The 57,671-nt window shown below is 65.4% G+C and carries 50 protein-coding genes (1 of these 50 running past the window's edge); 40 read left to right on the top strand and 10 right to left on the bottom strand.

The features are described 5' to 3' along the window. Together AB1L88_RS16845 and AB1L88_RS16840 are read left to right on the top strand one after the other, a co-directional pair. Nucleotides 1-878 carry the 3' portion of a tyrosine-type recombinase/integrase gene (locus AB1L88_RS16845; protein WP_367097842.1) on the top strand. Its footprint begins 124 nt before the window's first position, so the window shows 878 of its 1,002 coding nt (coding positions 125-1,002); its start codon lies beyond the left edge, outside the window; it ends in the stop codon at nt 876-878. Nucleotides 879-1,035: 157 nt separating this feature from the next. Then, nucleotides 1,036-2,106 (top strand): acyltransferase, encoded by a 1,071-nt coding sequence (locus AB1L88_RS16840; protein ID WP_367097841.1) that lies wholly within the window; start codon nt 1,036-1,038, stop codon nt 2,104-2,106. A 365-nt stretch (nt 2,107-2,471) separates the two neighbouring features. Here AB1L88_RS16840 and AB1L88_RS16835 read toward each other — a convergent pair whose 3' ends face one another. The 6 genes from AB1L88_RS16835 to AB1L88_RS16810 all read right to left on the bottom strand — a co-directional run bounded on the left by AB1L88_RS16835 (nt 2,472) and on the right by AB1L88_RS16810 (nt 9,633). Continuing rightward, entirely contained in the window at nt 2,472-3,710 is a 1,239-nt protein-coding gene (locus AB1L88_RS16835) for a hypothetical protein (protein WP_367097840.1), read from the bottom strand. 30 nt (nt 3,711-3,740) lie between these two features. Then, on the bottom strand, nt 3,741-5,177 hold the full coding sequence (locus AB1L88_RS16830; protein ID WP_367097839.1) for a lipopolysaccharide biosynthesis protein: 1,437 nt from the start codon (nt 5,175-5,177) through the stop codon (nt 3,741-3,743). Then, on the bottom strand, nt 5,174-6,169 hold the full coding sequence (locus AB1L88_RS16825; protein ID WP_367097838.1) for a glycosyltransferase family A protein: 996 nt from the start codon (nt 6,167-6,169) through the stop codon (nt 5,174-5,176). Before AB1L88_RS16825 ends, AB1L88_RS16830 begins: the two co-directional genes overlap by 4 nt. Nucleotides 6,170-6,177: 8 nt before the next feature. Next, nucleotides 6,178-7,062, bottom strand: coding sequence for a polysaccharide pyruvyl transferase family protein (locus tag AB1L88_RS16820; RefSeq protein ID WP_367097837.1), 885 nt, complete (start codon nt 7,060-7,062; stop codon nt 6,178-6,180). A gap of 223 nt (nt 7,063-7,285) precedes the next feature. Beyond that, on the bottom strand, nt 7,286-8,392 hold the full coding sequence (locus AB1L88_RS16815; RefSeq protein WP_367097836.1) for an acyltransferase: 1,107 nt from the start codon (nt 8,390-8,392) through the stop codon (nt 7,286-7,288). After that, complete coding sequence (locus AB1L88_RS16810; RefSeq protein ID WP_367097835.1) at nt 8,392-9,633, bottom strand: O-antigen ligase family protein; 1,242 nt, start codon at nt 9,631-9,633, stop codon at nt 8,392-8,394. Before AB1L88_RS16810 ends, AB1L88_RS16815 begins: the two co-directional genes overlap by 1 nt. A 344-nt stretch (nt 9,634-9,977) precedes the next feature. Between AB1L88_RS16810 and AB1L88_RS16805 the strand changes: the two genes are divergently transcribed. The 6 genes from AB1L88_RS16805 (at nt 9,978) to AB1L88_RS16780 (ending at nt 14,194) form a co-directional block, all read left to right on the top strand. Further along, the gene (locus tag AB1L88_RS16805) at nt 9,978-10,187 is read left to right on the top strand and encodes a hypothetical protein (RefSeq protein WP_367097834.1); all 210 of its coding nucleotides are present in this window, start codon (nt 9,978-9,980) and stop codon (nt 10,185-10,187) included. Between the two features lie 72 nt (nt 10,188-10,259). Next, a complete protein-coding gene (locus AB1L88_RS16800) occupies nt 10,260-11,057 on the top strand; it encodes a DUF932 domain-containing protein (RefSeq protein ID WP_367097833.1) in 798 nt (265 codons plus the stop codon). Between the two features lie 183 nt (nt 11,058-11,240). Then, a complete protein-coding gene (locus AB1L88_RS16795) occupies nt 11,241-12,011 on the top strand; it encodes a LuxR family transcriptional regulator (RefSeq protein ID WP_367097934.1) in 771 nt (256 codons plus the stop codon). Between the two features lie 94 nt (nt 12,012-12,105). Then, the gene (locus tag AB1L88_RS16790; RefSeq protein ID WP_367097832.1) at nt 12,106-12,951 is read left to right on the top strand and encodes an acyl-homoserine-lactone synthase; all 846 of its coding nucleotides are present in this window, start codon (nt 12,106-12,108) and stop codon (nt 12,949-12,951) included. Nucleotides 12,952-12,954: 3 nt separating this feature from the next. Continuing rightward, nucleotides 12,955-13,257 carry a hypothetical protein gene (locus tag AB1L88_RS16785; protein ID WP_367097831.1) on the top strand — a complete coding sequence of 101 codons (303 nt, stop codon included), beginning with the start codon at nt 12,955-12,957 and terminating at the stop codon, nt 13,255-13,257. An 82-nt stretch (nt 13,258-13,339) separates the two neighbouring features. Next, the gene (locus AB1L88_RS16780) at nt 13,340-14,194 is read left to right on the top strand and encodes a phytanoyl-CoA dioxygenase family protein (RefSeq protein ID WP_367097830.1); all 855 of its coding nucleotides are present in this window, start codon (nt 13,340-13,342) and stop codon (nt 14,192-14,194) included. Nucleotides 14,195-14,222: 28 nt separating this feature from the next. On the opposite strand, the gene AB1L88_RS16775 is transcribed toward AB1L88_RS16780, so the two are convergent. Together AB1L88_RS16775 and mobF are read right to left on the bottom strand one after the other, a co-directional pair. Next, nucleotides 14,223-14,651, bottom strand: coding sequence for a hypothetical protein (locus tag AB1L88_RS16775; RefSeq protein ID WP_367097829.1), 429 nt, complete (start codon nt 14,649-14,651; stop codon nt 14,223-14,225). Beyond that, nucleotides 14,641-17,310, bottom strand: coding sequence for a MobF family relaxase (gene mobF / locus AB1L88_RS16770; RefSeq protein ID WP_367097828.1), 2,670 nt, complete (start codon nt 17,308-17,310; stop codon nt 14,641-14,643). The genes AB1L88_RS16775 and mobF overlap by 11 nt, the downstream gene beginning before the upstream one ends. 791 nt (nt 17,311-18,101) lie before the next feature. Between mobF and AB1L88_RS16765 the strand changes: the two genes are divergently transcribed. The 31 genes from AB1L88_RS16765 to AB1L88_RS16615 all read left to right on the top strand — a co-directional run bounded on the left by AB1L88_RS16765 (nt 18,102) and on the right by AB1L88_RS16615 (nt 53,664). Further along, entirely contained in the window at nt 18,102-18,320 is a 219-nt protein-coding gene (locus AB1L88_RS16765; protein ID WP_367097827.1) for a hypothetical protein, read from the top strand. 54 nt (nt 18,321-18,374) lie between these two features. Next, nucleotides 18,375-18,530, top strand: coding sequence for a hypothetical protein (locus tag AB1L88_RS16760; protein WP_367097826.1), 156 nt, complete (start codon nt 18,375-18,377; stop codon nt 18,528-18,530). A 10-nt stretch (nt 18,531-18,540) separates the two neighbouring features. Further along, the gene (locus AB1L88_RS16755; protein WP_367097825.1) at nt 18,541-18,678 is read left to right on the top strand and encodes a hypothetical protein; all 138 of its coding nucleotides are present in this window, start codon (nt 18,541-18,543) and stop codon (nt 18,676-18,678) included. A gap of 23 nt (nt 18,679-18,701) precedes the next feature. Further along, a complete protein-coding gene (locus tag AB1L88_RS16750) occupies nt 18,702-18,962 on the top strand; it encodes a hypothetical protein (protein ID WP_367097824.1) in 261 nt (86 codons plus the stop codon). After that, complete coding sequence (locus tag AB1L88_RS16745) at nt 18,959-19,423, top strand: hypothetical protein (RefSeq protein WP_367097823.1); 465 nt, start codon at nt 18,959-18,961, stop codon at nt 19,421-19,423. The genes AB1L88_RS16750 and AB1L88_RS16745 overlap by 4 nt, the downstream gene beginning before the upstream one ends. Then, the gene (locus tag AB1L88_RS16740) at nt 19,416-20,168 is read left to right on the top strand and encodes a hypothetical protein (protein WP_367097822.1); all 753 of its coding nucleotides are present in this window, start codon (nt 19,416-19,418) and stop codon (nt 20,166-20,168) included. Before AB1L88_RS16745 ends, AB1L88_RS16740 begins: the two co-directional genes overlap by 8 nt. Nucleotides 20,169-20,194: 26 nt before the next feature. After that, entirely contained in the window at nt 20,195-20,365 is a 171-nt protein-coding gene (locus AB1L88_RS16735) for a hypothetical protein (RefSeq protein ID WP_367097821.1), read from the top strand. Between the two features lie 2 nt (nt 20,366-20,367). Next, the gene (locus AB1L88_RS16730) at nt 20,368-20,823 is read left to right on the top strand and encodes a hypothetical protein (protein ID WP_367097820.1); all 456 of its coding nucleotides are present in this window, start codon (nt 20,368-20,370) and stop codon (nt 20,821-20,823) included. A 13-nt stretch (nt 20,824-20,836) separates the two neighbouring features. Beyond that, a complete protein-coding gene (locus AB1L88_RS16725) occupies nt 20,837-21,289 on the top strand; it encodes a hypothetical protein (RefSeq protein ID WP_367097819.1) in 453 nt (150 codons plus the stop codon). Then, a complete protein-coding gene (locus AB1L88_RS16720; RefSeq protein ID WP_367097818.1) occupies nt 21,286-21,501 on the top strand; it encodes a hypothetical protein in 216 nt (71 codons plus the stop codon). Before AB1L88_RS16725 ends, AB1L88_RS16720 begins: the two co-directional genes overlap by 4 nt. 670 nt (nt 21,502-22,171) lie before the next feature. Further along, nucleotides 22,172-23,080, top strand: a complete 909-nt coding sequence (locus AB1L88_RS16715; RefSeq protein ID WP_367097817.1) for a zincin-like metallopeptidase domain-containing protein — start codon at nt 22,172-22,174, stop codon at nt 23,078-23,080. Nucleotides 23,081-24,430: 1,350 nt separating this feature from the next. After that, entirely contained in the window at nt 24,431-25,111 is a 681-nt protein-coding gene (locus AB1L88_RS16710) for a ParA family protein (RefSeq protein ID WP_367097816.1), read from the top strand. A gap of 11 nt (nt 25,112-25,122) precedes the next feature. After that, nucleotides 25,123-25,449, top strand: coding sequence for a hypothetical protein (locus AB1L88_RS16705; protein WP_367097815.1), 327 nt, complete (start codon nt 25,123-25,125; stop codon nt 25,447-25,449). Nucleotides 25,450-25,657: 208 nt separating this feature from the next. Continuing rightward, nucleotides 25,658-26,590, top strand: coding sequence for a replication initiator protein A (locus AB1L88_RS16700; protein ID WP_367097814.1), 933 nt, complete (start codon nt 25,658-25,660; stop codon nt 26,588-26,590). 927 nt (nt 26,591-27,517) lie between these two features. Continuing rightward, nucleotides 27,518-29,938, top strand: coding sequence for a type I restriction-modification system subunit M (locus tag AB1L88_RS16695; protein WP_367097813.1), 2,421 nt, complete (start codon nt 27,518-27,520; stop codon nt 29,936-29,938). Between the two features lie 50 nt (nt 29,939-29,988). Then, complete coding sequence (locus tag AB1L88_RS16690; RefSeq protein ID WP_367097812.1) at nt 29,989-30,267, top strand: hypothetical protein; 279 nt, start codon at nt 29,989-29,991, stop codon at nt 30,265-30,267. Beyond that, the gene (locus AB1L88_RS16685) at nt 30,264-31,556 is read left to right on the top strand and encodes a restriction endonuclease subunit S (protein ID WP_367097811.1); all 1,293 of its coding nucleotides are present in this window, start codon (nt 30,264-30,266) and stop codon (nt 31,554-31,556) included. The genes AB1L88_RS16690 and AB1L88_RS16685 overlap by 4 nt, the downstream gene beginning before the upstream one ends. After that, the gene (locus AB1L88_RS16680) at nt 31,553-32,911 is read left to right on the top strand and encodes an ATP-binding protein (protein WP_367097810.1); all 1,359 of its coding nucleotides are present in this window, start codon (nt 31,553-31,555) and stop codon (nt 32,909-32,911) included. The genes AB1L88_RS16685 and AB1L88_RS16680 overlap by 4 nt, the downstream gene beginning before the upstream one ends. After that, nucleotides 32,908-35,958 carry an HsdR family type I site-specific deoxyribonuclease gene (locus AB1L88_RS16675; RefSeq protein ID WP_367097809.1) on the top strand — a complete coding sequence of 1,017 codons (3,051 nt, stop codon included), beginning with the start codon at nt 32,908-32,910 and terminating at the stop codon, nt 35,956-35,958. Before AB1L88_RS16680 ends, AB1L88_RS16675 begins: the two co-directional genes overlap by 4 nt. After that, nucleotides 35,958-36,674, top strand: coding sequence for a SprT family zinc-dependent metalloprotease (locus AB1L88_RS16670; protein WP_367097808.1), 717 nt, complete (start codon nt 35,958-35,960; stop codon nt 36,672-36,674). The genes AB1L88_RS16675 and AB1L88_RS16670 overlap by 1 nt, the downstream gene beginning before the upstream one ends. Before the next feature lie 111 nt (nt 36,675-36,785). Further along, nucleotides 36,786-38,684, top strand: a complete 1,899-nt coding sequence (locus tag AB1L88_RS16665; protein WP_367097807.1) for an AAA family ATPase — start codon at nt 36,786-36,788, stop codon at nt 38,682-38,684. A gap of 11 nt (nt 38,685-38,695) precedes the next feature. Then, on the top strand, nt 38,696-40,666 hold the full coding sequence (locus AB1L88_RS16660; RefSeq protein ID WP_367097806.1) for a phosphotransferase: 1,971 nt from the start codon (nt 38,696-38,698) through the stop codon (nt 40,664-40,666). Nucleotides 40,667-40,830: 164 nt separating this feature from the next. Then, the gene (locus AB1L88_RS16655) at nt 40,831-42,096 is read left to right on the top strand and encodes a hypothetical protein (RefSeq protein ID WP_367097805.1); all 1,266 of its coding nucleotides are present in this window, start codon (nt 40,831-40,833) and stop codon (nt 42,094-42,096) included. Between the two features lie 585 nt (nt 42,097-42,681). Beyond that, nucleotides 42,682-43,071: a hypothetical protein gene (locus AB1L88_RS16650; protein ID WP_367097804.1), complete on the top strand. Its 390-nt coding sequence runs from the start codon at nt 42,682-42,684 to the stop codon at nt 43,069-43,071. A 740-nt stretch (nt 43,072-43,811) separates the two neighbouring features. Then, complete coding sequence (locus AB1L88_RS16645) at nt 43,812-44,522, top strand: hypothetical protein (RefSeq protein WP_367097803.1); 711 nt, start codon at nt 43,812-43,814, stop codon at nt 44,520-44,522. 39 nt (nt 44,523-44,561) lie between these two features. Further along, a complete protein-coding gene (locus AB1L88_RS16640; RefSeq protein ID WP_367097802.1) occupies nt 44,562-45,863 on the top strand; it encodes an efflux RND transporter periplasmic adaptor subunit in 1,302 nt (433 codons plus the stop codon). A gap of 92 nt (nt 45,864-45,955) precedes the next feature. Continuing rightward, complete coding sequence (locus AB1L88_RS16635) at nt 45,956-46,615, top strand: ABC transporter ATP-binding protein (RefSeq protein ID WP_367097933.1); 660 nt, start codon at nt 45,956-45,958, stop codon at nt 46,613-46,615. Further along, entirely contained in the window at nt 46,609-47,823 is a 1,215-nt protein-coding gene (locus AB1L88_RS16630) for an ABC transporter permease (protein ID WP_367097801.1), read from the top strand. Before AB1L88_RS16635 ends, AB1L88_RS16630 begins: the two co-directional genes overlap by 7 nt. 316 nt (nt 47,824-48,139) lie before the next feature. After that, on the top strand, nt 48,140-51,241 hold the full coding sequence (locus tag AB1L88_RS16625; RefSeq protein WP_367097800.1) for a PSD1 and planctomycete cytochrome C domain-containing protein: 3,102 nt from the start codon (nt 48,140-48,142) through the stop codon (nt 51,239-51,241). Next, a complete protein-coding gene (locus tag AB1L88_RS16620; RefSeq protein ID WP_367097799.1) occupies nt 51,234-52,712 on the top strand; it encodes a DUF1501 domain-containing protein in 1,479 nt (492 codons plus the stop codon). Before AB1L88_RS16625 ends, AB1L88_RS16620 begins: the two co-directional genes overlap by 8 nt. A 73-nt stretch (nt 52,713-52,785) precedes the next feature. Beyond that, nucleotides 52,786-53,664 carry an alpha/beta hydrolase gene (locus tag AB1L88_RS16615; protein WP_367097798.1) on the top strand — a complete coding sequence of 293 codons (879 nt, stop codon included), beginning with the start codon at nt 52,786-52,788 and terminating at the stop codon, nt 53,662-53,664. 111 nt (nt 53,665-53,775) lie between these two features. On the opposite strand, the gene AB1L88_RS16610 is transcribed toward AB1L88_RS16615, so the two are convergent. Together AB1L88_RS16610 and AB1L88_RS16605 are read right to left on the bottom strand one after the other, a co-directional pair. After that, nucleotides 53,776-56,580, bottom strand: a complete 2,805-nt coding sequence (locus tag AB1L88_RS16610; RefSeq protein WP_367097932.1) for a serine/threonine-protein kinase — start codon at nt 56,578-56,580, stop codon at nt 53,776-53,778. A 128-nt stretch (nt 56,581-56,708) separates the two neighbouring features. Next, nucleotides 56,709-57,380, bottom strand: coding sequence for a sigma-70 family RNA polymerase sigma factor (locus AB1L88_RS16605; protein ID WP_367097797.1), 672 nt, complete (start codon nt 57,378-57,380; stop codon nt 56,709-56,711). A 95-nt stretch (nt 57,381-57,475) separates the two neighbouring features. On the opposite strand from AB1L88_RS16605, the gene AB1L88_RS16600 reads away from it, so the two are divergent. Beyond that, nucleotides 57,476-57,671 (top strand): hypothetical protein (locus AB1L88_RS16600; RefSeq protein ID WP_367097796.1); only part of this gene is annotated, 196 nt, incomplete at its 3' end.

Here is a 57,671-nt window from a genome sequence, read left to right as displayed (position 1 = left end):
TCGTCGAGTTTTTCACCGCCAACATCCGCAACCCCAATACACGAAGGGCCTACATCCGGAACGCCCTCGCCTTCCTGCACTGGTGCGAGCAGCACGGCATCCAGGACCTGAAGGAGATCCGCCCAGTGACCGTGGCGGGTTACATCGAGTCGCTGGGCAAGACCCACGCGAAGCCCACGGTCAAGCAGCACCTGGCGACGATCCGCATGCTCTTCGACTGGCTGGTGATTGGTCAGGTCGTCCCGACCAACCCGGCCCATGCCGTCCGGGGGCCGAAGCACGTCGTGACCCGGGGAAAGACCCCCGTCCTGTCGGCCGAGGAGACCCGCCAGCTCTTCGACAGCATCGGCGGGTCCGGGGTCGTCGACCTGCGGGATCGCGCCCTGCTGGCCGCCATGTTCTTCACCTTCGCCCGGGTCGGCGCCGTCGTCGCCATGGCCGTCGAGGACTACTACCCGCAGGGCAAGCGGATGTGGCTGCGGCTGCAGGAGAAGGGCGGCAAGCAGCACGAGATGCCAGCGCACCACAAGCTCGAGGAGTTCCTCGACGCCTACGTCCTGGCCGCCGGGCTCGAAACCGACCGGCGTGGGCCCCTCTTCCGCTCGGCCACCCGCAGCGGCGATGCCCTGACCGCGAGTCCGATGCGGCCGGCGGACGTCTGGAGGATGATCCGCCGGCGGGCCGATAAGGCCGGCATCCGCACCGCCATCGGCTGCCACAGCTTCCGCGCCACCGGCATCACCAACTACCTGGAGCACGCCGGGACGCTGGAGAAGGCGCAGCAGATGGCCGCCCATTCCAGCCCGCGCACGACCAAGCTCTACGACCGCACGAACGACCAGGTCACCCTGGACGAGGTCGAGAAGATTCGAATTTAGTTGATCAACTTCATTGCAATTTCTAAACAAGCGAATTTATAATTGTGATTTTCAGCTTATAATCATAAGATTTATGTAATTATTAAGTTTGTTTTTTGTTTAGCGGATGGATCGTAAAGTCAAATCGAAAGTCGATCCGGGGACGTCCGAGGCGATCATGGTCGCGAGGGTGTTGTGCATCCTCGGAGTCATCTATATTCACCTTCCCCCATATACGAACGAGTTCCCTGATCCGTTCCTGGGCGCCGGGGGGCTGTTCTGGTTCGTGCGTCACGGGATCGGCTTCGCGAGCGTCCCCCTGCTGAGCGCGATCGCCGGCTACCTGGCCGCTCGTCCATCCCCGAATGCAAGTCAGGGACTGCAGGTAAGACGGAAGGCCTCGTCGCTGCTGTTGCCGATGATCCTCTGGAATTGCATCGCCCTCTGCAAGGACATGGCGGAGCACGGGATGCTCCCGGATCCTTACGTCGCGAACATCTTGAATCAGATCTTCGCGCTGACCGACTTCCCCAGGGTCGTCCCCCTGTATTTCCTCCGGGACCTGTTCGTCTGCATGCTCCTGACGCCGTTGCTGATCAGATGCCTCAAGTCGCAGGAGCTCCTCTGCCTGGGGCTGCTCCTGGCGAATGCCGTATTCAACCTCGACGGGTTGCTCCTGCTGAATAGCCCGATCATCCTCTTCTATTCGATGGGCCTCGCAGCGGCATCGAGGCCCGCTCCCCCGGACGGGGGGGCTCGCCCCGGCTTCCGGCACGGCCTCGCGGTCGTCGCCACCGTCGGCCTCTCGTTTCTCGCGGAGGGCCTGCCGGGCGAATCCCCCTTCGCCCAGGAGATCCGGCGATCCGCGTTCATCGCCAACAGCCTGGCGGTCGCCATGCTCTTCTGGGCCTTGTCTCGATGGCTCGTCTCCACCGGAAGGGCCGCGAGGATTACATGCGTCGAGCCGATCATGTTCTTCGTGTTCTGTTCTCATACTCTCGCGATCGGCCTGCTCTGGGCGCTGTTGCGGAGGGCCGGGGTGGAGCCCTGGAGTGCCACCTACGTTGCCTTCTTCCTGGTCGCCCCGCTGGTCATCCTCGCCATGTGCATGGCCGGCGGTTTGATCATGTCCCGCCTGGCACCCGGCCCCTCGCGGATCCTCATGGGGGGAAGGTTCCCGACATTCCGCGAATTGTCGTCGCAGTCCAGGCGGTTGTTCAATCGGGGGCAGGACATCGGCCGGAAATGATCTCCAGGATCGGGCGTCGGTCCGGTTCGGCTGCGTTTCAAAATTCACGGATATCTTTGCGGTAAAATAAACGAAATCGTTCATGCCGTCAAACTGCTAGCGACGGCCGAAATGCCGGAGTTGACATTGTCTACATTTATATGTTATTAATACAATTTAATTTTCGGGTTATTTATTGAAATGGATCCCCTGAAATGGAGGGCGGTGCCCTATCGTCACCGGCGTTGTGCTGTCCAGCGTCGATGCTGGCTCTGGTGGAAGACGGAGTTCTTGACGGACAATTGGCACGTGGCATCCGCACTCGCCGAGAGGCTCAACAACGCGGACAGGGTTGGCCCGCCCACTGGAGAAGCCTAGCCCGGACCCTAGAGCCGGGGACTCTGTCCCAGGAGCAGGCCGATCACTTCGGAGACCCTAGGCCTGTCGATCATCCTCGGCCACAACCAGGAGACCGCTCGTTGGATCAGTCGTCCAGGCAGGAATCGGGCGATCAGGGAGATCCTGCGCGGGATGGGGTACCCCGAATCCCGGATGAGATCCATGACCTCCCCCTGGAGCGGATTCCGTGAGGACAGGGCGTCCAGGAGGAATATCCGCTCGTAGCGCCGGACCATGTCGATGTCGAAGACCCTGTCGAACTCCACCAGCTTGCCCATGGCCGCGAGCGTGATCGCGGTCCGCATGCATTTCCAGCAGCACGAGCAGTTGATGAAGCCGGGAGCCACCTTGTCGGGGCGCACGCAGACGTCCAGCAGTTCGCGACTCGCGGGGATCTCCGCGACGCGTCGGGTCTTCTCCACCCTCGAGTGCTGCCCCCCGCTCGGGACGCATTCGAGCCGCTCGGTGCCCAGCATCGGGAGGATGACCGGGTCGAGATAGCCCAGGGTTGGGCAGCGTCCGACTCGCGTGTGGGCGTAGTCGAACGCCGATGCATACAGGAATTTCGAGAATCGCCCCTGGAGCAGCAGGGCGACCGCGGCGTTCCTGAGCGTGTGCGTGCGGTCGAACGGCAGGCCGACGACCGCGTCGATGTTGGAATTCACCGCGAGCATCTCGATCCCCGCGCAGCGGGTGAACCGAGCCAACGATTCGTACCGCTTCTTGAAGATCTGCTCGTCCTCTGCGGCCGAGGACTGGCCGTGCGAGCCGACGTTGTTGTAGACGAAATGGGTGATCCTCCAGCCTTCGGGCGCGCGATCGCCGGAATGGTCGTAGTAATTGCAGAACGAATCGATCCCGCCGGAGAATCCCGTCATGACCCCGTCTCCTGGCGGCAGCCGCATCGGTTCCAGCCGATCCGCCGCGACGGAGATGCGGCGCGGGGCATCGAGATACAGTTGCAGGATCGGGATCAGGTTGTGGTTGAGGTGGTAGAAGAGCCTGGGCGAGAGCGTCCCCCGGACCGTGATGTCCTCTCCGGAGGCCAGGGCCGGGAATATGCACGATAGAACGAATGCGTCCGCGCGGTCGGCTGCAATATACTCCGAGTAACTGGTGTCCACCTCGAACCAGAGGCTGGACGCCTTCCCCCCGCGCTCGATCAACGATGTGGCGCGGACGCGTTCCCCGCTCGACTCGAGCTTGGGGTCATGAATTACGAGCATGGTTGTTGTTCCATATAGTGATGCGAATTTCTAAACTCTTATATTGTTAATATCTCTCATTATTGTGCCCCTCTGGGATAAGAATCCCAGCGCGAGGGCGATTGTTGCCAGGGTTGCGACGGTCGCCACGAGCCCGACATCCCCCAGGTTCGCCGCGCGCTCGACGAACACGTATGCGGCCACCGCCGCGGCGCTGACGGCGGCCGGTTGGATCAGCGATTTCAAGTAGGGGAATAACCCGCAGCCGAGGATCGGGAGGATGTTCCGCAGCGACCAGAACGAGAAGGCGACCACGCAGCCCATGTAGCATGCCGATACGGCGAGGATCCCGTGCTGGACCGTGAGCAACAGGCCGGAGATCCAGAGGATCGAGAACTGGAGCGACATGACTTTCTGGACATCCGTGCGGCCGAGCACCATCAGGAACGTGACCGCCACGCCCCGCACGGCCTGCGTTGCCGTGGCGATGGCCAGCAGGGTGAAGACCGGCGCGGCGGCGGCCCATTTCTCCGAGAGCAGGAGGGTGAAGACCGGCTGGCTGGCGGCCGCGACCAGGGCCACCGGCGGGAAGATCACCGAGGCCAGCGCCCGTGTCGCCAGCAGGAAGGCCGATGCGAGTCGTTCCTTGGATTCCTTCCACTGGGTCAGGTGGGGATACAGGGCCGCCTGGAGCGGCCCGGTTACCAGCATGTAGGGCAGCCTGGCGAACTGGAACGCCATGGCGTAGATGCCCAGCTGGGCCGGCCCGGAGACGCGGCCGATGATCAGGTTGTCGGCGGAACGACTCAGGAATGAGACCAGGTTGGCGCAGAGCAGGTTCCAGCCGAACGCCAGATGCTCCCTCGCCGCGCCCGGGGCGAAGACCAGGGCTGGACGATACGGGGTGAACGCCCAGGTTAACGCCGCCCGGACGGAGTAGAAGGCCACTTGTTGCCAGATGAGGGCCCATACGCCCTTGCCGGCATAGGCCAGGGCGATCGCAAGGCCCAGGCTCGAAACGATCGCCGCGAGCTCGGCTCCGGCAATCTGGGCGAACCGCTTCTGGTGCTGGAGGGCGCTGCCGGGGACGAGGGTGATCGATTGCAGGACGATGATCGAGGATAGCGCGACGAGGATGGGGGTGAGCTGAGGGGCGTCGAACGCCCCTGAAACAAGCGGTGCGCTCGCGGCCAGGGCCGCGGCCAGCACGATGCCCACGGCGCCCATGATCCAGAAGCACGTATGCCAGACGTGCGAGTTAATCTCGGCGAGTCGGATCAGCGAGTTGCTGATGCCGGCATCCGTGATGACCATCACGAACAGGACGATCGGCATCGCGATGGCGGCGATGCCGTAATCTTCGGGCGACAGGAGGCGTGCGAGGATCGGGACGCTCAGGAATTGCATCGCCAGCCGCAGGACGCCTACGGAGGAAAGCGCCGCCGCCCCCGACAGGATGGATTTCAGGGCGCCCCGCTGCGTCGTCACGGCTTGTACAGGCGGAGCGGATGGAGGAGCAGCACCCGGCACATGGCCGCCGGGAACCAGAGCAGCGTGGTCCGGTCATCCCTCGCGATCGAGCGCACCTGCGGCGGGATCCGCCCGCGATCCTTCACCGTCCGCCGCAACGCGTGGAAGGCGAAGTCGTGCCGCTTGCGGCGCAGCTTCGACCTGCAGATCGCCCTCGCCCCGGGTTCGAGGTCCGAAAGGCGGAGGATGGCGGCATAGCACTTCACGTATCCCAGCTGGATGTCCATGAACGACGGGTTCTCCCAATCGAGCCGGCCGAAGAAGACATTGAACCCGCTCCCGCACTCCACCACGGTCGTCGGGTTGAAGCAGGGGTGCCGCGCTCGCGAGGCGAGGGCGACGAAATACAAGACATCCTCGCCGCAGTTCCCGAGTCGGGGGTCGAACCTCAGGCCCGGTGCCATCTCGCGCCGATGGACGACGGTCGAGGCCTGGGTCGGGAACTCCTCGACGATCAATCCCGCCAGCGACTGGGCCGGCAGTTCGACGAACTGATGGCCCTGCGACGCCCGGGAGATCGCCGCGGCCGTCTTGGGCGCCCCTTCCTTGATGTGGGACGTGTGGTGCCCGGCTCGCCGATTGTCGGAGAAGCAGAAATCGTGGCCGAGCTCGTGGGCCCGAATCCCCAGGGCCAGATGGTCTCGCGGCCAGCTGTCGTCCGAATCGAGGTACGCGATCAGCGTCGTCTCGGGAGAGGCCTCGTCCAGGCCGCGATTCCGGGCGGCGGCCGCCCCGCGATTCTCCTGCTCCACGATGCGGAACCGCACGGATGGCGGGAATGCCGCCCCTCTGACCTCGTCCCGCGCCGGGCGGGGCGATCCGTCGTCCACGATGATGACCTCGACTCGCCAGCCATCGGGGAGGTCCTGGTTCGCGATCCCCCGGAGGGCCCCGAGGAGGACGCCGGCCTTGCGCTGATAATACGGGATGATGACGGAGACCAGGGACATGCGGAGGGTCACGAGTACGAGGCCCGCAGGCGGTCGAGCTGCTCGAGCATCCGGTTCGTCGCCGAATCGATGTCCCCGTCGCGGCTCAGCGAGGCGGGCTTGCTCGACAAGGCCTCGAGCCTCTTGGCGGCGATGTGCGTCAGGGCACGATCCGAGGCCCGCGCCAGGCCGGGCGCGGAGAGCGAGCCGACCATCGCGCTCAGCCGGGGCCGCCTGATCGTCGCGATCCGGGCCTCTTCGACGCTGGAAGGCCAGAGGCGATGGCTGGACAGGGGGATGCTGAGCGATTCCGCCCAATCCAGCCACTTGAGCCGGTGGACGGCGTCGAGGGGGAGGACGGGGACCCACGGGATACGCAGGGCATCCGCGACGATTGCCCCGTGCATCGCCTCGGTGACCAGCAGTCGGCATCCCAGCATCGCGTCCAGGACCGCGTCGACCGGCCGCGTCGGGTCGATGAAGTCGATGCCGGCAAGCCCGCATGCGGACTCCCAATTCCCCCTCGAGAGGCTCTCCCAGTGCGGCATGAATCCGACCCGTTCGGGTGCCGGCGGGCGGGGGACGTCGACCGCCCGGATGAGGATGGCTCCGTCGCCGATGCCCAATCGCTCCGGGATGTTCAGCGCACGGGCCGTCCGCGGGCCCCGCACGAAGAAGATGTCCCAATCATCCCCCCGGACGTCGGGCGCGTCCTGGTAACTCGGGACGAACCCGCTGCCGAAGACGACCTTCTTCGCGCCCGGATCGTAGTGGTTCCCGAGGATGGAGCCGATGCCGATGAAAAGGGTCGCGGGATCCTCATCCAGGAACGAGGGCAAGAGCTTGGGCCAGAGCCAGGAGTTCAACTCGTCGCCGAAGTTCGGCCTGTCGCCCCTAAAATATTGAAGTTTCACGCGGACTACTATTCAAAATGTTAATCAAAATATACCGTTTATATCATTGTCGACGCTATTGCAATGGGTTTCCATGGGCGTTCCCAAGTTAATCGGCTCATCGCCCCCGTGCGGGGCAATCGCTTGATTCCACGGCTCATTCCCGGCGCCAATTTCTGGGGACACGCGGGTCGATCACCCCGCGACGGCCGGTGATGGGCCGCGGCGACCCAAGAACGATCCGCTAGCGAGACCGTCCGCCGTCGACGATGGCGATCACCTTGCCGAGCCTGGACCTCAAGATCACGTGGAGGATCGCCAGGGCCGGGAAGGCAAGCGCCATGCACCCGAAGTAGAACACGAGGTAATAATCGGGTCCGCAGTACTTGTTCCATATCATCCAGAGGATCATCATCGCGGGATAGTGCGAGCAGAAGACCCAGAAGCTGTGCTGGCTGGCCTCGCCGAGCCTGGCCCCCGGAGCGGTCCGCGACAAGACCGACGAGAGCGTCCAGAACGCCAGGGCCCCGATCAGGGCGAGGAGTTTCTTCCCGTAGAAGATCCATGTCGGGGAGGCCGAATCCACGAGCGTCAGCGCCAGCGCGAGCAGGCAGGAGAGGACGACGAAGATCGCTCCCCAAGCCCGCCAGGACCGGTCGAGGGCCGTCACGTCGACCTTGTGCAAGGCGAGTGTCGCGCCGATCGCGAAGGATAGGACGATGTCCGCCCTCAGGAAGAACGGCTGCCCGATGAAATTCATCGAGACCGCCAGGAGGAGCAGGAGAGTCGGGATCGGCGCGATTCGGACCGCGAACCCGATCGCCGGGGCCATGATCATGCAGGCGAAAAGGTCGCGCAGGAAGTAGAGGGGAAGGTTGATCGGTTCGCCCGAGATCGACAGCAGGAGATTCATCGTCTCCCTCGGGGGGGCGGCGCGGAGGTCGGGGAAGTATCCGTTCGCGACGCCGAATCCCTGCGCGCCCAGCACGAGCACGTAAACCAGGGCATTCCAGACGAGCAGCGGGATGACCAGCGTCGTGAACTTCTTCCTCGCGAAATTTGCATACGAGGTCCGGATTCCTCGAGAGAAGAGGAGGTATCCCGAGATGGCGCTCAGGCAGGGGACCCCCGAGCGGAAGGCCACGTCGCCGAGCAGCGTGCGGAACCAGGAGAAGAATGAAGCCTCCCCGCTGCCCGCGTCCGGGTGTCCGGCGTACGGGATGTGGACGACGAGGATGCCGTAGATCAGGAGGGCCCTGAGGATTGCGATCCGATTGGAAACCTCCTCGCGCAATCCGTCGCGTTCGCCGGTGAGGACTCGAGTCGCTCCGCTGCCCATACGATCGACCATCAACAACGTTCGGTCACGCCGGCGGGCGCACCGATGCGCCCGCTTGCCCCGTGGCGGCGGATTCCCGGGATGGGTGTCGGGGTGCGGGCCGGGCCGTCATCCGCGCGCGGGGCCCTCAGCCTCGGCGGCAAGGCGTAGAAGAGCATGATGCCGATCGAGAACGTGCCGATGATGTCGACCTCCGAGAAGGACCGGATCGCGAACATGGACGCAAACGCGACAGCGATGGTGTACTCCGGCCGCATCCCGTGTCGCAGGAGCAGGAAGACCCCCCGGAGGAGCGTGAGGAACAAGATGGAGGTGATCAGGGCTACCCCGACGATCCCCAAATCCACGAACACCTGATAATACAAATTGTGGAAGTGGAACCCCGTCTTCCCCCAGATGCCGAATTTGTACCACATGTGCTCGGCGAGGATGTTGCCCTTCACCCAGAACGACTGGTACCCGTGCCCGATGAACGGGCTCTCCATGCCCTGAGCCCAGGCGATGTTCCACAACTCCGTCCGGCCCGTGAGGTTGGTGGATTTGCCCAGGGCCCTGAGCACCTCGCGCTTCAGGTCGATCGCGACAGCGACGGTGGCCAGGCCCGCCGCGATCGTGCCCGCGATCAGCAGGGTCGGCTTCCGGCGGTGCCTGGGGAGTCGGGTGATGGCGTAGAGCGTGGCCAGGATGGCGGCCGTCGCCAGGGTCCCCACGAGCGAGGTCGCCGACTTGCTCTGAACCAGGCAGAGCAGGCCCAGCAGGATCCCGAGCAGGCTGAAGCACCTGCTCACGAGGTTCCGGCTCCCGCCGAACGTGAGGAGCGCGGCCAGGATCGCGATCTGCGCGAAGAGCCCGACCATGTTCTTCGAGCCGAAATAGCCCACGAGGATGTGCTCCCCCGTGAACGGGTCCCCCCCGTATCGCCCGCTCGCGAGCGTCAGGGCGAGCACGATCATCGCCCCGTCCCTGATACCGTGGATGAACGACTTCGGGCTGGTCTTCTCCGCGATGACCAGGCTGAACAGGGCAAGCCCCCCGAATTCGAGGGCCTTGTAGAGGGACGTATTCGTATGCTTCGACCAGATGCTCGACAGGATGCACCAGAGCACGAACAGCACCGTCAGCGTGCAATTCCTCGGGATCGTGATCGCCACCTTCCCCCGCGGCAGCATCGTGCTCATCCAAAGCGCGAAGAACGCGACGATCGACAGCGGCCCGAGGTGCGAGGCGAACGCCATGATCAACAGGCTGGACATGACGTACAGGGATCCCCTGCGTTCGCCCAGGTAATAGCCCTGTCGCCGTTTCGGCTCTTGGAATTTCAGTCCCTGTGTCATGGTCCCCGGATGTCGAGCAAGCCTGAAAACATACATTAACAACAATTAATATCAATCTTTTATTCCGAGGGCGGGGCCCTCTTCGTCAAGGGCGCTCCCTCCGCAGCTTCCGTGGCGCTGCGCGCCGTGTGCAGCCGCTGCGCTCGTCCCTGTGACGAATTCACCCATTCTATGGTCCCGGGCCGGTGCCGCCGTTGGCCGGGCGAATGTCGCGCGTGACGACATTTCCCGCCAACAGGCCTTCCGAATCAGGAGACTCGGCCATGCAGATCGTCCACCGCACCTCCCGCACCGAGAAGATCGCCTTCACCTCGAAGCCCGACGCCGAGACCCGCAGGGCCCTCGCGGCCGCCGGCTGGCGCTACAACGGCCTCCACTGGTGGCGGAACGTCAACGAGACGGTCATCCGCAAGCCCAGGGAGCTGCCCGCCCTGCTCGCCCCCCTCGGCGAGCCCGAGGCGGCCACCGCCTGAATGGACCCGACCGGGGCACGGAGGCCCCAGCTTTTCCCCATATTTCCCGTTCGATTCCAGGAGCCTACGCCGATGACGACCGCCGTCCTGTCCCGTGACGACCTCCGCCGCCTCGCCCCGGGCATCTTCGCCGACCGGCCGTGGGGGGGCATGTCCGGCCGCTACCGCATGGTCCCGACCGTCGAGGTCGCCGACATCCTCCGGGATCGGGGGTTCCTCCCCGTCCGCGCCCACCAGTCCCGCAGCCGCATCCCCGGCAAGGGGGCCTTCACCCGCCACCTGATCCGCTTCCGCCACCGCTCCTTCCTCGACGCCCCCGCGCCCGCCGTAGGCGGCGAGCTGCCGGAGCTGGTCCTGACCAATTCGCACGACGGCACGTCCGCCTACCGCTTCATGGCCGGCATCTTCCGCCTGGTCTGCGGCAACGGCCTGGTCGTGCAGTCGGCCGATTTCGGCTCGATCGGCGTCCGCCACTCCGGCGGGGCGGACTTCCACGCCCGGATCATCGAGGCGACCTGCCGCGTCGCCGAGGAGGCGCCCCGTACCATGGAGACCATCGGGGCCTGGGGAGGGATCGAGCTGGAGCCCCGGCAGCGGCTCGACTTCGCCGCCGCGGCCTGGGAGCTGAAGCCGAACCCTGCTATCACCCCGGAGCAGCTGCTCCGCCCCCGCCGCCCGGAGGACGACCGGCCCGACCTCTGGCGCACGCTCAACCGCGTGCAGGAGAACCTGATCCGGGGCGACCTGGGCGGCGTCAACGCCCGGGGGAGGCGCATCCGCACCCGCCCCGTCCGGTCGGTCGAGGCCGACCTCCGCATCAACCGGGGGCTCTGGCGGCTGGCCGAGTCCACGGCCGCCGCGCTCAACTGACCACGCGAGAGGGCCACGGATGGCCCGATTGCCCCTCGCACGCCCGCCGGCTCGGGGTGCCGCGACGCATGCCGCGTCGCCCCCATCGCGTGGGGGTCGGCGACCGCGACGAACGAATGGCTGGACTGGATCGGGGAATGCTGCTAGCGTTGCCGACGCTTTCGTGTTAGCGGAGATCACTGCCTGGACCTACTCAGCTTTATCTCAAACACTCACAAAGTATCCACTAACGAGCATCTCTGGGAGTTGCTCGCCGACTTCCTCCGCCCGATCGGCTTCGACAGTCAGATTTTCTGCCTCATGACCGATCACGCCTCCATCGGACAGCCGGCCAAGCATGGCATCATGTCGGGCTACCCCGATGACTGGATGAAACACTACGTCGCGAGCGACTACGAGCCGATCGACCCCATTCGCAAGGAAGCAGCCCTCAACTTGCAGAGCATCTTCTCCTGGGACGGCATCGACCGGATTCGCCCGTACAACAAGAACGAACGCTCGATCCTGAACCAGGCGGGGGATGCCGGTCTCCGGAACGGCGTGGCGGTGTCGTTGCTGAACTCGCGGCAGGAACGGGTGTGCATGGGCTACGCCAGCTCGGGCGGCAAGGTCGAATTGAACCCGACGACCCTCAGCGTCCTGAAGCTCGCCTCGATCCAATTCTACGACGCGTACCAGGCGTTGAACCGCCCGGCCGTGGGGGGGAGATCGCCCAGGGTCTGGCTCACCGAACGAGAACGTGAAGTCCTCCAGTGGGCGGCGCTGGGCAAGAGCAATCCGGACATCGCGACCATCCTGGACATCAGTGACGCCACGGTCGCCTACTTCCTGCAGCGTTGCTTCTTCAAGCTGGACGCCAACAGCAAGACCCTCGCCGTGGTGAAGGCCATCCGGCTCGGCCTGATCCGGCTGGACGAGCGGTTCGCCGTCCACTCGACAAAACCATACTTGTAATCGCACCCCCCCCGAAAAAACACCTATCTGGGTGGCTAGGTTCGTCGGGCGTCGCGACGGGATATCCTCCCCCTGAATCAATCAGGGAGGGCTTATGCAGATCGTGGGATTCTCGGAATTATCCTGTACTCCGCTGTACCCGAGGTATCTGGAGTTCCGCAACGACGTCTTCAACCAACTCCTGAAATATCACCACACGGGCAATCCCGTCTTCCAGTTCACCGCCTTCGATGCGAGCGAGAGGCTGGGCACGCCATATGGCGTCGAATACGATCAATACGACATCCCCAAGACGTTGCACCTGGCCTTCGTGGACGCGCACGGGCCGCTCCGGAAAACGCCCCGATCGGCGGCCGATCGCGACGGAGCGATCCTGGGCTGCTTGCGATTCCTGCCCACGGATGGCCCCTACATGATCCGCGATGCCGTGAGCTCGGGGACCTGGGAAAACGTCGAGTTGCTCGTCGACGACCTCCCCGGCAGCCCCGCGATCTATGAAGCCTCGCGGATCGCCGTCTCGCCCCGCGTCAAGGATGCGGCCCGCCGGAAGGCGATCGTCGACAGCCTGGTGTACGCGAACGTGGAGATCGGCGTGCGGTTGGGCGTCGAGCGGATGATCGGGATCATGTACGACCGGGTCTGGAATTCCGTGTATCGCGAGCGTGGCGTCCCGATCCGCTACCTGAGCAAGCCATTCCGCGTCGACGACGGGCCGCCGATCATCATCGGCGAGATCGACACGTCTGCCGTGACGCTGGCCGGGCTGGCCGGACGGTACTCGAGGGAGATCGAGGCGGGCCTCATCGTGCCGGCCGCGATCGAATCGGCCACCTGGATGATGCACTTCTACCATGTGAATCGCTCGATGCCCAGCCTCCCGCCCGCGTGGGAGACCCGGGCACCGTCCCGGCCGGGCATCCGGGAGGCGGTCGGGGGATAACGCATGAGAACGCTCTGGCGAAACGCGGAACCTTACCTGCGTGCCATCGCATACCTCGTCGACGAATCCCGGCGCGAGGACATCACGCTGCTCCACGACCGCCTCAAGAGGACCGAATCGGATCTGGCCCATCTCATCCTCCAATACCTCCTCTCCCCGCCCCGGGACGGCCGGCCGATCCGGGCGTGCCCGGAGACCCTGCATGCCATCCATTACATCGTCGGCCGGCTGGACGAACTGTCGGAGGCCGAGCTGGAGAACCTCGCCAGGCATTTCGAGGCCGATTGCACCTGGCATGTTCCTTAAACACCTTTACTTCACGAGGAGAGCCATGAATTTGACACGATTTGACGCACAATCTGCGGGAATTGACGAGATCAACGCGGCCATGGACGAGTTCGGGTACGTGATCCTGGATAACGCGATGTCCCCCGCCCAGGCGGAGGCGATGCGAGGGGAGCTGGAACCGTACTTCGATGCCCGGGCCAACTGCCATGCGCATTTCTACGGCTTCAACACCAAACGCATCGAGGCCCTGTTCGCCAAGTCCGAGATGACGCGGCGGATGGCGGTCAACCCCGTCGTCCTTGCCGTCACGCAGCACCTGCTCGGTGCCAATTGCGACAGCTTCCAGGTCAACCTGACCCAGGGCATTCGCATCAATCCGGGCGAGAAGGCGCAGATCATCCACCCCGACAGCGCCCTCTTCCCCATGAGCAACAAGCCGTTCGAATTCCAGGTGAATACCATTTGGCCATCCAGCCCCTTCCGCAGGGAGAACGGGGCGACCCAGCTCGTCCCCGGTAGCCACCGATGGCCCGAGGGACGCTCCCCGCAGCCGCACGAGATCACCTGCGCGGAGATGGACCCGGGCTCCGTCCTCGTCTACGCGGCGTCGTTGCTCCACGGCGGCGGCGCGAACACCACCCGGGAAGCGAGGACGGGCATCGTCATCAGTTATTGCCTGGGCTGGCTCCGGCAGGCCGAGAACCAGTACCTCTCCTACCCGCCCGAGGTCGCGAGGACGTTCGACGAGCAGCTCCAGAGGCTCATCGGCTACAATGTGCACAAGCCCAACCTGGGATGGGTGCACGGCCACGACCCCATCGATCTCCTGACGATGAAGGAGCATGGCAACGCGGGTGCGGCGGAATTCCTGACCGATGCCCAGATCAAGCTGCTCGAGGATTACCACGACAGCAGCCCCGTGGCCCTGACGTCCCACAATCTCCAATCCGCCTAGCTCTTGTATCGCCGCGGCATCTCGCCGATCAGCCCGGCGCGTCAAACGCCAGGCGTTCGACCACCGTGACGCGATCCCCGGCCGCGATGAGCTCCGCCTCCCCCAACTCTCGTACCCACGGGACGCGGTGCCCCTGGATGCCCCGCAGGAGGTGGATGCCCGGCGTCGCCTCCAGCGCGAGGTTCCTCCCCTCGATGCGTACCGTCTCCTCGTCGAACTTCAGGGTGATCCCTTCGGAGGGGTCGAAGACGACCTTCCGCAGCAGGGCATAGTCGTAGGCGATGCTCCGGCCGTCTTTCAGGCGGAACTCGAGCATCGGGGAACGCTCGCGCATCCCCCGCAGCCAGCTGAAACAGCCCAGGTCATCGGCCAGGTCGTCGCCCGGCTCCGGGGGCTCCCCCAGGCCCGGGATCGGGACGCGCGTGCCGGCATACCGCTTCAGGACGCTATCGCTCATGCTGTCGCTCCCGCCCTCGCATCCTCATCGCCTCCTGAAGCAATCGCACGTCGCGACCGCGGCGCTCCTCCTCCAGCTTCAGCCGCCGACGCAGGAGGCGATCCCGGTGCGTCGCGGCCTGGCGCATCAGGTCCTCGGCCGCCAGCTGCGGTTGCGAGCGCAGCAGCTGGGCCCGAAGCGAGGCCCTGTCGTCCGTGTACACCGTCGCCGACTTCCGGCCCCGCGAGCAGCTGACGTAGAACTGCTCCGGCGAGGTGGCCGCGAAGGAGTCGGACGACTGGCCCACGAAGACCCGGTCGACCGTCTTGCCCTGCGAGGCGTGCGAGGTGACCACGTAGCCGTGGTCGAGGTGGCCGAAGTCCCGGGCGATCGTCCAGCCGTTCTCCAGGACGATCCCGCCGTCGGAGTCGAAGTCGCGGACCCGGTGCCGGTCCCCGTTGTGCAGGGCGTGCCTGCGGTCGGCCGTCGTGCCGTTGCGGGTGATCCGGATCACGTCCCCCGGCGCGATCTCCAGGCTGCCGCGATGGAAGACCTCGAAGCGATCGGCCAGGGCCACGGGGGCGGGGAGCCCTCCCCCGACCGCGAGGCGCTGCCCCTTGCGGAAGCCCGGGGCGTTCTGGTGGAACTGGAGCACGTCGCCGGGCGCATAGCTCGCCCGGTCGGCCTTCTCGGCCCGGGTGAGCTGCCGGCTGTGCAGCACCGGGACCTGCCTGCCCGACGCCGCCAGCAGCCCCTCCTCCCGCAATGATCGGCGGATCTCCCGGGTGATCCGATCCTTCTCCAGGTGCGTCGGCGAGACCACGAGGGCCGATTCCCCGGCCTTCACCGCCCCGAGATAATCCTCGGCCAGCTTCCGGTGGCGCTCCGTCGCGCCGATCTCCCGGATCCAGCCCAGCTCGTCGAGCCGGTCGAAGCCCTCCCCCACCTTCCCCTCGCCTAGCGCGCGGATCGCCTCGCGATACAGCCCCTTCTGGCGGCGGATGTCCCGGACCTCGGCCGGGACGATCCCCGCCTCGGACTCGAGCAGCCGCAAGGGCTCGCCGCGCTCGACCGATTTGTGCTGCCGACGATCCCCGGAGAGCACGACCCGCGCCTCGGCGCGGTCGGCCAGGTCGAATACCCGGGCCATGGTGCGCGAGCCCAGCATCCCCGCCTCGTCGATCCAGACCACCTGGCCGCGGATCCGACCCTGGAGTTCGGCGTCGACCAGCAGGCGAGAGACCGTGTCTGCCTCCGGAAACCCCTCGTCCCGGAGCACCCCCCGGCCGGCCCCGGCCGTCGGCGCGAAGACGAAGACCTCCCTCCCCCGCTCCCGGATGCCCTCGGCCGCCTCCTGCATCAGCGAGGTCTTGCCCACCCCCGCCGCGCCCCGGATGACGACGACGCGGTCCCTGGAGCCGAGCACGTGGCGCACGGCCCGGCGCTGATCGGCGCCGAGCCAGTCCCGCCGCATCGGCCGGTCGGGGTCGCCCAGCGGCCGGCAGGTCCCCCTCCCCGCCCGCGCGAACGCGACCATCCGCCGCTCCTCCGCCAGCACCAGGGGCGTGGTGGCCATCCGGCGCCCGCCCACCGTGCCGATAATCAGGCCCGAGTCGGCGGCCGCGGCCGCCGCCTGAACCTCCGTGACCTTTGCCCGTCCCACCGAATGCCGCATCGCCTCGGCGATGACCAGGCGCTCGGGCACGACCGAGCGCCGCTCGAAGCAGTGCCCGATGGCGTGCCGCAGCGACTCGGAGGCCTCCCGGCCGTCCCGAGGTCGCGCCCCGGGGATCGCCCGGAGGCGGACCTGCTCCAGCGCGTCCCGCTCCTCGGGAGTCAGGCGTGATCGCCATTCGGCGCGCAGCTGACCGGCCGAGAGGTGCCCGGCCTTGCGCTCGCGGGTCCGGGCGCCGAGCCGATCCTTCCCGGCATCGTCGCGGATCCCCTCCTCGCGCGCCACCCGCTCGATGACGTCCCGCCGCCGCGAGAAAACATCGATCACGCGGTCGGGGACCCCCTCCAGCTCCCAGCCCGAGGGCGTCCGGCGGATGCCGTAGCCCAGCTCGGCCAGCGAATCGGCCAGGTGCGAATGGAACATCGCCTGGAAATACGGGGCGTTCCGCTTGATGTCCCGGAACTGGGCCGCCTTCCAGGCGCCCTCCCTGGCGTCGTGGGTGGCGTTGAAGGCGAAGCAGTGGGCGTGCAGGTGCGGGTCGGGGACCCCGTCCACCGGCCGGGACGTGAAGTGCACGAACTCGCCCCAGGCCAGGTTGCCCGTCGTCCGGTCGGCATATTTTCCCCCCTTGCGGACGCGTGCCTGGGATTCGGCCTCGACGGCCTCCATCGTCCGGCCCACGGAGTCGCGGAAGGCCTCCAGGATGCGGTCGTCGCCGATCACGCCGTACATCGCCGAGACGCTCTTGGGCACGTGGAAGTTGAGGTCGTAGCCGACGGTGCGGCTGTCCTTGCTCCGCAGGGTCAGCGGGGCGCCGGTGCCCGGGCGGCGGTTGTCGCAGAGCATCTCCCAGTCGGCGCGGCCGACATCGCCGGAGAGCCCCAGCAGCGCGGCCCCCTTGCCGCGCCAGCGACCGGCCAGCTCCTGGCCCTCGACGTAGTAGTCCGCCGTGCTGTAGTAGCTCTTCGCGCCCGCGGCGGAGCGGTTCTGGATGACTCGCAACATGGGGCACTCGACCTGCGTGGTGATGGCCCGATTCGTACTCGCATCGCTCATCGTGGCCGGGGTTGCGGCCGCCCACCGCTACCGGGGCGGGTCGGCAACCGCACGGAGGCCGATGTGCATGCCGCGCGAAAAACTATGTGAATTTTACACGTCAGTCAAATCCTATCTCTCGATCCCGCGACGGGGTCGGCATGGCATCGGGATCCGCCCGTGCCGGCGAAGGTCTCCGGGACGATGACGCCTCGGGCGTGGCGAAGGGGACGGGACGCCCGGATTGAGCGACACCGTGCTCGTGCGCGGGGGATGCGGACGAACCGGGCACGCACTCCGGGCGGGGCGTGAATCCGGAGGGGGGGAACGCGGGCCCGGGGTCTGCGGCAGGCTCTCACCGACCCTGGGCCGATCCGGGCGCGTCGCCCGTGATGCCACGAGCCTTGCGGGGCGATGTCCCGGGCAGGGACGGCGGGGGAAGTGACGCCAGTGTGCCGTGACGGCCCTCGTGTCCTGGCGGGAGGTATCGGATCTCCTCTTGCGTGCATGGTCGTCCTTACCCGAGTGCGGACCGTTTCCTCCGCGAGCCATACAGCCGCCGACGCCCGCCGCAACGAGAGAAACGGCTTTCACAAGGGATTTTTCCCAGGGGTGTGAACCTTCCGTTTCTCACGTTGCCCCGGGCACGTGCCGCCACGATGGCGGCCGTGGGCCTGAAGGCCCGTCTAAGGCGGCTGTAATTGTCGCTCTGGAAAGGCCGCAATGGGTGCGGTCTCCGATGAACGAAGAGGAGAATTCTTATGACCGAGAACACGAGGACCGACGACGGCGACAAGGCGGTACGCAACCGCCGCCCCAGCCTGATCGCCTGGCAAGTCCGGGACGGCAAGGACGACGAGAGCTACTGGGACCGCGTCGGCGTCGCCTGGCAGAACCGGGACGGGGGATTCACCGTCCAGCTCCACGCCGTCCCCTTAAGCGGCCGGATCGTCCTCCGCAAGCCCGAGCCCCGCGGCTGATCGTCAACCCGGGCGGGCCGCAGTGCCCGCCCCCACCCCGAAAGGATTCGAACCATGCACGACAACTTCCATCTCCACGGCCGGACGATCGATTTGATCGACCGCATCCACGACCTCTCCGCCGGCTGCGACCCGGACTTCGACGCCGAACTCGACGACCTCGAACGGGAGTTCGCCGAGCTCCGCCTCCGCTTCGGCAACCGCGAATAGGGGGGCGAGTATGCATCATCGCCTCCTCATCACGCTCGACGCCGAGCCGGACGCCACCTCCGAGGAGATCCGCCGCGACCTCTTCGAGCGGCTCACCGAGGACGCCATCGGCCGCAAATGGCTGGTGGTCGTCGACTACCACGATTGATCAACCACGGAAGGAGAAACACCATGAACCTCACCATCGAGAACATCCAGCACCACCGCAACGGGATCTGCGGCGCGCCGTTCTACGTCCTGCTCTTCCGGGATCCCGACGAGGGGCGGATGCTCGGCGTCGTCTTCGACGAGCCGCACCACGTCGCGGTCTTCAACCTCGACAAGCTCGCCGCGGGCAACATCGCCTTCGGCGTCAACTCCTGGCGGGGCGACCGCTACGAGCCGTCCCTGCGGACGGCGATCGCGGGCTGGGGCCGGGAGGAAGCCCGATGAGCGCGAACCGGCGCCGCGCGATGCGGATCGGACACATCCTCGACCGGAACGCGGACGGGCAGACAGGCCGCGAAGGGCTCATCGACCTGCTCGCGGACGCTCGCCACTGGTGCGACCGGCACGGTGAGTCATACGCGAGGCTCGACCGCCTCGCCCATGAGCACTACCTCGCGGAACAGCAGGCGGGCCTCGAAGCCATCGAGCCCGTGGAAGACGAGGCGAGCCTCAACGTTCACGGTCTCCTCGAGCGAGGTCGCCAGATCGCCGTGGTCTGGTCCGTCGAGGACGTGCTCCAGGTGCGCCCGGACCTGTCGCCCGAGCAGGCCTGGGATGTCCTGGTGTCGTGCCGTCGTCGCCACGACGCGACGATCGGCATCAACTGGGACGTCCTCGAGGTCGCCGCCGGGTGCCTCTATCCCGAACCCCAATCCAACCACGAACAAGGAGAATCGCATGAATAGCACCGCCATCAATCCCTTCTACGCCGCCCGCGTCGAGCGGGCACGATCCCCCTCGCCCGCGCGGCCGGATCGCCACGTCTACGCGCGGCTGCCGGTCGCCCCGCGGAACGCGAGCCCGGTCCCGCACCTGACCAGCCTCTACCACTTCCACCGCGCCGGCGAATACGGCGACCGGAAGTGGCCGGGCAACTGCGGCGGGAACCTGATCAAGGACCTGCTGCGCTACTTCCGACCCGGGCTGGTCTTCGACCCGATGACCGGCAGCGGCACGGCCCGCGACGTCTGCGAGGAGCTGGGCGTCCCCTGCCTGGCCTTCGACATCCACCGGGGCTTCGACGCCTGCGACCCGCGCGAGTTCCCGTCCGAGGAGGGCTTCGAGTTCATCTGGGCGCACCCGCCCTACTGGCGGCAGAAGCTCTATGCCGACGACCCCAGGGACCTGTCCCGGTCGCCGACGCTGGAGCACTTCCTCCGCCGCTACGGCCAGTTCATCCGCAACTGCGCCCGGTCGCTGAGGCCCCGGGGCAAGCTGGCCATCCTCATGGGCGACTACAGCGACCGCGAGGCCGGCTACGTCCCGCTCGTCTACCACACCAAGCGGCTCGCCTTCGAGGCCGGGCTTGTTCAGCACTGCACGGACATCATCCGCTTCAGCCATGGCGCCAGCAGCAGCAGGAAGGTCTACCGCTCCTGCTTCATCCCGGGGCTGCACGACGTGTGCACGATCTTCGAGAAGACCCGCTAACCGATCAACAACTCATGGAGGAATCGATGAAAACCTACCGCATCACCATCGACATCGACATCCGGGCGAGGGACCGGGGCCAGGCGGGACGCCGGGCGAACCTCATCGTCGGCGACATCGAGGCCGGTCGCCGCGAATGGATCGTGGAGATCCTGCCGGACGGCACGCAAGAACGCCCTACTGCGAAAGGAGCGTGACCATGCCGAGCTACAACGTGCACATCTACCGCGAGATGAGATTGCTCTTCGAATCGATCGAGGCCGACTCGCCCGAGGCCGCGGCCGCCCTGGCTCGCGAGCGAGAAGCGGAGGACGCGGCGATCGTCGCCGAATGCGACGGGATCGACCTCGCCGCCCTCGTCGACGAGGTCGGGGACGAGGAGTACGAACGCTCGGTCACGATCGAGTTCGAGCGTGACGCGACGCCCGCCCCGGTCGTCCGGGACGCGATCGTGGCGATCTCCGTCCGCGGCGGCCTGATCGTGGACGTGGACGCGACCGTCCCGCTCACCGTGGTGATCGAGGACTGGGATGTTTGCGACGAGGACACCGGCGAGCGACCGTTGCGCGTCGTGCTCCCGCTCGCGGGCGAGCTCACGCCGCCGAAGGCCGCCCGGCTCCTCCGCCTCATCTCCGACGACTCAACCCGCAACTGAAAGGAACCCCCGCATGACGAATCCTGACTCCATCATCGCCGACATCGCCCGCACGCAGCTCGGGATCGAGACGCTCGAGGCCCGCCGGTCCGACCGCCTCGACTTCCACGACCTGGCCGTCTGGAGCATCCGGGACGCCCTCGTGGCCGCCTACGAGGCCGGGATCGACGCGGCCTCGCGCCCCGCCCGTCCGGACGCGGCCGGGCCGGGACTCCCCGCCCGTTTCGACGGGTACGAGATCAGCCCCTGCCTCCGCTTCGAGGAGCCGGATCAGCCCGGTCGGTTCTATTTCGAGCCGTGCGAGCCCCACGAGGCCGACGTCTGGACGCTCTACGGCCACGTGACCGGCGAGGGCGTCCACGCGATCGGCGACTTCGAGGCCCGCGAGCACGCCGAGGAAGTCTTTGCCCGCATCACCGGGATGCCCTATAACGACCCCCAGAACGGCGAGAGACGAACGCGATGACGGACGAACTGGACGACATCCTCGACGACCTCTTCCACGGGTGCGCCTTCGCCGCGTTCGTGGAACTGGCCGTCGAGCGGGGGACGCTGCCCGGCGAGGAGGAGACCCGTCGCCGGGCATTCGCCTACTACGAGCACGAGCTCGCGGCCAGGGATCGGGCGCGGGGCCTGCCCTTCGGCGCACGACCCGAGGCGGCGGGCCCGGCCGATTGAGCCGCCGGGGACTCCCGCTTCACTGGATCGACTTCGGGATCGAGGCCGCGTCGGGGATGTCCTCCAGGATCAGCCCGATGGCGTGGGCGATCTCGGCCCAGCGGACCGCCCCCTCGGTGTCGCCCAAGGCATGCAGCTCGCTGCTCTTGCCGAAGGCGAACGCCCTGGGATCCTCTCGCTCTCCGCACTCGCAGACCAGCGCGACCGCGGTCTTCCAGATCTCGATGTCCTTCGCCAGACTCGCCTCCTCCTGCCCGCCCCGTCGCCCGGGGAGACGCCCCCGAATGCCGGGGTGATGGCCTCTTCCCGTTGGCGGGCAGGTTAGCCCGGATCACGTCTCCGGTCAAATTTCGAGTGCTGTAGCTCGCCGCCCCGGCGGGAGCCGGCCGCGTGCTGCCGCGGTCCGCCCCGCTCCCGTCCCGTTCGGGACCGGCTGCGCCGCGCTCTCGCCCGCTGGCGGGGACCCGAGGGGGTGCTCCCCCGGATCGGTCAAGGATGCCCTCCGGCGTCCGCCGCGGCCTCCGCCCGACCTTCCGCGCTGCCCTTGTGCAGGCCGGTACCCTCCGCGCCGATCGTCCCTGACCGCCCTCCCCCCGTCGCCGGATCTCGCCTTCGTCCCGGGTGAATGCCGCGGGCATTCATCCGGACACCACGAACGGGGGAGAGACCCATGCAGGCCACGCGATCCGACGTCTACACCCGCGTCACCGATGCCATCGTCGCCGAGCTGGAGAAGGGCGTCCGCCCCTGGCTGAAGCCCTGGGACGCCGAGCACCTCGCCGGGCGGATCATGCGGCCGCTGAGGCACAACGGCGAGCCCTACAAGGGCGTCAACGTGCTGATGCTCTGGATGGCCGCCCAGGCGCGGGGCTTCGCCTCGCCCTTCTGGATGACCTTCAACCAGGCCAGGGCGCTGGATGCATGCGTCCGCAAGGGAGAGCGCGGCTCGCTCGTCGTCTACACCGACCGGCTGACGTGTACCGAAACCGCCGAGGACGGGGAGGAGACCGAACGCGAGATCCCCTTCATGAAGGGCTACACCGTCTTCAACGCCGATCAGATCGACGGGCTGCCGGGACGGTTCCGCGAATCCCCCGCCCCCGAGCCGCTCGACCCCACGCAGCGGATCGAGGCGGCCGACCTCTACTTCGCCAACACCGGGGCCGACGTCTGCCACGGGGGGAACCAGGCCTACTACGCCGAGGGCACGGATCACGTCCAGATGCCGCCCTTCGAGACGTTCCGCGACGCGGAGGCCTACTGCGCCACCCTCGCCCACGAGCTGACCCACTGGACCAAGCACCCCGCCCGGCTCGCCCGCGACTTCGGCCGCAAGCGGTTCGGCGACCCCGGCTATGCCCGAGAGGAGCTGGTGGCCGAGATCGGCGCCGCCTTCCTCTGCTGCGACCTGGGCATCGCCCCCGAGCCGAGGGAGGATCACGCCAGCTACCTCGCCCACTGGCTGGCCGTGCTCAGGGAGGACAAGCGGGCCATCTTCCAGGCCGCCTCCCATGCCCAGCGGGCGGTCGAGTACCTGCACGGCCTCCAGCCGGTCGATCCGCCACCGGAGACGGCCTGACCGGAGGCATGCGGGACTCTCCCTCTCGCGCCCGACCTGGGCGCGAGAGGGATGCCGCCGGACGCGGCATCCCTCGCCTTCCCCGATGAGTGAGTGGACATCCCAAACGCCCCGCCTCGACGGCCGGGCCACACCCTCCCCCGGCACGCCACGGGGTTGACGACCAGGCTGTCAGTCGTACGCCTTACTCAGTCGATTCTTGACCCCCTGGGCGGGTGCGCCAGGCGGATTAGCTAGCTGACTTACTGAATCACATGGAGAAATTCCCTGATGTCAGACATCTTCCCTAAGCGGTGCTTAGGGGATTTTTCACGGTGAAAACCGGATTTCATGCCGGATTGCTGGCCGTCTTTCTTTCCGTCTTGCTGTCCGTCTTGCCTGCTGGCACGCCATCCGGCAAGCCGTCCATCCATCGGGACAGACGGATGGAAATGCCTGGCCGCCTTCGGCATCCGTGGCGTGGTTCCAGCCGGGCCGGCTTGACCACCCTCCCCCCGCCCTGGAGTCACCCGGATCGGGCCCGCCTGGCGAGGGAGCCTCGTCCGACGATGCGTGTCGGGAGGGATGTCGTCGGCCTGCCGTCCTGCAGTCCGGATGGCTGGTCGGCAGGCTCGACGTCCTTCTGTCCCGCCGGATGGAAAGCGGCCCTGCCTGCTGTCTTGCTTTCTTTCATGCTTTCTGGCTTGCCGGACGGATTTCCATCCGGCCGCCATGACGGCAGGCCGGCGGCGATCACATGGCGGGGTCGCGCGGTTGCGATCGCGGGCAGGTTCCGGGACGATGCGTCGGCGGGCTTGTCGGCCGTCCCTCCTGACGGCTGGCCTGCAGTCCGGCTTTCCTGCTTGCCTTCCTTCCGGCTTTCTTTCATGCTTTCCGTCTTTCATGACATGCGCCTAATCGGCCGTGTCATGCCCGGGCCCGGCGTCGGCACGCAAGCCGGAGGGAGAGCTTTCCGTCCATCCTGACATCTGGCAGGCTGGCCTGCTTTCCTGCTGGCTTTCTGTCCGTCTGGCTTTCATGCGTCCCGGCCATCATGCCATGCGCCCGATAGGCCGTGTCGCCCTGATGGGCTCGCGTGCCCTCGAGCCGGACGGAAGGCTTTCCGTCCGGCCGGATTTCAGGCGTGCTTTCCGTCTTTCATGCTGGCTTGCTTTCCTGAAAGCCATCCGGGCGGGGCAAGGCAACGCTTCCACGCGATCCCCGAGGGCGGGGAGGGTGGTCGCGACCCGCTTTCCTGCTGGCTGGCTTGCCGTCCGTCTTGCTGGCAGGCATGAAAGCCGGATGGAAGGACGGTCATCCGGCTGCACATATTGCTTGCCAGACGGAAGGAAATCATTTAAGTGATAGTGCATGATTATCGTCATCGCCAATTCCAAGGGCGGCGTCGGCAAGTCCACGCTGGCCGTCCACCTCGCCGCCTGGCTGCACAAGCAGGGGCATCGCGTCACGCTGGCCGACTGCGACACGCAGCAGTCCTCCTCCGAATGGGTCCGCGAGGCCGTGCCCGAGGTCAGGGCGGTCCGGTTGGACAACCCCGACATGATCCTCAACGACCTGCCGAGCCTGGGCCAGGAAGCCGACTACGTCATCGCCGACGGGCCGGGCAGCCAGACCGAGACCAGCCGCGCCCTGCTGCTGCGCGCCGACCTGGCCATCGTGCCGTGCAAGGCGAGCATGCTGGAGGTCAGGGCGCTGGCCAAGGCGACCGAGGTGCTCCGCCAGGCGCAGGACATCCGCGCCGGCAAGCCCGACGCCGTGATCGTGCTCAGCATGATCGGCAAGAACTACCGCCTGACCAAGGACATGATGGACGCGGCCGCCGCGCTCAACCTGCCGCTGGCGAACAAGTCCCTGGTGCTGCGCCAGGTCTACGCCGACGCGCCCGGCCAGGGCTCCGTCGTCTGGAACCTGGGGGCGAGGGCACAGGAGGCGGCCGACGAGGTGGATCAGCTGTTCCGCGAGATCCTCCCGGATGCCGTCAAGGGCCGGGCGAGGAAGGGATCATCCGTGAAATCGAAGGCAGTCGCGTGAAGGAGAAACCCATGGCCGAGCGTCGTGCACTGGTCGAAGGACTGAAGACCCCGAGCAATCCCCCCGTCGATCCCGAGACGGAGAAGAAATTCGTCTTCCGCGACAAGGCGGAGGCCGCGGCCGAGGCGAACGCCACGGCCGGCCCGGCGCCGACCCCGACGACGGCCGGGCCCGTCTCCCGCATCCCGCTGAGCACCCGGATGCGCTCGGATTTCGCCGCGGCGCTCAAGCGCGCCTCGCTGGAGCGGCAGCTTGCGGGCGTCGAGCCGAACACGCTCCAGGACATCCTCGAGCAGGCCGTCGAGCCCTGGCTGCGCGGCAACGGCTACCTCAAGTAAACCTCCCGGCCGCCACGCCTCCGGATCGGGGCGAGGGGATGATCCCGCCGATCCCACGCGGGCCCGTCCCGGTCGTTTTCCATTGATAGGCCCGCCGGACTGGTCTAATGTCCGTTTCGAAGCGTGCTTCGCGGCGCGGGGCGAGGGGAGAGACGCCCGGCCGCCCGGCTGCGGGCGCCGGAATTCGACCACGACTGCGACGAGCCCCATGACCAAACGCATGCCCCCCCGGGGCGACCACCAGCCCGACCTCTTCGCCGCCAACTTCGCGGACATCCCGATCCGCGACCAGCGGGACACGATGGAGCGTCCCTTCTTCAGCCTGGCCAAGAAGCCGCGCTTCACGCCGATCGAGTACCACGTCGGCGACGTCTGGGTCGAGGTCTCGGCCAACCCCAAGTTCGGCCTGGCCACCATCTGGGACGCAGACATCCTCATCTGGGCCTCGACGCAGATCACCGAGGCGCTCGACCGCGGCCAGACGCCCAGCCGCGTCGTGCGATTCCACCCGCACAACCTGCTCAAGTCCATCCGCCGATCCCCCGGGGGCGAGCATTATCACCGGCTCCGCGCCGCCCTGGACCGGCTGACCCACACCGCCGTCCGCACCAACATCCGCGCCAACGGGAAGAAGAAGGCGTCCTCTTTCCACTGGCTCGAGAGCTGGACCGAGGTGACCGACGAGAAGACCGGCGAGACGATCGGCATGACCATGACTTTGCCCGACTGGCTCTTCGAGGGGATCCTCATGAAGGGCGGGGTCCTGACCATCCACGAGGATTACTTCCTGCTCACCGGCGGGATCGAGCGCTGGCTCTACCGCGTCGCCCGCAAGCACGCCGGGCAGCAGGAATGCGGCTGGCAGTTCACCATGCGCCAGCTCTACGAGAAGTCCGGCTCGACCTCCCGCTTCTCCGACTTCGCCATCGACGTCCGCAAGGTCGTCGAGGCCGACTCCCTGCCCGAATACACCGCCATGCTGCACAAGAACGACGAGGGGGACGAGATCGTCCAGTTCCTCCGCCGCGACCAGCTCGCGGCCGACGACCCCCGCTACGAGTCCGCCCGGCACCCCCGGCGGCGGATCGCCAAAGGCATCACCTCCAAGGGCTTGAAAATCCAGGATGTCGTCGAGGCCTAGGACGGCCTAACGGGCGCACCGGCACGGCCTATTGGCCGCATCGGCGGCCGATCGGGGCAGGCGATCCGGGCCAGGTCGGCGTACTCTCCAGGATTCGAGCCGGTTTCGCACGGCCTATCGGGCGCATTCCCGGTCATCCGCGCATCCCGACCCCCGAAATCCGCCGCAATGTCCCCGCCGCGGAATCAATCCGGGGTCGGAAAGGCAGTCCCCGGTGGCACGGCCTATTGGGCGCACGCAAAGGACGGTGCATTGGGTCGGCCCCGGGGGAGAATTTGACGACGCAACCTGTGGATTGGCACGGCCTATTGGACGCAGGCCGCACGGCCGATTAGGCGTAGGAGAATCGGCCTATTAGGCGCAAAGGCTCGGCCTATTAGGCGCACGAATCGCCGAATTCTCGCGGCGAATCAGGGGGATATCGGGGGGCTAACTGTTTAACTCTAGTAATATATAACTTACTTAACGTCCGAGGCCTGTGGACAACTCGGGTAAGTGATCCGACCATATCGCCGGGACAGGGGACGGGGAGAGGGGAGCAAAGGCATCCAGGGGGAGCCGTGCCGATGCGAGAGGCCGGCGTTCGAGACGCGCCCCATCACGCAGGTCTCGAATCCGGCCGACGATCGCGATAGGATGGATGTTCTCCAGGACAAGGCAAAATCGTCCCGATCCGCATGGAATGAGCAGGCTAGCCAGCGGCCTAACTCAATTCCTGAAAATGGCTTGTGAACGCGGAATCCGTCCGTGCTTCGGGGATATGGTCGGATCGCAGCCAAGGAAGCCACGGGTTATACTGGACAAACGGCGATTGGCTCTTGCATGAGCCCCTGATTGGCCTAGTATTGCGGCAAAATTCTACGGGAAACACGCGGGAGGCGGATCGGAGGATCCGGCGGCCGCCAGGAAGCACGGGGCAACCGGTCGATGGCGATCAAGAAGTCCGAACTCTACTCCTCGCTCTGGTCGGGCTGCGACGAGCTGCGCGGGGGCATGGACGCCAGCCAGTACAAGGACTACGTGCTGGTGCTGCTGTTCATCAAGTACATCAGCGACAAGTACGCGGAGGTCCCCTACGCGCCGATCACCATCCCGCCGGGCGCCGGCTTCAAGGACATGGTCGCGCTCAAGGGCAAGAGCGACATCGGCGACCAGATCAACAAGCACGTCATCAAGCCCCTGGCGGATGCCAACCAGCAGCTCTCCCAGTCGGACTTCCCCGACTTCAACGACCCGACCAAGCTCGGCGACGGCAAGGAGCGGGTCGAGCGGCTGACGAACCTGATCGCGATCTTCGAGAACCCCGCCCTGAACTTCTCGAAGAACCGCGCCGAGGGGGACGACATCCTCGGCGACGCGTACGAATACCTGATGCGGCACTTCGCCACCGAGAGCGGCAAGAGCAAGGGCCAGTTCTACACGCCCGCCGAGGTCAGCCGCGTGATCGCCCAGATCATCGGCATCCACGACGCGAAGACCAGCGCGGCGACGACCGTCTACGACCCCACCTGCGGCTCGGGTTCGCTGCTGCTGAAGGTCGGCGACGAGGCCGGCACCTCCGTCACGCTCTACGGGCAGGAGAAGGACGCGGCCACGACCGGCCTGGCCCGCATGAACATGATCCTGCACAACTACCCGACCGCGCTCATCCTGCAGGGCAACACGCTTGCCGACCCGAAATTCAAGGACGGCGAGGCGCTGAAGACCTTCGATTTCGTCGTCGCCAATCCCCCGTTCTCGGACAAGCGCTGGAGCACCGGCCTCGACCCGGTCAACGATCCCTTCGACCGGTTCACCTCGTTCGGCGTCCCGCCGGCCAAGCAGGGGGATTTCGCGTACCTGCTGCACATCGTCCGGTCGCTCAGGAGCACGGGGCAAGGGGCCTGCATCCTGCCGCACGGCGTCCTCTTCCGGGGCAACGCCGAGGCGGAGATCCGCAAGAACCTCGTCCGCAAGGGATACCTCAAGGGCATCATCGGCCTGCCGCCGAACCTCTTCTACGGCACGGGCATCCCGGCCTGCATCGTCGTCGTCGACAAGAAGGACGCCCAGGCCCGCCGGGGCGTCTTCATGATCGACGCCAGCCAGGGCTTCATGAAGGACGGCCCCAAGAACCGCCTCCGGTCGCAGGACATCCACCGGATCGTCGACGTCTTCACCCGGCAGCTCGAGATCCCGCGCTACTCGCGCATCGTGCCATTCGACGAGATCGAGCGGAACGAATTCAACCTGAACATCCCCCGCTACATCGACAGCCAGACCCCAGAGGATCTCCAGGACATCGATGGCCACCTCAAGGGGGGCATCCCCGAGGCCGACATCGACGCCCTCGATCGCTACTGGGCCGTCTGCCCGACGCTCCGGTCGGCCCTGTTCACGCCGAACCGAGCCGGCTACGTCGACCTCGCGGTGGACAAGACCGCGATCAAGGCCGCCATCTTCGAGCACCCCGAGTTCGTCGCCTTCACCTCGAGCATGAACGCCCACTTCGACGCCTGGCGCGGCAAGAGCGCCGAGTCGCTCAGGCGTCTGGGGCCCGCGTTCCACCCCAAGGAGCTGATCACCACCCTCTCGGAGGACCTGCTCAACCACTACCACGGCCGGCCGCTCATCAACGCCTACGACGTCTACCAGCACCTGATGGACTACTGGGCGACGACGATGCAGGACGACTGCTACCTCATCGCCGCCGACGGCTGGAAGGCCGAGACCTACCGCATCATCGAGAAGGACAAGAAGGGGAAGGAGAAGGACAGGGGCTGGGCCTGCGACCTCGTGCCCAAGCCTCTGCTCGTCGCCCGCTTCTTCGCCGACGAGCAGGCAGAGATCGACCGCCTCCAGGCCAACCTGGAGGGCGTCGCCGCCGAACTGGCCGAGCTGGAAGAAGAGCACGGGGGCGAGGAGGGGGCCTTCTCCACCCTGGAGAAGATCAACAAGGGGAATGTAACGGCCCGGCTCCGGGAGCTGAACGGCCTCTACGCCTCGGATGACGACGAGGAGGCGGAGGAGGCGAGGGTGCTGAACGACTGGCTCCGCCTGAGCGCCCGGGAGGCGACCCTCAAGAAGGAGCTGAAGGAGGCCGAGGCCGACCTCGATCGCAAGGCCTACGACAAGTACCCCACGTTGACCGAGGACGAGGTCAAGGTGCTCGTGGTCGACGATAAATGGCTCGCGACGCTCGATGCCGACATCCACGGCGAGCTGGACCGCGTCAGCCAGGGGCTCACGCGTCGGGTGAAGGAACTGGGGGAACGCTACGAGTCGCCCATGCCCCAGCTCGTCGAGCGGGTCCACGAACTGGAGGCCAGGGTGAACGCCCACCTGCAGCGCATGGGGTTCTCCGCATGAGCCACCGACCGACCCCACGGGATGAATCTGCCCCGGGAACGATCGCCGAGTTGGCCGGCCGGATCGAATCCCTCAACCGCCAGGCGGTTGCGGGCTACACGCCGGTCGTCGAGGACATCCTCCGCTCGGGCTCCCGGGATGTCGCCCACATCGAGCGGACGCTCGACGGCCTGCTCGACTTCTGCGGATATCCGCCGATCGTCGAGCTGTACCGAAGCCTCTGCCGACATTACTGGGCGATCGATCCCGAAGCGACGGCCCGCTACGTGGAGTACTACCGGGAGGTGTGGGATTCGGAGGAGAAGGCTGATGTGGAGGGGGCGTGGTGAAAAAGGCTATGCGGGACACCGCGATCCCGGAGGGGTTCAAGCTCACCGAGGTAGGAATTATTCCTGAGGATTGGGATATCACCACAGTTGGCGCAGAATTCTCAATTCAATTAGGGAAAATGCTCGACGCAGAGAAAAACACCGGGGTACGAAAGCCTTATTTGGGCAATCGAGCAATTCAGTGGGGGCGCATTGATCTCTCGGACATCAGCGAAGTTCCACTCACTCCAAGCGATCTAAGTCGCTTCAGACTTCGGAACGGAGATTTGCTCGTCTGTGAGGGCGGAGAGGTTGGTCGTGCTGCGATATGGCAAGACCAAACGGATGAATGCTATTACCAGAAGGCGCTCCATCGATTGAGACCCTTACGTGGCTATAGCGTTAATTTGTTAGCTTATATTCTTCACAAAATGTCGGCGAATGGATTCCTGCTAAACTTTGTAACGCAAACCAGCATTGCTCATTTACCAAAAGACAAGTTTCAAACTGTCCCAATACCGGCGCCACCAAAAGCCGAGCAGGAGGCCATCGCGGAGGCATTGAGCGATGCGGATGCCTCAATCGAATCGCTGGAGCAGATCATCACCAAGAAGCGGCAGCTCAAACAAGGGGCAATGCAGGAATTGCTCACCGGCAAGCACCGCCTGCCGGGTTTCGAGAAGCGTAGAGGTCGCAAGCTGACTGAGCTTGGAGAACTTCCGAACGATTGGAACATTTCCACCGTTGGCGATCAGTTCTCGATCCAACTCGGCAAAATGCTCGACGCAGAGAAGAACGTGGGTGTTGCAAAGCCGTTTCTAGGCAATCGTGCCGTCCAGTGGGGCCACTTTGATCTTGGCGACATCGGCCTGATTCGACTTTCGCAGACCGACATGCTGCGGTTTCGTCTCCGAAACGGTGATCTCCTTGTCTGTGAAGGGGGCGAGATCGGACGTGCTGCAATCTGGGATTCACCAATCGAAGAGTGTTATTACCAGAAGGCATTGCACAGACTTCGTCCTAAGCAGGGCTACAGCGTAAGTCTCATGCTGAACATGCTAAACTGGCTTGCGAAGCGTGGAGTTCTGCTGAACTTCGTCACTCAGACGAGCATCGCCCATCTACCAAAAGACAAGTTTGAAACCGTTCCTCTCCCTGTTCCATCGCCGTTGGAGCAAGAAGCCATCGCTTCCATTCTCTCGGCCATGGACGCCGAGATTGACGCCCTGCATGACAAGCTCACCAAGACCCGCCAGCTCAAGCAGGCCATGATGCAGGAGCTTCTGACGGGGAGGGTGCGGCTGGTATGAAGGAGAGTCAGAACACCGAATGGAAAGAATCCTGGCGGGACGAATACCTCAAGTGGCTCTGCGGGTTCGCCAACGCCGAGGGCGGTGTCCTGGTCATCGGTCGCGACGACAAAGGCGCGGCCGTCGGGGTGAGGGACGCGAAGAAGCTGCTGGAGGACCTGCCGAACAAGATCCGCGACGTGCTCGGCATCATGGCCGACGTGCGGCTCGTCGCGGACGGCGGCAAGGATCTGATCGAGATCCGCGTCGATCCCTACCCGTACCCGGTCAATTACAAGGGCGAGTACCACTACCGATCCGGCAGCACGAAGCAGGAGCTCAAGGGGGCGGCCCTCGACAAGTTCCTGCTCCGCAAGCAGGGCCGCACCTGGGACGGCGTGCCCGTCCCGGATGCCACGGTTCGCAGCCTGTCGAAGGACGCAATCGACGCCTTCCGCGCGCGGGCGAGCCAGAGCCAGCGCATGACGGCCGCCGACCTGAAGGAGTCGAAGTCCGGGCTGATCGAGAAGCTGCACCTCACCGACGGCAAGTACCTGAAGCGGGCGGCCGTACTGGCCTTCCACCCCGAGCCGGAACGCTTCGTCACCGGGGCCTTCGTGAAGATCGGCTTCTTCCGCACCAATGACGACCTGCTCTACCACGACGAGGTCCACGGCGACCTCTTCACCCAGGTCGGCCGCACCATGGACCTGCTGCTCACGAAGTACCTGAAGGCCGCGATCACCTACCGGGGCATCCAGCGGGTCGAGACGTTCCCCGTGCCCGAGCCGGCGCTGCGCGAGGCGATCCTGAACGCGATCATCCACAAGGACTACGCCACCTGCACGCCGGTGCAGATCAGCGTCTACGCCGACAAGCTCATGGTCTGGAACCCCGGCCAGCTCCCCCAGGATTGGACGGTCGAGAAGCTGAAGGCCAAGCACGCCTCGCTCCCCTACAACCCGGGCGTCGCCAACGTCTTCTTCCGCGCCGGCGAGATCGAGGCCTGGGGCCGCGGGGTCGAGCGGATCCTCGCCGCCTGCCGCGAGGCCCGATTCCCCGAGCCCGTCATCGAGCAGGAGGCGACGGGGCTCTGGATCCATTTCCAGTTCTCGCCCGAGATCGTCGAGCGTACGGCCGCCGGGCCGGCTCCCGAGGCCGCCAATGATCGAACTAGGGAGAAACCTAGGGAGAAAACTAGGGAGAAACTGCTCCGGCTGGTGAAGGGCGACCCCACCGTATCCACCGAAGCGTTGGCGTCCGCGCTCGGGATCACGCCAAAGGGGGTCGAATGGCAGATCAAGCGGCTGAAGGCGGATGGACTCCTGACACGAGTCGGCGCCGATAAAGGCGGGCACTGGGAGGTGAGTGAATGAGTACCATCGGCCAACCCGAACGCGCCACCCAGAACCGCGTCATCGCCCTGTTCCGCGACGAGCTGGGCTATCGCTACCTCGGCGACTGGTCCGACCGCGACGGCAATTCCAACGTCGAGGAGGGCCTGCTCACCGCCTTCCTCGCGAAGTCCGGCTACTCCCCCGCGCAGATCGGCGCGGCGCTCTACCGGCTCCGCACCGAGGCCGACAACGGCAGCCGGAGCCTCTACCAGAACAACCAAAAGGTCTACGAGCTGCTGCGCTACGGCGTCGACGTGAAGGTCGAGGCCGGCAAGGTCACGGACAAGGTCCACCTGATCAACTGGAACGAGCCCGAGGCGAACGACTTCGCCATCGCCGAGGAGGTCACCCTGCGCGGCGGGCGAGAGCGTCGGCCGGATCTGGTGCTCTACGTCAACGGCATCGCCGTCGGCGTGATCGAGCTCAAGAACAGCCGGGTCTCGATGAGCGAGGGCATCCGCCAGAGCCTCTCCAACCAGCAGCCCGAGTTCAACGCCGGGTTCTTCTCCACCGTCCAGTTCCTCTTCGCCGGAAATGACTCCGAGGGGCTCCAATACGGGACCGTCGGGACCCAGGAGAAGTATTTCCTGAAGTGGAAGGAGGACGAGCAGGATAATTCGCGGTTCAAGCTCGACAAGTACCTGCTGAAGCTCTGCGCCAAGGATCGCCTGATCGAATTGATGCATGACTTCGTGCTCTTCGACGGCGGCGTGAAGAAGCTCCCCCGGGTCCACCAGTATTTCGGCATCAAGGCCGCCCAGGAGCACGTCCGGGCCCGCAAGGGCGGCATCATCTGGCACACCCAGGGCAGCGGCAAGAGCATCGTCATGGTGCTGCTGGCCAGGTGGATCCTGGAGAACAACCCGAACGCCCGCGTGGCGATCATCACCGACCGCGACGAGCTGGACAAGCAGATCGAGCGGGTCTTCTCCGAGGCCGGCGAGTCCATCGAGCGCACCGGCAGCGGCCGGGAGCTGCTCCGCCTGCTCGGCCAGGCCCGGCCGCGCCTGCTCTGCTCGCTCGTCCACAAGTTCGGCAAGAAGGACGTGGACGACTTCGACGCCTTCATCAAGCAGCTTGAAGGCGAGCCGAGCAAGACGGTCGGCGAAGTGTTCGTCTTCGTCGACGAGTGCCACCGGACCCAGGGCGGCAAGCTCCACCGGGTGATGAAGGCGATCATGCCCAACGCGGTCTTCATCGGCTTCACCGGGACGCCCCTGCTGAAGAAGGACAGGGCGACCAGCCTTGAGGTCTTCGGCGGCTACATCCACACCTACAAGTTCAGCGAGGCCGTCGAGGACGAGGTGGTGCTCGACCTCGTCTACGAGGCCCGCGACATCGACCAGAGGCTCGGCTCCCAGGACCGTATCGACGCCTGGTTCGACGCCAAGACCCGCGGCCTGAACGACTGGCAGAAGGACGAGCTGAAGAAGAAGTGGGGGACGATGCAGACCCTCCTCAGCTCCCGGTCGCGCATGGAGAAGGTCGTCAGCGACATCCTCTTCGACTTCAGCGTCCGGCCCCGGCTCTCGAACGATCGCGGCAACGCCATCCTCGTCGCCTCCAGCATCTTCGAGGCGTGCAAGTATTTCACGCTCTTCCAGAAGACCCCGCTGAGGGGCAAGTGCGCCCTGGTCACCTCCTACAACCCGCAGGCCCAGGACGTGACGAAGGAGGAGACCGGCGCGAACACCGAGACCGACAAGCAGTTCATCTACAACACCTACATCGAGCTGCTCAGGGACGTCGAGGCCGCCGGCGGCCGGTCGAAGACCGAGGCCTACGAGGAGCGGGCCAAGGCCCTGTTCGCGCGCGAGCCGGCGAACATGAAGCTCCTGGTCGTGGTCGACAAGCTGCTGACCGGCTTCGACGCCCCGCCGTGCACGTACCTCTACATCGACAAGTCGATGCAGGACCACGGCCTGTTCCAGGCCATCTGCCGCACGAACCGGCTCGACGGCGAAGACAAGGACTTCGGCTTCATCGTCGACTACAAGGACCTGTTCAAGAAGGTCGAGAAGGCCATCGCCGTCTACACCTCCGAGCTGGACGACAGCGCCGGCGGCGCCGACCCGGAGATCCTGATCCACGACCGCCTCGAGAAGGGGAGTCAGCGGCTCGACGAGGCCCTGGAGGCGCTCGCCCTGCTCTGCGAGCCGGTCGAGCCACCCAGGGGGGAGCTGGAGCACATCCACTACTTCTGCGGCAACACCGAGATCCCGACCGACTTGCAGGAGCGGGAGCCGCAGCGTGCCACGCTCTACAAGGCGACCGCGTCCCTGGTGAGGGCCTACGCCAACATCGCCGACGAGCTGGAGGCCGCCGGCTACGGCCCGGCGGACATCGCCCGCATCAAGCAGCGGCTGGAGCACTTCGTCAACCTGCGCGAGATCGTCCGCAAGGCCAGCGGCGAGAGCCTCGACCTGAAGGCCTACGAGGCCGACATGCGGCACCTCATTGACACCTACATCGAGGCCGACGAACCCCGCAAAATCTCCCCGTTCGACGGGATGGGGCTTCTGGAGCTGATCGTCAAGACCGGCATCGCCGACGCGATCGCCTCGCAGCTGGGCGGGCTCAAGGGGGACAAGAATGCGATCGCCGAGACGATCGAGAACAACGTCCGCCGCAAGATCATCAAGGAGCACCTCAATGACCCGGCGTTCTACGAGAAGATGTCGGCGCTGCTGGACGAGATCATCGCCGCCCGGAAGGCCAAGGCCCTGGAATACGAGGAATACTTGAAGCGGATCGCCGAGCTGGCGAAGAAGGTCGAGGCCGGCCAAGGCGAGGAGACCCCCGCAGCCCTGGACACCCCGGGCAAGCGGGCCCTCTACAGCAACCTGAACCAGGACGAGGGGCTGGCCCTCCGCATCGACGAGACGGTCAAGGCGACACGCCCCGACGGCTGGCGGGGCGTGCAGGCCCGCGAGCAGGTCATCAAGGCGGCCCTCTACGGCGTCTTGCAGGATCCCGACGAGGTCGAGCGCATCTTCCTCATCATCAAGGCGCAGAAGGAGTACTGATGGGCACGGAGATCCGACTCGGCGACATCGCGGTGGACGTGGAGCTCAAGGACATCAAGAACGTCCACCTGAGCGTCTACCCCCCGACCGGCCGGGTCCGGATCGCCGCCCCCTCGCGCATGAGCCTGGACACGATCCGCGTCTTCGCCATCTCCAAGCTGGGATGGATCAAGCGCCAGCAGGCCATAATCCGCTCGCAGGAACGCGAGACGCCGCGCGAATTCATCGATCGCGAGAGCCATTATCTCTGGGGCAGGCGCTACCTGCTCGAGGTGGTGGAGCGAAATGCCCCGCCGGCCGTCGAGTCGGATCACAACCGATTGATCCTGGGAGTCCGACCCGAGACCTCCGAAGAGCGGAGAGGGGAGATCGTCGAAGACTGGTATCGCGAGCAGCTCAGGGCCGCTGCCGTGCCGCTCGTCGCGAGGTGGGAGCCCGTCCTGGGCGTGCGGGTCAATCGCGTTTTCGTCCAGCGGATGAAGACCAAGTGGGGCGGCTGCAACCCTCGGACCCGGAACATCCGCCTGAACACCGACCTCGCGAAAAAACCTCGCGGATGCCTCGAATACATCGTGGTCCACGAGCTGGTTCACCTGATCGAGCCGACGCACAACGCCCGGTTCGTCGCCATCATGGACGCCCACATGCCCCAGTGGCGGTCCCTCCGCGATCAACTCAACCGGCTCCCCGTGCGGCACGAGGAGTGGGGGTACTGAGGCGGCGGATTGGCCGTGTGAAAATGGGCCGAGGCCTCGCCCGTCGATTATTCGAAGCCTGCAGGGCTCCCGGATACCTGAAAAGAATGTCCCTTGGGGTGTTGCGATCAAATGTCGACTTATATTCAGTCGCTTCGTACAACCGACGGCTTTCTCAAGAACGCCAGGGTCGAGTTCTCCCCGGGATTGACTTGCATCATCGGTGCTCGGGGGACCTGCAAGTCGACGCTCGTCGAGACGATCCGATTCGCCTTCGACTGCAACCCCGAGCGCGTCGCCTGCCTGGTGCGTACCGGTCCGCCGACGCAGGGGAACGACAGCCACCCGACCCAGGGACTGATCTCGGAAACCCTCCGCGACGGACGGGTCTGCTGCGAAATCGAGGAGCGGGGGGCATCGGGGACCAATCGGATCACCGTCGAGCGGGAGATGGGGCTCGGCCCACAAATCTATCGCGAGGGCGTGCGCGAGCTGGCCGATACGTCTGTCCTGCAGCGTCTGGAGATCTACTCGCAGGGGGACCTTGAGCTCATCGCCCAGGTCGACCAACTCCGGCTCGACCTGATCGATAGACCCCACAAAATCTCGATCGACGCCCTCAAGGCAGAACGCGAGAGAAACGCGGCGAATCTACGCGCCATCGGTCCGAAGATCCGCACGAAACGCATCGAAATTGAGTCGAAGCGGGTGGAGGTGCGAGGTCTCGAAGGCCTTCGGGCGCAGCTTTCGGAGCTTCAGTCGAACCGCCCCTCATTTTCCGAGGAGTTGGATCGCGAGCGGGCCGATTACCAGGCGAGAGGTTCGTTTCTCGAGTCCCTCGAGTCGGTCCTCGAGCAGCGTCGAGAATCACTGAATACCTTGCTCATGGACCTGCAACCCCTGGGGGGACTCCCGGGGCTCGCCGAGGGCGTGGAGCAGGTCGACGTACCCGAGTCGCGTGAATTGCTGGAGCTGCTCGAAAGGCATCAGCAATTCGTGCAAACGGCGAGGGCGACCGCCCAGGACGAGGCGGACATCGAGACTGATGGACTGCTGGCGGCCGTGCGGTCTCGGCTCGAAGGGCTCAACGCCCGATACTATGAGCTGCGCCGGGAGCAGCAGGCCATCAATGATAGCCTGAAGCGAGAAGACGCCCTCAAGGACCAGATAGCACACCTGGAACGACAACAGTCGTCATTGGAGCAGATGATCGCGGATGTCGCCGAGCTGGCCAGGCAACGGCAGTCGGCACGGGACGCGATTCGCCGGATCGGCGACGAGATCTGCAACCTGCGAATCCGCGAGGTCGAGGCGATCAACGCCCGTCACAGCGACGTGATCATCCTCGCTCTGGAGCCCGGGGTCCGATCCCCAGGTTACACCGAGAAGCTTGGCAACCTGCTCAAGGGTTCGAACCTCCGCCACCAGGCAGACGTCGTCCGCGATCTCGCGGAGAAAATCCGCCCTTCCGACCTCGTGGACATCGTTGAAAAGTCGGACGCCTCGCGTCTCGCGACGGCGTTGAATCGCGACATCGGGCAGATGACTCGCCTCATCGGGCACCTGTCCGACAGCGCGGGCCTCTACGAGCTCGACGGGATCATCTTCGAGGATCGGCTCGAAATCACCATGTACGACGAGGGGGTGCTGAAGCCCGTCGGCCAGCTCTCCCAAGGTCAGATGGCAACAGCCCTCCTGCCGCTCATCCTGCGATCTGCGGATTACCCCCTGATCTTCGACCAGCCGGAAGACGACCTGGACAATCGCTTCATCTACAAAACTCTTGTCGAGATTGTCAGGAGCCTCAAGCAAGAGCGGCAACTGATCTTCGTGACCCACAATGCGAACATCCCTGTCCTGGGCGAGGCGGACAGCGTGATCGTGATGCAGATGGAGACGCCCCTGGCGGCGGCTGCGCCGATCTGCGGGGGCGTCGACGAGGTCAAGGAGCATATCCTGAACATCCTGGAAGGGGGGAAGGAAGCCTTCCGTCAGAGACAGGAGAAATACCAGGCCCTCCTCGGGCAGTGAGGAGAGCCGAGATGGATAGTCCTGATGGAACTGCATCGAGCCAGCTCTGCGGCGCGGATGAGCGATCCTTCGAGAAGGGTTTGCATGCGGTCTGCCGCGAATGGGAACAGGCGGGCGATTCTTCGCGGCTGGCGGGGGTACTTCGAGAATTGGGAGCCCTCGCAGCCACAAGGTCGCTCGGTTCGAGCGAGATCTCCCGGAGAGCCAGGCTCACCGTCGAGGCCGCCAGGCTCACCGACGTTCAATTGAGAGTGATGGCGAGTGCGCTTGGGACCTTCCCGCCGGCGGTCAAGCAGGCGGTCATTGCTGCGTTACCCGCCGGCCTGCGTCGACTGGCCTACGCGCCCCAGCCCGAAAATTCGGTCGCCGACTCGGCTCCGGCCGGAGCGTCCCCGGCACGGCCGGAAGCGGCCCCCGACCAGTTAAATGGTTCCGACCCCGCCCGACCCTGCGCGAATGTGATCCTGCTCGGGACGTATGCGGATCACGAGGAGAACCTCCGGACGCTTGAGCGACGCGGCTTCTCCGCCCTACGAGCGACTACTATTGAACAGCTCGCCGAATATCTCGATCGGGATGTCTGCGGCATCGTCGTCTCTCGAAGCTGGTGGGCCTCCTTGCCCGTGGCTGCCCACGACGATGCGATCAGGCGGATTCTCACCCATTCCAGCTTTGCATGGATCAAGCTCGACTCCGAAAGCCTCCCCTTCTACGGCAATCGGCTGCACGAGCTTCTCCTTTCGATCCGCCATTCAGAACCCCAATGGGACGACTGTGTCTGCCACGACGGATGCCGACTAACTGCCCATGACCTCGACGCGCTCGAACGGGTCCGTGGAATCCTCTCGAGTTCGGAGGCGGTCCGACTCTGCCCGGCGGAAATCCACGATTCCCAGGCACGGATCCTGATCGGGGCGGCCATCAAGCACGTCAGACGCAGGAACCATTCCGCGGGGTTCCAGCTGTCGCGCGTCGATGCGAATCTCATCCACGGGGGCCGGTCGGCGGCCAGGATCATCCGAGTCGTTCCCGACGACGACGGTGCTCCGTTCGTCGCCAAGATGGACGATCCCTGCCGGCTGAACGATGAGATGGACCGCTTCCGGAGGTACGCACAGCGGTGGGATACGCAATTGAACCCCCAACTCCACTACCATGCGGGTACGAGCCTCATCCTGTTCGGCCTGCTCGACTCTCCAACCACCCCGGGAGTTCCCGCGCCCACGGTGGAGGAGACGTTCGAGTCGATCTACTATCATGAACACTATCCGCCCTATGCTGGGCCGTCCGAGGCCGACACGAGAGAGCTGATTAGTCGAACGATCAGCAAGCTACGCCAACTCAACGCACTGCGGAATGACGGAGCGTGCGAACGCCGCATCGCAATCGAATGCCAGCCCTTCGATCGACTCCGCGAGGCAGGACTCCGTTGGCATGTGGGACACCCGGGAAGAGTGGATGAGACGGTCTTCGAGCTGACAGCTGCTGCGAGCAACCGGGTCGCGGAGATGGCGGACCAGGCCATCGTTCACGGGGATGTCCAGCTGCGGAACATCTTGGTCAGGGACGGCAGGGAGCCCCACCTCATCGACTACGCGAACTGCGGCCCTGGGCATCCATGCTTCGACCTGGTACGCCTCGAGTCCGCAGTCTTGTACTACTGCTTTCGCATGCACAGTGACGAATCTGCCCTGGCTGCTCTCCTGCAGGATATCCTGCTGGGCCGGGACGAGTCCGAGATCTGTTCAGCACATCCCCTGTTCTGTCGATCCGTCACGAACAGGCTTGCGATCCACACCTGCATAGCGTGTCGGGCGGCGGCGATCGAGCTCGCCGGAATCCATGGGGGAACAGAGGACGATTACCTGGCCATGAAGCTCGTGCTGGCCTGTCAGAGCCTTTTCTTGATCCACCTCCAGGCCGGCGTCGTACGTGGCCAGCTGTGCGCCCTCAATGATGTCTTGCGTCGTCGAACATTGTAATCGTGAGGCCTATTGATCGTGAGCGACCGGAGAAGGCTTCGGCTCGTTACGGCCACGCTCGCCGGTTGCTGCTGGGGGCAGGCCGGACTAACATAGCCACTGGTGTCGCCCACAAAAGCAGGACAGGTGAAGCGATCTCAGTCCAGTGGAAAGGAGGGCGCATCGTGCCTGCTTTTGAAGCTGAACCCGATGACGAGCGGCCGCTCGAGATCGAGTTGGTCCCGCAGTTACTGAAAGCGGATGTCACCGAACGGTTGTCGCGATCGATCGGTCGATGCTCGTCCCTGAGGGCGGCGATTGCCTTCTGGACTATCGACCTCGCTTTGCTGGATCAACGGCTGACTCAGGGGCTCAAAGACCCTGGATTCCTCTGCGTCGATATCAACTCGCCCACCGATCTCGACCGCCTAGACCAGCTGGCCGGCAACGGGGCGAGCGTATTCCTTCATCTTAAGTCGCCCAACAACCAGATGGAGGACACTCCGGCTGGGAATTCCAGCATGCCTAAGCATCTAATGCATGCAAAATTTTTGCTGTTTGATTTCCCGGACGAATCGGCCGAGATCTGGGTCGGATCGCATAATTGGACCCGGAGGTCGTTGTTGGGCCCTAATGTTGAATTGTCGATGATTCTGAGTGTGCGTCGCGGAACAAAACTATATGGCGAAGCAGAGGATAATCTTGCCATGATCCAAAGCTTCTGCGTCCCTTTTGATCGGGATGATCTCGACTACTACAAATTCCTGCAGCGATCCGAGAGAGCCGAAACGGTGCCGGTCATCGAGCTGGAGGGCAACCATGTCGATTCCCTGGCGGAGACGAGCATCGAGCTTTTCGGCACGGACAGGAAGGATCTGAGTGAGCTGGACTCGACCGGGCGAAAGGTGATCGTATCCATCACCGAGTCACTCAGCAATCCTGAAGTTACGTATTTATACGTTGGCCAAATCATTCAGAGCGGGCTTCTCGTACGCGCAAATCCGCTCGCAGACGGCATTCAGTTCTCTGATCGGCGATACGCATTCAGGAGGGGGAGGAGGTATCCCGAGTTGGTCCAATCCTCTTGTCCGGACCAGATACTCTCCCAGGCGGTCTACTTCGTGACCATCGAGATCGAGTCGAACATTACGAGTAGGGCCGACGTTGTAGATTTGCCCGACCCTACTCGACGTTGGAAGCAGTCCCCTGACGATCCGCTTCTGAGGCGCATGGAGGCCAAAGTTCGCGAGCAGACAGCCGATCGGAAAGTCGTTGTTCGGGTCCCCGCGAATGGCGTCTCGCGGAAAGATATGCGTGAGGAGACCAACGAGCCGTTCCGGCTGTCGATCGAGGAGAAACGAGCATCGACAGACGCAAAGCTCGTTGCGAAGCGAATCCTCGTGGATCGAGAACGAAATCCGATCTCGATCGAAGAGGCCGAACGATCTTGAACTGACGGCCATGCGGTCCGATTCTCTGGGGATTCCAGCAGGCACTACTCACGGCCATGGGTCGAGGTGTACCCTTTTCCTGCGCCGATTCATCAAACTCTGCATGTGCAGAGAACCGGTCAGAAACCGGGGAAAACCCTGAAAAACACTGACAAATCTGAAAGATGGCTTCGGCCTACTGTTTAGACGCAAGCCCATAACATGAAATAGTTTGCGTCCGCGGCGTTCGCCCGATTCGGGTCCGTGAGGTCGGAGGTTCAAATCCTCTCGCCCCGACTAAACCCAAGTCCTTCCCGGATTAGAGTTTAAAGAGCACTTCATCGCGAGAATGTGCAGCCATGAGGCTGATGTCAAAGCGCTGCTGGTCGCGCTTTCGATCAGCCAGGTGCTGACAGCATCCTCGTTCGCATCCCACCCATCGGGCTAAGCCCTCCTGTCTCCTCGGGCCGGCCTGAGCTTCGTCACTCCACCTGAGTGCGTCGGGTCTTCGCTCTTCCGATCACACCGGAAGGGCGAAACATCAGAGATTCGAGCTTGGGCTGGTTGATTGCGTCTTCCAGGATGCTTCCAACCAGGACGCTCCTCATGCGCTCGCGTCGCGTGCCGAAGTATCGCCGTCTCAAGGGCAACGGCTTGGGCTTGGTCGAGCTCGACGGCAAGCGAATCTACCTCGGTCGCTACACCAGCCCCGAGGCACTCGCCAAGTCTCACCGCATCGTCCGGGAGTTCCTCTCTCAGCCGGAGGCCATCCCGGACGAGCCCGGAATCGAGGCCCCCTCGTCGCTGAACATCGACAAACGGATCGCTGCTTACCGGCAGAAGCAGGCCAAGGTCTATTCCGCCAAGCACGGCCGTCCGAGCACCGAGCAGGACGGTATCCGCCAGGCTCTCAGGTTTCTCCGAAGGCACTGCGGCGATACGCCCCGGCCAATGAGTTCGGCCTCAATGCGCCGAAGGCGATCCGGCAGACGATAATCGCGGCCGGGCGTTGCCGATCCGGGATGAGGAATAACATTACTCGAATTGAAGTCGATCGGGGGGGGGGATGAAATGAGGGAAAGTCGTCCAAGAATCCTGAAATCAAAAAAGGCGAATCGAACCAGCGACCTCCACAGGCGATCGTTGAACACGAGATCGAACGTACGCCCGCGGGCCTTTGAGGCTCACCAGCACCTTGTGCTCCTCCGGATGACCGGTGGACGCTCTTGCCGTGAAGTGTGTCCCCTGATCGGTGTTGAAGATCGCAGGCCGCCCGCCACTCAGGGCCCCCTCCAACGCCTCCAGGCAGCAGCGACCGCTGAGCGTGCTCGACGCCCGTCGGCAGAGCTCCTTTCGGCGGTGACCGCGACGCTCGCGAACCGGGGCTTCGCGAGCGATTCCCCGGACGATCGGGAGTGGGGCGCGATCGGAGCGGTTCACGCAGTACGTTCGCGTAGCAGGCAGAGATCGCTCAACCAGGAAAGCCCAAAGGGTTCCTTCCGGCCTGGAAATGTCCACGCGCAATGGGTTCGTCGAAAGTTTGGTCGACGTCAAGCCATGAGGTCAGTTCACGTGCTACTCGAGAAATCTTTCGGAACGTCGGGCGAACACACCTCGGGGATCGGCCCGGCTCCACTCGATCGAAACTTTCTCTATACTCGTGGGGTACCGTGCGCAACGGTCGTCCGCCGGGTGCCCCCGGGGTCGGTACGTTCCTGAACGTCGAGGTCACGCCCATGACCGAATCCGAGCCGAATCACGCACCGTCATCGGCCGGGCCGACGCTGGCCGCGATCATGACGGCGATCCTCGTGATTCAGGCGACGGCCTGGGCATCCGGCTTGAGGGGGAGGACCCTGGCCGAGGCCGTCGAACGCGGGGCGGCCCGGGTCGAGGAGCTCTCGGTCGGGGAGGTGGCTGAGGCCGAGATTCGCCGGGCGATCGAGGTGCAGCGGTCGAGCCTGCGGTTCTGGGCGGTGCTGGCGGCCGTGGGAGACCTCGTCGTCGAACCGTTGATCCCGGCGCTCCGGGCGTTGCTGGCCGCCTCCGGATTTGCCGCCATCGCGGCCCTCTCCGGCAGGCCGGTCCGATATGCCGAGGCGCTGGCCGGCGCGGCCGAGGCCCAGTGGTTCTGGGTCATCGGCCTCGGGGTCCGGCTCGGGCTGATGATCTGGTTGGGTCGTCCGGAGGTGGAGACGTCGGTGGCCCTCTGGCTCCCGGCCGGGTCGTATCCGGCGTCGTCCTGGATGGCCGCGAGGCAGCTCGACCTCTTTGCCCTCGTCGGCTGGATCGCGGTGGGCTGGTCGGGCCGGCGCCTGGGGCTGGTCGGTCCGGCATCGGCGACAGGGATCTGTGTTTTGCTCTGGGGCATCGAGTCGTTGCTCCGCATGGGCACGGCCACGCTCTGCGGCGCCGCCATTCGGGTCACGCTGCTGCCTCAATCGTGAAGGGCCGGACGATCGGCGGTTCGAGGGGACACGACGACGATGCGACGAAGCCTACTTCTGGGATCCGGCATGATCATCCTGGTCGTCGCCCTCGCCGCCGCCAACCTCCGGCGCGACCAGGGCCTCTACGAACTCGACTGGCAACTGATGCGGACCCCGCCCCGCGAGGTCGAGCTGGCGCCCCCCGGCCGGGCCGAGATTATCGAGACGATCTCGGCCACCGGCACGGTTGAGCCGGTCGAGGAGGCCGAGATCGCTCCCCAGGTGGTCGGCCGGGTCGTGGCGGTGCATGTCGAGGACGGTGATCGCGTCTCGGCGGGTGATTTGCTCGTGCAACTGGACCCGACCGAGGCCCAGGCCCGGCTCGCATCGGCCGAGGCCCGGATTGATCGGCTCCGGGCCCTCATCGTCGATGCCGAGGAAGACGTTCAGAAGGCGACCCGAGACCTCGACCGGACCGGGACGCTCGCCAATCGCAACGTCGCCACGCCGACCGAGCTGGCCGACGCCCGGAGCGTGCTGGCCAAGGCCCATGCCTCGCTCACCATGGCCCGCAACGAGTTGATCGAGAGCGAGGCGATGCGTCGCATGAGCCAGCAGGAGCTGCAATACACCGAGATCCGGGCCCCGATTGACGGCGTCGTCGCCGATTGCGAGGTCGAGGTCGGAGAAGTCGCCATCGCCGGCACGACCAACCTGCCGGGAGCCCTGCTGATGTCGATCCTGAACCCCGACCTGATGCAAGTCCGCGCCGATGTGGATGAAACCGACGTCCCCCTCGTCCAGGCCGGCCAGCCGGCCCGGATCTACCTCCAGGCCGACCTGCTGACGGCCATCCCCGGGGTCGTGGATCGGGTTGCGCCCCGAGGGAGGCTGAACCAGGAGGTCGTCACCTTCGAGACGATCATCCGGGACGAGGGGGGCGACGAGTCTCCCCTCCGCCCCGGCATGACGGCCACCGTCGAGATCGAGGTCCGCCACGCCGCCGACGTCCTGAGCGTCCCGGTCCAGGCCGTCGTGCAACGCCGGCGCAGGGATCTGCCGGACTCCCCTGCCCTCCGGTCCTGGCTCGATCGGCACCCGCTCGCCCCCGGCGAGGCCGTGACCGACCTCGGCGCGCGCTACGTGACGACCTCCTTCGTGGCGATGGACGGCGAGGCCCGAGCCCGTCCGGTCGAAGTTGGCCTGAGCGACGAACGCCGCGTCGAGATTCGAAGCGGACTCGATCCCGACGAGCTCGTCATCGTCGGCCCGTTCCGGACGCTCGACGAACTCAAGGACGGCGACCCGATCATCGAGGCCGAGCCGGCCCCAGGCAACGAGGGCGAACACACGCCGTGATCGCAGACGACCCCCTTCCTCTCGACACCCCGGCCACCGTGGGAGAGTCGCCCCCGGTGATCCTGCTGCGGCAGATCACCAAGACTTACCTAATGGGGACGGAGAAGGTCCGGGCGCTCGACGGCGTCGACCTCCGGATCGACGCCAACGAGTTCGTGGCGATCATGGGTCCGTCGGGGTCGGGGAAATCGACCTTGATGAATATCGTCGGCCTGCTCGACGTGCCGACGAGCGGCCAGTACTGGCTCGCCGGCCGCGACGTCGCCCGCCTCTCGCAATCGGAGCAGGCCCGCGAGCGAGGCCGTCGGATCGGGTTCGTCTTCCAGACGTTCGAGCTGCTGCCCAGGCAGACGGCCTTGAGGAACGTCGAGCTGCCGCTGGTCTACTCCGGGGTCCGAGACCGTCGCGACCGGGCGGTTGAGGCGTTGCGGCAGGTCGGGCTGGCCGACCGCATGGGGCACCGCCCGAATCAGATGTCGGGCGGCCAGCGGCAGCGGGTCGCCATCGCCCGGGCCCTGGTGCAACGCCCTGCCCTGATCCTGGCCGACGAGCCGACGGGGAACCTCGACACCCGAACGAGCGGCGAGATCCTCGACCTGTTCGACGACCTGCACGCGAAGGGGCAGACGATCGTCCTCGTCACCCACGAGCCGGACATCGCCGCCCGCTGCCGCCGGGTCGTGCGACTGAGGGACGGCCGGGTCGAGTCGGACGACCCGAGCGGACCGGACGGGGGAACCGTCTCATGCTGATTTTCGCGAATGTGAACACGGCGATCGAGCAGATCTGGGCGAACAAGCTGCGATCGGTCCTGACGGTCGTGGGGATCGTCATCGCGGTCACCTCGACGATCACGGTCGTCAGCGTCGTCCAGGGGTTCACCGGTTACGTGTCCGACTTCCTCCAGGGGCTCGGGACGAACGCCATGTGGATCTGGCCCGAGCGCCCCGGGGGGGAGGCGGGCAAGCGGCTCGGCCGGGTGACGCTCGACCTCCGCGACGTCGAGGCCCTGCGCGCCGAGTGCTCGACCCTGCGGTCAATTTCCCCCTTGATCCCCAGGCCCTCGGTGGCCGTGGCACTCGGCCGGACCGAAATCACGACCCAGCTCGAGGGGGTCTCCGCCGAATACCACGCGATTCGCAACCTTCCGGTCGAGGTGGGCCGCCCCTTCGCGTTTCTCGACGTCGAGCGGCGTCATCCGATTTGCATCCTCGGCCGGGAGGTCCTGCGCAAGCTCGATGCGGGGGATGACCTGGTCGGCCGGACCTTGCTCGTCGACGGCCGCCGCTTCCGGGTCGTCGGGATCCTCGCCGAGAAGGGGAGCGTGCTGGGCAATAGCCTGGACGACCTGGTGTTGATCCCCTACACGGTGGCCATGACGATGTACCCGGCCACCCGGACGTCGATTGCCCTGACCGCCCGGGCCTTCGACGAGGAGCAGGTGCCCGAGGCCAAGGCACAGATCGTCAGCCTCCTCCGCCGCCGGCATCGCCTCGAAGCCTATCAGCCGAACGACTTCCAGATCCGCACCCAGGACGAGCTGCTCACCGCCTTCAACAGCATCAGCATCGCGGCGACGGCCGTGCTCGCGGGGATCGTCGGCATCTCGTTGCTCGTCGGCGGCATCGGGATCATGAACGTGATGCTGGTCAGCGTGACCGAACGGACCCGGGAGATCGGCCTTCGCAAGGCCGTGGGTGCGCGTCGCCGCGACATCATGCTCCAATTCCTGACCGAGGCCGTGGGCCTGAGCCTGCTCGGCGGCGGCCTCGGCGTCGGCCTCGGCTATGCGCTCACGGCGATCGTCAGCCTGCACCCACAGATGGTCGACGTGGCCGTGCCGCTCTGGGCCGTCGCGCTGGGCTTCGGGATCTCCGCGGGGACCGGGGTCGTCTTCGGCATCCTTCCCGCCTTGAAGGCCGCATTGCTGAATCCGATCGACGCCCTCAGGCATGAATAAGCGCTGAATCCGCGTCGGCGAGGCGGTAGATTCCAGAGGGGCCAGCGGCGACGTTCTTGACGGAATCACGTACCGAAGGCTTTGCCTGGACATCATTCGGGCGGGACGATACGCTAACAGTGTTGTGTCCTGAACGCCGATTCCGCTCGGTTCGCGCCGCCTCTTCGAGCCAATAATGAAGACCTCGCGGGACGATGATGTGTTTCCATCACCAGAGGGTCTGTCGGCCCGCCCCTCGGCTTCACCAGGGTTGCGCTTGCTGCGGCCAATCGCCTGACGTGAGCACGCCAATATGCTCGAATCCGACCATCGACGTGTGCACGGTCGACTCCTCCTGCTGACCTCGTGCTTCTGCGTGCTCCTAGGCCGGGCTCCCGCCGTGTCGGAGGACGGCCCGTCCTACAATCGAGACGTCCGGCCCATCCTTTCGGAGCACTGCTTCTCCTGCCACGGCCCCGATTCGGAGGGCCGCAAGGCCGATCTTCGCCTGGACCGCTTCGACGCGGCGACGGCCGATCGGGGAGGCTACGCCGCCCTGGTGCCCGGCGATCCCGAGTCGAGTGAGCTGGTCTACCGCATCGAATCGGACGATGCGCTCGACGTGATGCCTCCGCCCGGGTCGCACAAGAGCCTGAGCGACGACCAGCAAGCGGTCATCCGCGCCTGGGTCGCCTCGGGGGGCGCGTACGAGCCACACTGGTCGTTCGTCCCGCCGAGGCGCCCCGCCCTGCCCGAGGTCGGTCCAGGGCATGAGGCGCCTCATCCGATCGATGCCTTCATTCGTCGTCGGCTGCGTGAGGAGGGTCTTACCCCCGCCCCGGAGGCCCCGCCGCACACCTTGATTCGACGCCTCTCCTTCGACCTCACCGGGCTCCCTCCCGCCCCTGACGAGGTCGATGCGTTCGTGTCCGACCCGACCGATGAAGCATATCGAGCGGTGGTCGACCGGCTCCTGGAATCGCCGCATCACGGCGAGCGGCTGGCGATGTGGTGGCTCGACGCGGCCCGGTACGCCGACACCGACGGCTTCCAGCAAGACGAACTCCGGGACAACTGGCCCTGGAGAGACTGGGTGGTCGACGCGTTTCGGAACAACATGCCCTTCGATCAATTCACGATTGAGCAGTTCGCCGGCGACCTGCTTCCCGATCCCTCTGCCGAGCAGATCCTGGCCACCGCCTTTCACCGCAACCACATGACCAACGGTGAGGGCGGGCGAGACCCCGAGGAGTCTCGGATCGATTACGTGATCGACCGGGTCAACACGACCGGGACGGTCTGGCTGGGCATGACCCTCGGCTGCGCCCAGTGCCACACGCACAAATTCGACCCGATCTCACATGCGGATTATTACGAGCTGTTCGCATTCTTCGACAGCATCGACGAGGACGGCCGGGCTGGCCGAGCGGCAAGGCCCTATCTCAAGTACCAGTCCCCCTACGCCGCGCGTGCCCTCCGCGAGGCCGAGCAGACGGTCGAGCAACGGCAGGCCGAGGAAGCGTCGGCCCGGGCGGATGCTCGGCTCGGATTCGAACCCTGGCTGGCGGATCAGATCGAGCGAGTCGCCGACGGATTCCAACCGTGGCACACCCTTCAGCCCACCGCGCTGGAGTCGATCGAGGGGACCATCCTGACCGAGACACCCGACGGGACCATCCAGGCCGGCGGGCCGAACCCGAGGCAGGACGACTACCGCGTCATCGGGTCCCCTGCCCTCGACCGCATCACCGGCATCCGGCTCGACGTTCTGCCCACGCCCGGGGGCGATACGATCGGCCTGGCCCGGGGAGACCGTGCCGAGTTCATTCTCACTGATGTCAAATTACTCGTCCGTCGGCGGGGGCAGTCCCAGGTGCGTCCGGTCGCGATCTCCGGGGCCATCGCCGACGCCGAGCGAGACGTCCAGGGGCGCGATTACGGCCGGGTCGCCGACACCCTCGACGACGACCCACGCAATGGTTGGACCGTCGGCCCCGAAGTGGTCGACCAACCCCACCGGGCCGTCTTCGCCCTCGAGACGCCGCTCAGGCTGGAGGAGGACGAGGAACTCATCTTCGTCATGCTCCACCGATCGACCCAGGGCGACGCCAATATTGCCCGCTTCCGACTCTCCGTGACCGACCAGCCCGGGAGCGCGGTCCGATCGCTCGACCCGATGCCGCTCGACCGCCTCTCGCACGCACGCGTCACGGAGGTCGAGGAGATTCCCCCCGCGTTGCGGGACGACCTGTTCGACCAGTACCTGATCGACCACCCCTCGTATCAGGAGGAGCGGGCCAGGCTCGATCTGGCCCTTCGGCAGCGCGACGAAGTGCGCAAGGCGGCGGATCCGGTCGAGGTGATGGTCCTGGCGGATCGGGACATCCCTCGCACCACCCACGTTCTCGAGCGAGGGGTCTGGGACCAGAAAGGGGAGACCGTGGTCCCCGCCGTCCCCGAGGCCATCGCGCCTCGCCCGCCGGACCAGACCCGTTCTCGACTCGACCTCGCCGAATGGCTGGTCGCCCGAGACAACCCGTTGACCGCCCGGGTGGTCGTCAATCAGCTCTGGCAGCTCTGCTTCGGCGACGGCCTGGTCCGCACCCCGGAGGACTTCGGCGCCCAGGGCGAAGCACCGACACACCCCGAGCTGCTCGACTGGCTCGCCGTCGAGCTGATGGACCACGACTGGGACCTGCGCCACATCCTCCGCCTGATCGTGACCAGCGAGACCTATCGACAATCGAGCCGGTTTCGAGACGAGCTCCGGGACAAAGACCCCGAGAACCGACTGCTGGCCCGATCGCCCCGCTTCCGGTTGCCGAGCTGGATGATCCGCGATGCGGCCCTGCAATCCAGCGGACTGCTCAACCCCGCGATCGGCGGCCCTCCCGTCCGGCCGTATCAGCCCGAAGGCGTTTGGGAAGAGATGTTCATGGGCCGGCTTCGGTACGAGCCGAGCCAGGGCCCGGCCCAGCATCGTCGCACGCTCTACGCCTTCTGGCGGCGGTCGGCGGCACCGACGTTCCTCTTCGACAGCGCCCAGCGCCGGGTGTGCGAGGTCCAGCCCCGGCGGACCAACACTCCGCTTCACGCGCTCACCCTGCTGAATGACCGGGGCATGCTGGAGGCCTCGGCCGAGCTGGCCCGCGTCGCCATGACCGATCGGGAAGGGGTCGAATCCCGCCTCTGCCTGATCTTCCGCCGAATCCTCTCCCGGCCGCCGAACCCGCTCGAGCTGGACGTCCTCCTCCGCGAGTTTGAGCGCGCGTCCCGCTACTACGCTCAAACACCCGACGATGCCAGCCGGCTGCTCAAGGGGTTGGGTCGGACAGGGAATCAGACTCCCCCAGGCGGCCCGTCAGACTTCGAACGCGCCGCCTATACCATTGTCGCCAGCATGGTCTTCAATCTGGACGAGGCGATCTCCCGTGAATGAGTTCCCAGACCCCGCTCGCGATCCGGCCCTTGCGGATCGCCTCGCGATCTCGCGCCGATCCTTCCTGGGCCGCTCTTCAGGAGTCGGCCTGGGGGCGATCGCGTTGGGCCTGATGGAAGCGACCGCCTCGGCCCGGCCAGGGGAGATCGACCGGATCGGGCAACCGGGACTGCCCCACTTCGCCCCCCGGGCGAAGCGGGTCATTTTCCTGACGCAGTCCGGCGGCCCCTCACAGATCGAGCTGTTCGACCACAAGCCCGGCCTGGAGCGATGGGCCGGCAAGGAACTGCCCGACAGCGTCCGCCAGGGGCAGCGCGTCACCACGATGACCGCCAACCAGAAACAATTGATCATGCCGTCTCGGACGCGATTCGCCCGTCATGGCGAGGCCGGCGCGACGATCGGCGAATGGCTCCCCCACCTTGCCGAAGTGGCCGACGACCTCTGTTTCGTCAAATCGATGGTCACCGATCAAATCAACCACGCCCCTGCCATGACCAGGTTCCTGACCGGGCACCAACTGCCCGGCCGGCCGAGCATCGGCGGCTGGTCCAGTTACGGCCTCGGCAGCGAGAACCGCGACCTCCCCGATTACCTCGTCCTGATTTCCCGGATGCAGCGGCCGAGCGACCAACCCTTATATGACCACTACTGGGGCAGCGGGTTCCTCCCGTCGCGTTACCAGGGGGTCAAGCTCCGCAATGCGCGTGACCCGGTCCTCTACCTCCGCGACCCCGAGGGGATGCCCCGGCACCTTCGGCGGGGGATGCTCGATGGCCTCCGCGAGCTGAACCGATTGCATCTCGACGAGACCGGCGACCCGGAGATCGCCACCCGGATCCAGCAATACGAGATGGCCTGGCAGATGCAGTCGAGCGTCCCCGAGCTGAGCGACCTCGGCGACGAACCCGAGGAGATCTTCGATCTCTACGGGCCCGACTCGCGACGGCCCGGGACTTACGCGGCCAACTGCATCCTCGCCCGACGCCTCGTCGAGCGGGGCGTCCGATTCGTCCAGCTCTTCCACCCCGACTGGGACCACCACAGCCGCCTGGATTCGTGGTGCACCGCCCGTTGCCGCGACACCGATCAGGCCAGCGCCTCCCTGGTCAAGGACCTGAAACGGCGGGGCCTCCTGGACGACACGCTCGTGGTCTGGGGCGGCGAGTTCGGCCGAGGGGTCGCCGGCCAGGGCCAGTGGGACAGCCCCGAGGCCGGCCGCGACCACCATCCCCGCTGCTTCACCCTCTGGCTCGCCGGCGGCGGGATCAAGCCGGGCCTCACCCACGGCGCGACCGACGATTTCAGCTTCAACGTCGTCGAGGACCCCGTCCACGTCCGCGACCTCCACGCCACGATCCTCCACCTGCTCGGCATCGACCACGAACGGTTCACCTACCGCTACCAGGGTCTGGACTTCAAGCTCACCGGAGTCGAGCATGCAACGGTCGTGAAGGCACTCCTGGCGTGAACCCGCCCGGCCCGTCCCGATCGACCGCGTGACTCGAGTTTCGGCCGACCTCCCGAACCAAGGAAGATCCGACATGACCCCCAGGTCGATCGCGGTCTGCATGCTGCTCGTGCTCCTCCCCTGCGGGATGACCCCCGCGCAGGAATTGACCCGAGACGTCCCCTACGTCGAAGACGGCCATGAACGCCATGTGCTCGACATCTTCACACCCGAGCAAGAATCCGAAGAGGCCCTCCCGGTCATCGTCTGGATTCACGGCGGCGGCTGGCAGGTCGGCGACAAGAGCGACGTCGCACAGAAGCCCAGGGCGTTGACCGAACGGGGATTCGTCTTCGTCTCCACCAACTACCGCCTGCTGCCCGACGTGGACATGGAAACGCTGATGGGCGACGTTGCCAAAGCCATCGGCTGGGTGCATCGCCACATCGGCGAGTACGGGGGCGATCCCGATCGGATCGTCGTCGGCGGTCATTCCGCGGGCGCCCAGGTCGCGGCACTGCTCTGCATCGACGAGCGATACCTCGAGGCGGAAGGCGTCCCCTTCGATGCCCTCGAAGGTTGCATCCCCGTCGACGGCGACACCTACGACATCCCCAAGATCATCATGACCGCCGAACTCCGCCAGGCCCTCTACGGCGGCGAGATGTTCACCTTCGGCCATCGGCAGAAGTTCGGCAACGATCCGAAGAAGCACGTCGACTTCTCAACCGTGACCCACGTGGCCAGGGACAAGGGAATCCCGCCGTTCCTGATCCTCTACTTCTCCGGCAATCCCGAGACGAGAGCCCAGGCCCAGTGCCTCGAAACCGCCCTGAAAGAGGCCGAGATTCCGGTCCGGTCCCTCGGCAAAAGTGACAGCAACCACAGCCGCCTCAACGACGATCTCGGGACTCCCGACGATCCCGCCACGACGGCACTCTACGAATTCCTGGACACGCATGTGAAGCGCTGACCCTTCCTGATTGGGCAGACACGACCGGCTCGATCGGTTCGTCGACGGCCCCCGCGCCGGCGTGTTCGGAGAGCAAGGCTCACCCCATGCCTTCCTCTGCCACGCCCGGATTCAGTCTTTGCGGACCGGGATCCGGGCCATCGCTCCCGGAGCGAGGCCGGCGCGTTCCAGTCGGGCGCGGCGCTCGGCCACCATCGCCTGATACGCCCCCGAATTGGGCGCACGCCGCGCCGCCTCCTCGGCCGCCTCGATGGAACGATGCAAAGCGTCTCCCAACGCATGCCCATCAACCGGTTCGTGTTGCCAGAGATTCTTGGCCACCTGTGTCCAGTATTCGCTCAGCGCGGCGAAATAATCCGGCTCATCCCTTGCCTCGGCAGGCATGGCCTCCAATGCCTTCCCACACAAGCCAACAATCCTCTCCGAATCGCCAAGGTGACCACCAGTCCGGCACGCCATTGCGTAAGCGAGGAATTGCGAAATGCTGGCACTTGACGGTTCATCGAACGAAAACCGTCGAGCAACTGCCCCGCTACAAACATTCACGATAGCTTGAATTCGGACACGCTGAGGCTCGGATTCCGTAAAGGTCCGATCCCAGACAAGTCCGTACATCATGCTACTGCATTGAAGGGGAGTCAAACTATCCTGTTCGAAGATCCGTTCGATTCTGCTCAGGCCCTCATTAAACCATTCATCTGGCAGGGCTGCGTGCATCAGAATCTGGCCCAACTCTGAGTACGAATGAAAATAAAAGCTGTCGATCCCGTGCTCCGGTTCCGACAATCGATTCGGTCGGGTCTCGATCGAGTCCAAATAATGGGCGAGAACGTCCATTGCCTCGCCCGATCGATCCAAATCAAGAAGCGAACCAATGAACATAGAAAAGGCATGGTGCAGTGTTTGGGCAAATCCAGGATTGCCCGGATAATCGTCGGCTTCGCGTTCTAACTCGGAAAGACTGGAATCTATCAGATCAACAATCTCAGCACTCAACTCACGTCGAACGATTTCATTGTGTACCGTCCCTTTCTGAGTGTCGAGCGCCCTGGCGAGGAAGTAGCGATGCCTCGGGTTCTGGTCGAGGCTGACGAGCCGTCGAAGGGCATCACGCTCCGCGTCAGTTTCCACCAAATCGCGATACACATGGGCGAGATGTTCCAACGCGCCGGCATCGTCCGGATCGGCTCCCCAATGCCCTTCCAGCATCCCCTTCGCCTCGATGAGCACCTGGCGGCCCGTGTCATCGCCGCAGAAAATCAGATGAGGCCCGATCACCGATCTCATCATCGCGGCGCGTCGCTGATTCGGCGTCAGGGGCCCCTTCTCCGTCGGACCATCGCACAATTCAAGTGACCGATGGAGGACTCGGATCGCCTCTGGGATGTCCTGCATCGCATAGAGCATCTGCCCATACCACTGGGCCAGGAAGGCAGCATCGTGACGCAAGTCGTCGTCCGGCACGTAGGGAAGTGCTGCTACGAGTACCTCCAATCCCTCGCGAAACAGGTCCGCGGCCTGACTCGGCTTCCCTTCCATCGCTCGATGCCAGCCGATCTGGTGAACGATCTGGCTCAAGGTCCGGAGCAGAACGAGATCGTTCGGACGCCCCCGAAGCAACTCGCGGCAGGCGGGTAGCGCGGCTTCGAGTTCGGCGAGCGAAAGTACTCCTCGGGGGACGCTCGGGTCGTCTGCCTTGCTAATAATGGCAAGCAACTGCCCGGCGGCCTGGAACATCTGCTCGGCCTCCTGGCGACTCGCCTCGGCCTCCGCCCGGCGTCGCTCGGCCTCGCGAGAGCGTTCCAGCGCCAGGCTCTCATTGGCGGAAGCCTCGGAGCGTGCCGCCTCCGCCCGCCCGAGCAAGACCAGCGATGTGGCGCTGGTGAGTGCCAGCCCCATCATCAACGCCGATCCCACCGGGTGCCGACGGACGAACCGCGACGACCGCCGTACCGGACCGATCGGCCGGGCGAGGATGGTCCTGCCTTCGAGGAACGAATCGAGGTCGTCGGCAAGGGCTTCGGCCGTCGCATAACGACGATGCGGGTCTCGTTCGAGACACTTCAGAGCAATCGTCTCCAGGTCTTTCGGGAGTTTCCGGACGATGCTCCGAGGCAGGGTCGCGTTCCCTTCCAGCACCCGGGCCAGAGTCTCCTGGGGAGATGCCTCCTGAAATGGCGGCCGACCGACCAGCAAGCAGTAGAGGATTGCCCCCAGCGCATAGATATCCGCAAATGTCTCGCTCTTCGCCCCGCTCCCCTGGACCAGTTCGGGGGCCATGTATTCGGGGGTCCCGATCCCGGCGAGGGTCAGTGATCGGGCCGATTCGCCGATCGGCCGAGCCAGGCCGAAATCCGCGACCTTGGGCCACCAGGCCGATGGCGGGGCATCGCTCGGCGAGTCGATCAGGATGTTCCCCGGTTTCAAATCGCGGTGGATCAGGCCGCGAAGGTGCATATGATGCACCACCCGCGCAACCCGAGCGAGCAATCGGGCCGCGTCCCGGTACGCCATCATCGGTCTCAGGCGCAAGCGATGGGCAAGAGATCCCCCCGCCACGTACTCCATCACCAGATACGGATATCCGTGGGTCATCCCCACGTCGTACACCTGCACGGCGTCGGGGTGCCGGACCTGCGCCGCGGCCCGAGCCTCGGCCAGGCACCAGGCGCGCCATCTCGGGTCGGCCAGGGGACCGCCGGGGAGGACCTTGATGGCCACCTCGCGGCGCATCGCAGTCTGCCAGGCCTTGAAGACGGTCCCCATCCCGCCCCGGCCGAGGCGGTCGCCCAGGACATACCCTTCAATCTTCGGCGCCAACCCCACCGGCTCACACCCGGTCGCCGCCAGCCCGAAGAACGCAGACACGTGGTCCGGCAATGCCGTGCCGAAGGCCTCCCGGACGGCTCCCTCCATCTGCTCCAGGCAGTCCGGACACTCGAGAACATGCAATTGAATTGCGTGGAGACGTGCGTCGTCCCGGATCTGGTCATCCGAGGCCCTCAGGAACCGTTCGATCCCCTCCGCAGCCGGGCAGGCATGGCTCATGATCCGTCCCCCAGGTCATCCATCTCATCCCAGATCTGCTTGAGCACGGCCATCACACGCGCCCGTGCCGCCCGGACCGCACCCGGTTTCTTGCCCAGCGCCAACGCCGCTTCGGCGGGCGATCGCCCCTCGACCTGCACCAGCCAGAAGGCTTGCCAGGTATCCACGGCGCATCGGGCCCGAGCCCGCTCTTGAACGCGAGCGATGCGATCGCGCAGGACTCGCCAGGAGTCAGGCCCGTCACACCCCTCTCCCTCGTCCTCCTCGTCAGGATCGGGATCGATGACCGGCCAGGGCCACTGCGTCGGATCGACGGTCATCTCCCTGATCCCCGCGCCCCGGCCGTCGCCCCGAGCCCAGAAATTCAGGATCGTGCTCCGCGTCAGTGTCCGCAACCAGCCCCGGAACGATCGCGAAGGATCGTACGCGAAGTGCCTGATGGCCCTCGCGAGCCGGATCAGGACCCGCTGGACAAGTTCTTCGGTTTCCGTATCGCTCAACCCCGCCCGCCGGCACTCGCCACGAATGACCGGCAGGCACCACTCCACAAACTCATTCCAGGTCTGCACATCGGACCAGATCCGGGCACGCAATAACAGGCTCGGCCTGGTCCTCTGCTCGGAGTTCGGCTCGTCCGAATCCTGCGATCCAGGAGACGTCTCCGCCATCTCGCCACCCTCGCGTGCGCGTCTGGTGTACTGATCAATGACAGGAACTCTGCACGGGCCCATGCTTCGATGTTGCAACGAGCATAAACCCCTGCGTGTTCTCGGTCCAGCCGCTTTATCACCTTTTGCGCACTTTTAATTCGCGCAAACTTGGACCGATCGCCGTCCGCGCCGACCGAATCAAGATCCTGCAATTCCCTCTTGCCTGGTTGCTCTCTCGCCTTCTCGGTCTGCTTCCCAATTCGATTCAACGTCGGGCTGTGCCCGTTTGGCTCACCAGAAACCTCGGAC

The sequence above is a fragment of the Tautonia sp. JC769 genome (genome assembly GCF_040717455.1).
Classification (GTDB): Bacteria; Planctomycetota; Planctomycetia; order Isosphaerales; family Isosphaeraceae; genus Tautonia.
The sequence above is the reverse complement of the archived record's forward strand: the minus strand, read 5'-3'. Positions and strand labels throughout refer to the sequence as shown.

Bases quoted from the DNA above. Each gene is read 5' to 3' on its own strand.
- AB1L88_RS16630 (WP_367097801.1), top strand. From the start codon at position 46,609: ATGCTGATTTTCGCGAATGTGAACACGGCGATCGAGCAGATCTGGGCG.
- AB1L88_RS16815 (WP_367097836.1), bottom strand. From the start codon at position 8,392: ATGGTCGATCGTATGGGCAGCGGAGCGACTCGAGTCCTCACCGGCGAA.
- AB1L88_RS16725 (WP_367097819.1), top strand. From the start codon at position 20,837: ATGACGAATCCTGACTCCATCATCGCCGACATCGCCCGCACGCAGCTC.
- AB1L88_RS16635 (WP_367097933.1), top strand. From the start codon at position 45,956: ATGGGGACGGAGAAGGTCCGGGCGCTCGACGGCGTCGACCTCCGGATC.
- AB1L88_RS16755 (WP_367097825.1), top strand. From the start codon at position 18,541: ATGCATCATCGCCTCCTCATCACGCTCGACGCCGAGCCGGACGCCACC.
- AB1L88_RS16705 (WP_367097815.1), top strand. From the start codon at position 25,123: ATGGCCGAGCGTCGTGCACTGGTCGAAGGACTGAAGACCCCGAGCAAT.
- AB1L88_RS16785 (WP_367097831.1), top strand. From the start codon at position 12,955: ATGAGAACGCTCTGGCGAAACGCGGAACCTTACCTGCGTGCCATCGCA.
- AB1L88_RS16645 (WP_367097803.1), top strand. From the start codon at position 43,812: ATGACCGAATCCGAGCCGAATCACGCACCGTCATCGGCCGGGCCGACG.
- AB1L88_RS16760 (WP_367097826.1), top strand. From the start codon at position 18,375: ATGCACGACAACTTCCATCTCCACGGCCGGACGATCGATTTGATCGAC.
- AB1L88_RS16710 (WP_367097816.1), top strand. From the start codon at position 24,431: ATGATTATCGTCATCGCCAATTCCAAGGGCGGCGTCGGCAAGTCCACG.
- AB1L88_RS16680 (WP_367097810.1), top strand. From the start codon at position 31,553: ATGAAGGAGAGTCAGAACACCGAATGGAAAGAATCCTGGCGGGACGAA.
- AB1L88_RS16735 (WP_367097821.1), top strand. From the start codon at position 20,195: ATGAAAACCTACCGCATCACCATCGACATCGACATCCGGGCGAGGGAC.
- AB1L88_RS16740 (WP_367097822.1), top strand. From the start codon at position 19,416: ATGAATAGCACCGCCATCAATCCCTTCTACGCCGCCCGCGTCGAGCGG.
- AB1L88_RS16835 (WP_367097840.1), bottom strand. From the start codon at position 3,710: ATGCTCGTAATTCATGACCCCAAGCTCGAGTCGAGCGGGGAACGCGTC.
- AB1L88_RS16605 (WP_367097797.1), bottom strand. From the start codon at position 57,380: ATGGCGGAGACGTCTCCTGGATCGCAGGATTCGGACGAGCCGAACTCC.
- AB1L88_RS16745 (WP_367097823.1), top strand. From the start codon at position 18,959: ATGAGCGCGAACCGGCGCCGCGCGATGCGGATCGGACACATCCTCGAC.
- AB1L88_RS16805 (WP_367097834.1), top strand. From the start codon at position 9,978: ATGCAGATCGTCCACCGCACCTCCCGCACCGAGAAGATCGCCTTCACC.
- AB1L88_RS16660 (WP_367097806.1), top strand. From the start codon at position 38,696: ATGGATAGTCCTGATGGAACTGCATCGAGCCAGCTCTGCGGCGCGGAT.
- AB1L88_RS16780 (WP_367097830.1), top strand. From the start codon at position 13,340: ATGGACGAGTTCGGGTACGTGATCCTGGATAACGCGATGTCCCCCGCC.
- AB1L88_RS16750 (WP_367097824.1), top strand. From the start codon at position 18,702: ATGAACCTCACCATCGAGAACATCCAGCACCACCGCAACGGGATCTGC.
- AB1L88_RS16700 (WP_367097814.1), top strand. From the start codon at position 25,658: ATGACCAAACGCATGCCCCCCCGGGGCGACCACCAGCCCGACCTCTTC.
- mobF (WP_367097828.1), bottom strand. From the start codon at position 17,310: ATGTTGCGAGTCATCCAGAACCGCTCCGCCGCGGGCGCGAAGAGCTAC.
- AB1L88_RS16800 (WP_367097833.1), top strand. From the start codon at position 10,260: ATGACGACCGCCGTCCTGTCCCGTGACGACCTCCGCCGCCTCGCCCCG.
- AB1L88_RS16615 (WP_367097798.1), top strand. From the start codon at position 52,786: ATGACCCCCAGGTCGATCGCGGTCTGCATGCTGCTCGTGCTCCTCCCC.
- AB1L88_RS16650 (WP_367097804.1), top strand. From the start codon at position 42,682: ATGCGCTCGCGTCGCGTGCCGAAGTATCGCCGTCTCAAGGGCAACGGC.
- AB1L88_RS16695 (WP_367097813.1), top strand. From the start codon at position 27,518: ATGGCGATCAAGAAGTCCGAACTCTACTCCTCGCTCTGGTCGGGCTGC.
- AB1L88_RS16810 (WP_367097835.1), bottom strand. From the start codon at position 9,633: ATGTCCAGCCTGTTGATCATGGCGTTCGCCTCGCACCTCGGGCCGCTG.
- AB1L88_RS16790 (WP_367097832.1), top strand. From the start codon at position 12,106: ATGCAGATCGTGGGATTCTCGGAATTATCCTGTACTCCGCTGTACCCG.
- AB1L88_RS16720 (WP_367097818.1), top strand. From the start codon at position 21,286: ATGACGGACGAACTGGACGACATCCTCGACGACCTCTTCCACGGGTGC.
- AB1L88_RS16840 (WP_367097841.1), top strand. From the start codon at position 1,036: ATGGTCGCGAGGGTGTTGTGCATCCTCGGAGTCATCTATATTCACCTT.
- AB1L88_RS16675 (WP_367097809.1), top strand. From the start codon at position 32,908: ATGAGTACCATCGGCCAACCCGAACGCGCCACCCAGAACCGCGTCATC.
- AB1L88_RS16640 (WP_367097802.1), top strand. From the start codon at position 44,562: ATGCGACGAAGCCTACTTCTGGGATCCGGCATGATCATCCTGGTCGTC.
- AB1L88_RS16825 (WP_367097838.1), bottom strand. From the start codon at position 6,169: ATGTCCCTGGTCTCCGTCATCATCCCGTATTATCAGCGCAAGGCCGGC.
- AB1L88_RS16670 (WP_367097808.1), top strand. From the start codon at position 35,958: ATGGGCACGGAGATCCGACTCGGCGACATCGCGGTGGACGTGGAGCTC.
- AB1L88_RS16610 (WP_367097932.1), bottom strand. From the start codon at position 56,580: ATGGAGGGAGCCGTCCGGGAGGCCTTCGGCACGGCATTGCCGGACCAC.
- AB1L88_RS16715 (WP_367097817.1), top strand. From the start codon at position 22,172: ATGCAGGCCACGCGATCCGACGTCTACACCCGCGTCACCGATGCCATC.
- AB1L88_RS16730 (WP_367097820.1), top strand. From the start codon at position 20,368: ATGCCGAGCTACAACGTGCACATCTACCGCGAGATGAGATTGCTCTTC.
- AB1L88_RS16775 (WP_367097829.1), bottom strand. From the start codon at position 14,651: ATGAGCGATAGCGTCCTGAAGCGGTATGCCGGCACGCGCGTCCCGATC.
- AB1L88_RS16665 (WP_367097807.1), top strand. From the start codon at position 36,786: ATGTCGACTTATATTCAGTCGCTTCGTACAACCGACGGCTTTCTCAAG.
- AB1L88_RS16765 (WP_367097827.1), top strand. From the start codon at position 18,102: ATGACCGAGAACACGAGGACCGACGACGGCGACAAGGCGGTACGCAAC.